Source organism: Methylomonas koyamae (assembly GCF_006483455.1).
GTDB classification, from domain to species: domain Bacteria; phylum Pseudomonadota; class Gammaproteobacteria; order Methylococcales; family Methylomonadaceae; genus Methylomonas; species Methylomonas koyamae_B.
This window is the reverse complement of record NZ_PPPU01000029.1, coordinates 1-57,671: the sequence shown is the minus strand read 5'-3', so window position 1 is coordinate 57,671 and position 57,671 is coordinate 1. Positions and strand designations below refer to the sequence as shown.

At 52.2% G+C, this 57,671-nt stretch carries 52 protein-coding genes and 1 riboswitch; of the genes, 29 read left to right on the top strand and 23 right to left on the bottom strand.

The window, feature by feature from the left end; all coding sequences use genetic code 11:
• Positions 1-265: 265 nt before the first annotated feature.
• The 4 genes from hisC to C2U68_RS15895 all read left to right on the top strand — a co-directional run bounded on the left by hisC (position 266) and on the right by C2U68_RS15895 (position 4,196).
• Positions 266-1,345: a histidinol-phosphate transaminase gene (gene hisC / locus C2U68_RS15910; RefSeq protein WP_140913461.1), complete on the top strand. Its 1,080-nt coding sequence runs from the start codon at positions 266-268 to the stop codon at positions 1,343-1,345.
• A gap of 131 nt (positions 1,346-1,476) precedes the next feature.
• The gene (gene petA / locus C2U68_RS15905; RefSeq protein ID WP_140913460.1) at positions 1,477-2,076 is read left to right on the top strand and encodes a ubiquinol-cytochrome c reductase iron-sulfur subunit; all 600 of its coding nucleotides are present in this window, start codon (positions 1,477-1,479) and stop codon (positions 2,074-2,076) included.
• The gene (locus C2U68_RS15900) at positions 2,073-3,470 is read left to right on the top strand and encodes a cytochrome b (protein WP_140913459.1); all 1,398 of its coding nucleotides are present in this window, start codon (positions 2,073-2,075) and stop codon (positions 3,468-3,470) included. Before petA ends, C2U68_RS15900 begins: the two co-directional genes overlap by 4 nt.
• Positions 3,471-3,473: 3 nt before the next feature.
• On the top strand, positions 3,474-4,196 hold the full coding sequence (locus tag C2U68_RS15895; RefSeq protein WP_140913458.1) for a cytochrome c1: 723 nt from the start codon (positions 3,474-3,476) through the stop codon (positions 4,194-4,196).
• 75 nt (positions 4,197-4,271) lie between these two features.
• On the opposite strand, the gene ftsH is transcribed toward C2U68_RS15895, so the two are convergent.
• Positions 4,272-6,179 carry an ATP-dependent zinc metalloprotease FtsH gene (gene ftsH, locus C2U68_RS15890; RefSeq protein WP_140913457.1) on the bottom strand — a complete coding sequence of 636 codons (1,908 nt, stop codon included), beginning with the start codon at positions 6,177-6,179 and terminating at the stop codon, positions 4,272-4,274.
• Positions 6,180-6,476: 297 nt separating this feature from the next.
• On the opposite strand from ftsH, the gene C2U68_RS15885 reads away from it, so the two are divergent.
• Genes C2U68_RS15885 through C2U68_RS15875 form a run of 4 tightly spaced genes read left to right on the top strand, consistent with a single transcriptional unit; the run spans position 6,477 to position 7,921 of the window.
• Positions 6,477-6,704 carry a hypothetical protein gene (locus C2U68_RS15885; RefSeq protein ID WP_140913456.1) on the top strand — a complete coding sequence of 76 codons (228 nt, stop codon included), beginning with the start codon at positions 6,477-6,479 and terminating at the stop codon, positions 6,702-6,704.
• Positions 6,705-6,760: 56 nt separating this feature from the next.
• Positions 6,761-7,390, top strand: a complete 630-nt coding sequence (gene lexA / locus C2U68_RS15880; protein ID WP_140913455.1) for a transcriptional repressor LexA — start codon at positions 6,761-6,763, stop codon at positions 7,388-7,390.
• A gap of 12 nt (positions 7,391-7,402) precedes the next feature.
• On the top strand, positions 7,403-7,552 hold the full coding sequence (locus tag C2U68_RS21265; protein WP_186289641.1) for a hypothetical protein: 150 nt from the start codon (positions 7,403-7,405) through the stop codon (positions 7,550-7,552).
• 45 nt (positions 7,553-7,597) lie between these two features.
• Complete coding sequence (locus C2U68_RS15875) at positions 7,598-7,921, top strand: NGG1p interacting factor NIF3 (protein ID WP_140913454.1); 324 nt, start codon at positions 7,598-7,600, stop codon at positions 7,919-7,921.
• An 18-nt stretch (positions 7,922-7,939) separates the two neighbouring features.
• On the opposite strand, the gene C2U68_RS15870 is transcribed toward C2U68_RS15875, so the two are convergent.
• The gene (locus C2U68_RS15870; RefSeq protein ID WP_140913453.1) at positions 7,940-9,094 is read right to left on the bottom strand and encodes a PilT/PilU family type 4a pilus ATPase; all 1,155 of its coding nucleotides are present in this window, start codon (positions 9,092-9,094) and stop codon (positions 7,940-7,942) included.
• A 158-nt stretch (positions 9,095-9,252) separates the two neighbouring features.
• On the opposite strand from C2U68_RS15870, the gene C2U68_RS15865 reads away from it, so the two are divergent.
• The 7 genes from C2U68_RS15865 (at position 9,253) to C2U68_RS15820 (ending at position 18,476) form a co-directional block, all read left to right on the top strand.
• On the top strand, positions 9,253-11,874 hold the full coding sequence (locus C2U68_RS15865; protein ID WP_140913452.1) for a PAS domain-containing protein: 2,622 nt from the start codon (positions 9,253-9,255) through the stop codon (positions 11,872-11,874).
• On the top strand, positions 11,871-12,503 hold the full coding sequence (locus C2U68_RS15860) for a response regulator transcription factor (RefSeq protein WP_140913451.1): 633 nt from the start codon (positions 11,871-11,873) through the stop codon (positions 12,501-12,503). The genes C2U68_RS15865 and C2U68_RS15860 overlap by 4 nt, the downstream gene beginning before the upstream one ends.
• A gap of 168 nt (positions 12,504-12,671) precedes the next feature.
• Positions 12,672-13,715, top strand: coding sequence for a tRNA (5-methylaminomethyl-2-thiouridylate)-methyltransferase (locus tag C2U68_RS15855; RefSeq protein WP_140913450.1), 1,044 nt, complete (start codon positions 12,672-12,674; stop codon positions 13,713-13,715).
• Positions 13,712-13,936 (top strand): sulfurtransferase TusA family protein, encoded by a 225-nt coding sequence (locus C2U68_RS15850; protein ID WP_140913449.1) that lies wholly within the window; start codon positions 13,712-13,714, stop codon positions 13,934-13,936. The genes C2U68_RS15855 and C2U68_RS15850 overlap by 4 nt, the downstream gene beginning before the upstream one ends.
• A gap of 444 nt (positions 13,937-14,380) precedes the next feature.
• Complete coding sequence (locus C2U68_RS15840) at positions 14,381-15,352, top strand: DUF3644 domain-containing protein (RefSeq protein ID WP_222101922.1); 972 nt, start codon at positions 14,381-14,383, stop codon at positions 15,350-15,352.
• A 962-nt stretch (positions 15,353-16,314) separates the two neighbouring features.
• On the top strand, positions 16,315-17,529 hold the full coding sequence (gene argJ / locus C2U68_RS15825; RefSeq protein ID WP_140913447.1) for a bifunctional glutamate N-acetyltransferase/amino-acid acetyltransferase ArgJ: 1,215 nt from the start codon (positions 16,315-16,317) through the stop codon (positions 17,527-17,529).
• 8 nt (positions 17,530-17,537) lie between these two features.
• Positions 17,538-18,476, top strand: coding sequence for a Nudix family hydrolase (locus tag C2U68_RS15820; RefSeq protein ID WP_140913446.1), 939 nt, complete (start codon positions 17,538-17,540; stop codon positions 18,474-18,476).
• A 99-nt stretch (positions 18,477-18,575) separates the two neighbouring features.
• On the opposite strand, the gene C2U68_RS15815 is transcribed toward C2U68_RS15820, so the two are convergent.
• The 7 genes from C2U68_RS15815 to thiC form a co-directional block, all read right to left on the bottom strand.
• Complete coding sequence (locus tag C2U68_RS15815) at positions 18,576-18,791, bottom strand: DNA gyrase inhibitor YacG (RefSeq protein WP_140913445.1); 216 nt, start codon at positions 18,789-18,791, stop codon at positions 18,576-18,578.
• A complete protein-coding gene (gene zapD / locus C2U68_RS15810; protein WP_140913444.1) occupies positions 18,791-19,564 on the bottom strand; it encodes a cell division protein ZapD in 774 nt (257 codons plus the stop codon). The genes C2U68_RS15815 and zapD overlap by 1 nt, the downstream gene beginning before the upstream one ends.
• Positions 19,561-20,172 carry a dephospho-CoA kinase gene (coaE, locus tag C2U68_RS15805; protein ID WP_140913443.1) on the bottom strand — a complete coding sequence of 204 codons (612 nt, stop codon included), beginning with the start codon at positions 20,170-20,172 and terminating at the stop codon, positions 19,561-19,563. The genes zapD and coaE overlap by 4 nt, the downstream gene beginning before the upstream one ends.
• 3 nt (positions 20,173-20,175) lie before the next feature.
• Entirely contained in the window at positions 20,176-21,042 is an 867-nt protein-coding gene (locus C2U68_RS15800) for a prepilin peptidase (RefSeq protein WP_140913442.1), read from the bottom strand.
• A 59-nt stretch (positions 21,043-21,101) separates the two neighbouring features.
• Positions 21,102-22,319, bottom strand: a complete 1,218-nt coding sequence (locus C2U68_RS15795) for a type II secretion system F family protein (protein ID WP_140913441.1) — start codon at positions 22,317-22,319, stop codon at positions 21,102-21,104.
• A gap of 2 nt (positions 22,320-22,321) precedes the next feature.
• On the bottom strand, positions 22,322-24,037 hold the full coding sequence (pilB, locus tag C2U68_RS15790; protein WP_140913440.1) for a type IV-A pilus assembly ATPase PilB: 1,716 nt from the start codon (positions 24,035-24,037) through the stop codon (positions 22,322-22,324).
• Positions 24,038-24,205: 168 nt separating this feature from the next.
• A complete protein-coding gene (gene thiC / locus C2U68_RS15785) occupies positions 24,206-26,074 on the bottom strand; it encodes a phosphomethylpyrimidine synthase ThiC (protein WP_140913439.1) in 1,869 nt (622 codons plus the stop codon).
• A gap of 32 nt (positions 26,075-26,106) precedes the next feature.
• Positions 26,107-26,212, bottom strand: a riboswitch (TPP riboswitch).
• 154 nt (positions 26,213-26,366) lie between these two features.
• Here thiC and recD point away from each other — a divergent pair.
• Together recD and C2U68_RS15775 are read left to right on the top strand one after the other, a co-directional pair.
• Positions 26,367-28,004 carry an exodeoxyribonuclease V subunit alpha gene (gene recD, locus C2U68_RS15780; RefSeq protein WP_140913438.1) on the top strand — a complete coding sequence of 546 codons (1,638 nt, stop codon included), beginning with the start codon at positions 26,367-26,369 and terminating at the stop codon, positions 28,002-28,004.
• On the top strand, positions 28,004-28,417 hold the full coding sequence (locus tag C2U68_RS15775; protein WP_140913437.1) for a hypothetical protein: 414 nt from the start codon (positions 28,004-28,006) through the stop codon (positions 28,415-28,417). Before recD ends, C2U68_RS15775 begins: the two co-directional genes overlap by 1 nt.
• On the opposite strand, the gene ispB is transcribed toward C2U68_RS15775, so the two are convergent.
• Positions 28,414-29,418, bottom strand: coding sequence for an octaprenyl diphosphate synthase (ispB, locus tag C2U68_RS15770; protein ID WP_140913436.1), 1,005 nt, complete (start codon positions 29,416-29,418; stop codon positions 28,414-28,416). The two genes, C2U68_RS15775 and ispB, sit on opposite strands and share 4 nt — an antisense overlap.
• Positions 29,419-29,621: 203 nt before the next feature.
• Here ispB and rplU point away from each other — a divergent pair, with 203 nt between their 5' ends.
• From rplU to proB, 4 genes are all read left to right on the top strand, one after another.
• The gene (gene rplU, locus C2U68_RS15765; RefSeq protein WP_140913501.1) at positions 29,622-29,933 is read left to right on the top strand and encodes a 50S ribosomal protein L21; all 312 of its coding nucleotides are present in this window, start codon (positions 29,622-29,624) and stop codon (positions 29,931-29,933) included.
• A gap of 18 nt (positions 29,934-29,951) precedes the next feature.
• Positions 29,952-30,209 (top strand): 50S ribosomal protein L27, encoded by a 258-nt coding sequence (rpmA, locus tag C2U68_RS15760; RefSeq protein WP_140913435.1) that lies wholly within the window; start codon positions 29,952-29,954, stop codon positions 30,207-30,209.
• Between the two features lie 78 nt (positions 30,210-30,287).
• Entirely contained in the window at positions 30,288-31,346 is a 1,059-nt protein-coding gene (cgtA, locus tag C2U68_RS15755) for an Obg family GTPase CgtA (protein ID WP_140913434.1), read from the top strand.
• Positions 31,333-32,454, top strand: a complete 1,122-nt coding sequence (gene proB, locus C2U68_RS15750; RefSeq protein ID WP_140913433.1) for a glutamate 5-kinase — start codon at positions 31,333-31,335, stop codon at positions 32,452-32,454. The genes cgtA and proB overlap by 14 nt, the downstream gene beginning before the upstream one ends.
• Positions 32,455-32,498: 44 nt before the next feature.
• On the opposite strand, the gene apbC is transcribed toward proB, so the two are convergent.
• On the bottom strand, positions 32,499-33,590 hold the full coding sequence (gene apbC / locus C2U68_RS15745; RefSeq protein ID WP_140913432.1) for an iron-sulfur cluster carrier protein ApbC: 1,092 nt from the start codon (positions 33,588-33,590) through the stop codon (positions 32,499-32,501).
• 350 nt (positions 33,591-33,940) lie between these two features.
• Here apbC and C2U68_RS15740 point away from each other — a divergent pair, with 350 nt between their 5' ends.
• Positions 33,941-35,284, top strand: coding sequence for a L,D-transpeptidase family protein (locus tag C2U68_RS15740; RefSeq protein ID WP_140913431.1), 1,344 nt, complete (start codon positions 33,941-33,943; stop codon positions 35,282-35,284).
• 50 nt (positions 35,285-35,334) lie between these two features.
• Here C2U68_RS15740 and C2U68_RS15735 read toward each other — a convergent pair whose 3' ends face one another.
• Positions 35,335-35,967: a PilZ domain-containing protein gene (locus C2U68_RS15735; protein ID WP_140913430.1), complete on the bottom strand. Its 633-nt coding sequence runs from the start codon at positions 35,965-35,967 to the stop codon at positions 35,335-35,337.
• 95 nt (positions 35,968-36,062) lie between these two features.
• Between C2U68_RS15735 and C2U68_RS15730 the strand changes: the two genes are divergently transcribed.
• Together C2U68_RS15730 and C2U68_RS15725 are read left to right on the top strand one after the other, a co-directional pair.
• Positions 36,063-36,653: a transglycosylase SLT domain-containing protein gene (locus C2U68_RS15730; protein WP_140913429.1), complete on the top strand. Its 591-nt coding sequence runs from the start codon at positions 36,063-36,065 to the stop codon at positions 36,651-36,653.
• A gap of 102 nt (positions 36,654-36,755) precedes the next feature.
• Complete coding sequence (locus tag C2U68_RS15725) at positions 36,756-37,235, top strand: FKBP-type peptidyl-prolyl cis-trans isomerase (RefSeq protein WP_140913428.1); 480 nt, start codon at positions 36,756-36,758, stop codon at positions 37,233-37,235.
• Positions 37,236-37,686: 451 nt separating this feature from the next.
• Here C2U68_RS15725 and C2U68_RS15720 read toward each other — a convergent pair whose 3' ends face one another.
• Positions 37,687-38,310, bottom strand: coding sequence for a WecB/TagA/CpsF family glycosyltransferase (locus tag C2U68_RS15720; protein ID WP_186289638.1), 624 nt, complete (start codon positions 38,308-38,310; stop codon positions 37,687-37,689).
• A 549-nt stretch (positions 38,311-38,859) separates the two neighbouring features.
• Between C2U68_RS15720 and C2U68_RS15715 the strand changes: the two genes are divergently transcribed.
• Together C2U68_RS15715 and C2U68_RS15710 are read left to right on the top strand one after the other, a co-directional pair.
• Entirely contained in the window at positions 38,860-41,175 is a 2,316-nt protein-coding gene (locus C2U68_RS15715; RefSeq protein WP_140913426.1) for a right-handed parallel beta-helix repeat-containing protein, read from the top strand.
• An 86-nt stretch (positions 41,176-41,261) separates the two neighbouring features.
• A complete protein-coding gene (locus C2U68_RS15710; RefSeq protein ID WP_140913425.1) occupies positions 41,262-43,337 on the top strand; it encodes a right-handed parallel beta-helix repeat-containing protein in 2,076 nt (691 codons plus the stop codon).
• A 77-nt stretch (positions 43,338-43,414) separates the two neighbouring features.
• Here the strand turns inward: C2U68_RS15710 and C2U68_RS15705 are convergent, their stop codons facing one another.
• The 7 genes from C2U68_RS15705 to C2U68_RS15675 all read right to left on the bottom strand — a co-directional run bounded on the left by C2U68_RS15705 (position 43,415) and on the right by C2U68_RS15675 (position 50,351).
• Positions 43,415-44,575, bottom strand: a complete 1,161-nt coding sequence (locus C2U68_RS15705) for a glycosyltransferase family 4 protein (RefSeq protein WP_140913424.1) — start codon at positions 44,573-44,575, stop codon at positions 43,415-43,417.
• A 74-nt stretch (positions 44,576-44,649) separates the two neighbouring features.
• Positions 44,650-45,552 carry a DUF6625 family protein gene (locus tag C2U68_RS15700; protein ID WP_140913423.1) on the bottom strand — a complete coding sequence of 301 codons (903 nt, stop codon included), beginning with the start codon at positions 45,550-45,552 and terminating at the stop codon, positions 44,650-44,652.
• 11 nt (positions 45,553-45,563) lie between these two features.
• Positions 45,564-46,685, bottom strand: a complete 1,122-nt coding sequence (locus tag C2U68_RS15695; RefSeq protein WP_186289637.1) for a glycosyltransferase family 4 protein — start codon at positions 46,683-46,685, stop codon at positions 45,564-45,566.
• Positions 46,686-46,752: 67 nt separating this feature from the next.
• Positions 46,753-47,646 (bottom strand): hypothetical protein, encoded by an 894-nt coding sequence (locus C2U68_RS15690; RefSeq protein WP_140913421.1) that lies wholly within the window; start codon positions 47,644-47,646, stop codon positions 46,753-46,755.
• Between the two features lie 150 nt (positions 47,647-47,796).
• Entirely contained in the window at positions 47,797-48,090 is a 294-nt protein-coding gene (locus tag C2U68_RS15685) for a hypothetical protein (protein WP_140913420.1), read from the bottom strand.
• Between the two features lie 39 nt (positions 48,091-48,129).
• Positions 48,130-49,245, bottom strand: coding sequence for a glycosyltransferase (locus C2U68_RS15680; RefSeq protein WP_140913419.1), 1,116 nt, complete (start codon positions 49,243-49,245; stop codon positions 48,130-48,132).
• A gap of 104 nt (positions 49,246-49,349) precedes the next feature.
• Entirely contained in the window at positions 49,350-50,351 is a 1,002-nt protein-coding gene (locus tag C2U68_RS15675; protein ID WP_140913418.1) for a glycosyltransferase family 2 protein, read from the bottom strand.
• Positions 50,352-50,650: 299 nt separating this feature from the next.
• On the opposite strand from C2U68_RS15675, the gene C2U68_RS21260 reads away from it, so the two are divergent.
• Positions 50,651-50,845: a hypothetical protein gene (locus C2U68_RS21260; protein WP_186289636.1), complete on the top strand. Its 195-nt coding sequence runs from the start codon at positions 50,651-50,653 to the stop codon at positions 50,843-50,845.
• On the opposite strand, the gene C2U68_RS15670 is transcribed toward C2U68_RS21260, so the two are convergent.
• Both C2U68_RS15670 and C2U68_RS15665 read right to left on the bottom strand, forming a co-directional pair.
• Positions 50,842-52,308: a sugar transporter gene (locus tag C2U68_RS15670; protein WP_140913417.1), complete on the bottom strand. Its 1,467-nt coding sequence runs from the start codon at positions 52,306-52,308 to the stop codon at positions 50,842-50,844. The genes C2U68_RS21260 and C2U68_RS15670 overlap by 4 nt on opposite strands.
• A 102-nt stretch (positions 52,309-52,410) precedes the next feature.
• The gene (locus C2U68_RS15665) at positions 52,411-53,685 is read right to left on the bottom strand and encodes an O-antigen ligase family protein (RefSeq protein WP_140913416.1); all 1,275 of its coding nucleotides are present in this window, start codon (positions 53,683-53,685) and stop codon (positions 52,411-52,413) included.
• Positions 53,686-53,898: 213 nt separating this feature from the next.
• On the opposite strand from C2U68_RS15665, the gene C2U68_RS15660 reads away from it, so the two are divergent.
• Positions 53,899-55,005, top strand: coding sequence for a VanZ family protein (locus C2U68_RS15660; RefSeq protein WP_140913415.1), 1,107 nt, complete (start codon positions 53,899-53,901; stop codon positions 55,003-55,005).
• Positions 55,006-55,014: 9 nt separating this feature from the next.
• Here C2U68_RS15660 and C2U68_RS15655 read toward each other — a convergent pair whose 3' ends face one another.
• On the bottom strand, positions 55,015-56,436 hold the full coding sequence (locus tag C2U68_RS15655) for an undecaprenyl-phosphate glucose phosphotransferase (protein ID WP_140913414.1): 1,422 nt from the start codon (positions 56,434-56,436) through the stop codon (positions 55,015-55,017).
• 431 nt (positions 56,437-56,867) lie between these two features.
• Here C2U68_RS15655 and pyrF point away from each other — a divergent pair, with 431 nt between their 5' ends.
• Complete coding sequence (gene pyrF / locus C2U68_RS15650) at positions 56,868-57,593, top strand: orotidine-5'-phosphate decarboxylase (RefSeq protein WP_140913413.1); 726 nt, start codon at positions 56,868-56,870, stop codon at positions 57,591-57,593.
• Positions 57,594-57,671 lie beyond the last annotated feature (78 nt).

The following is a 57,671-nucleotide window of genomic DNA, read 5'->3' as shown; positions in this document are numbered from 1 at the left end:
AAATAGACGTTTGCAGCCGCAAACACCTCATGAACTCTTGAGCAAGCCGGCTTTGCGAGCGCAGCAATGCGGTGTTAAAATTCGCGCGCCGATTTGCCTGCAGTGAAGCAGGCGATTCGCGTCAACGGGGACGCTGGATGGCTGGTTTGCAAGGTTACGCTTTCGTCCCTCGCTTTGTTAAAATCCGCCGACTTTTTGCCCCGCGGCCGCCTGCTTGCAACCAGGACCAACCGCCGCCCGTTCCAATGCCGCCGGATTTAACACTATGCCGCTCCCACCGCTCGAAACCCTATTCCGCCGCGAAGTCCTCGCGCTGTCGGCGTATCATGTCGCCGACGCCAGCAATTACATCAAACTCGACGCGATGGAAAACCCCTATTTATGGCCGGATGAAATCCAACAAACCTGGCTGGAGCATCTGAAATCCTGTCCGCTGAACCGCTATCCGGATCCGGAAGCGAAGGACTTGGCCGCAGCGCTACGCCGCAGCAACGCCATCCCGGAAGACTCCGCCATTTTGCTCGGCAACGGGTCCGACGAAATCATTCAAATCCTGCTTATGGCCCTGCCCAATACGGCTGCCGTATTGGCGCCCGAGCCCGGCTTTGTTATGTATAAACAAATCGCCCTCAGCCTGGGTTTGCGCTACCGCGGCGTGCCGTTATTGGCAGAAAGCTTCGATCTGGATTTGCCAGCGATGCTGGCCACCATCGAAACCGAACAACCGGCCGTGATTTTCCTGGCCTATCCCAATAATCCGACCGGCAATCTGTTCGATCCGGCGGCTATCGAAGCGATCCTGGCCGCTGCGCCGGGCCTGGTGGTGGTGGATGAGGCATATGCGCCGTTCGCCGACGCCAGCTTCATCGAACAGTTGCCGCAACACGACAATCTATTGGTAATGCGCACCGTTTCCAAACTGGGCCTGGCCGGTTTGCGGCTGGGATTTCTGGCCGGCCCGCCAGCCTTGCTGGCACAACTGAACAAAGTCCGGCTGCCTTACAACATCAACTGCCTGACCCAGGCCACTGCATGTTTTGCGTTGGACCATCCGCAGTTTCTATTGGACCAAACCCAACTGATCCGCGAACAGCGCGGCATTGTAATGCAGGCCTTACAAACCATGGATTCGGTCAAAGCTTACCCCAGCGCGGCCAATTTCATTTTATTCCGCACACTGTCTAAACCGGCGGATGCGGTCTTTGCCGGTTTGAAGCAGCAAGGCGTTCTGATCAAGAACCTGTCCCCGCAGGGCGGAATGCTGGAAAACTGCTTGCGGGCGACGATAGGCAAACCTCAGGAAAACCAGGCCTTTTTGCAGGCCCTAAATGCCGCGCTGGCCTAGGCCGATAAGCGCCGCAGCCCCCGCGCAATAACAGTTTCAATAAACACGGCCAGTAAGGTATATTTGCCGGACAATTATAAAAATTGATGTAGCTCTAAAAAATACATCGTCACGCAACAGGAGTATGTTTTATGAATCAAGAAGGCGTCGATACGTCAAAGCGCCAATTTCTGACCTCGGCGCTGTCGGTGGTTGGAGCCGTGGGTGCCGGTTATCTGGCGGTGCCCTTCCTCTCGCAAATGCAGCCCAGCGCCAAAGCCATGGCAGCAGGCGCACCGGTCGAGGTCGACATCAGTAAAATGGAGCCCGGCCAATTGATCCGGGTGGCTTGGCGCGGCAAACCGGTATGGGTCCTGAACCGTACTCCGGAAGTGTTGACGACGCTGGCCACGCTGGACAGCAAACTGGCCGATCCGGTGTCCAACGAATCCCTCCAACCCGAGAACAGCAAAAACTCGGTGCGCTCGATCAAGCCGGAAGTTTTTGTCGCGATCGGACTGTGCACTCATTTGGGCTGCTCGCCCACCTTCCGCCCGGAAATCGCCCCCGCCGATTTGGGTAACGACTGGAAAGGCGGTTTCTTCTGCCCCTGCCACGGCTCCTGGTTCGATTTGGCCGGTCGCGTATTCCGCGGCGTACCCGCGCCGACCAATCTGGAAATTCCGCCCTACCGGTATGAAACCGACAATCTGATCGTCATCGGCGAAGACAGCGAGGCTAAAGCAGCATGAAGCAAAAAATGAATCAATACAGCGACTGGCTGTTGGAGCGGTTTCCACTCTCCGATTTGTGGAACGAACACATGGCGCATTACTACGCGCCGAAAAATTTTAATATCTGGTACTTTTTCGGCTCGCTGGCGCTGCTGGTACTGGTCAACCAGTTCGTCACCGGCATTCTGCTGACGATGAACTACAAACCGGACGCCAAACTGGCGTTCGACTCGGTCGAATACATTATGCGCGATGTCAACTGGGGTTGGCTGGTGCGCTACATGCACTCCACCGGCGCCTCGGCGTTCTTCATCGTGGTCTATCTGCACATGTTCCGCGGTCTGGTTTACGGCTCGTTCAAGCAACCGCGCGAACTGATCTGGATCTTCGGCATGCTGATTTTCGTCTGCCTGATGGCCGAAGCCTTCATGGGCTATCTGCTACCGTGGGGTCAGATGTCCTACTGGGGCGCACAGGTAATCATCTCGCTGTTCAGCGCAATTCCGGTGATCGGCGACGAATTGTCGCTGTGGATACGCGGCGACTACGTGGTCTCCGATGCGACGTTGAACCGCTTCTTCGCCTTTCACGTCATTGCCGTGCCGCTGGTGTTGCTGATCCTGGTATTCCTGCACATCGTCGCACTGCACGAAGTGGGCTCTAACAACCCGGACGGCGTCGAGATCAAGAAAAACCTGAACTGGAAAGGCAACCCGGTCGACGGCGTACCCTTCCATCCGTATTACACCGTTAAAGACATCATGGCCGCCGGCGTGTTCATGTTCTTCTTTGCCACGGTAATTTTCTACATGCCGGAAATGGGCGGTTTCTTCCTGGAGCACGCCAACTTCATTCCGGCCGACCCTTTAAAAACGCCGGAACATATCGCCCCGGTCTGGTATTTCACCCCGTTCTACGCAATTTTGCGTGCGGTACCGGATAAGTTCGCCGGCGTCATCGCCATGGGCGGCGCCATCGTCGTGCTGTTCATGCTGCCTTGGCTGGACCGTAGCCCGGTCAAATCCATCCGCTACCGTGGCGGCCTGTTCAAAAAAGCGGTGCTGTTGTTCGTCATCGCCTTCGTGGGCCTGGGCTATCTGGGTACGCAACCAGCCACCCCCGGCGCCACAATGGTAGCCCGGGTACTAACTGCGGTTTATTTCGGCTTCTTCCTGTTGATGCCGTTATATACCCGCTGGGAAAAAACCAAGCCGGTACCGGAGCATCTGACTCCGCAACCGACGCTGGAAGACCGGATTCCGGCCGTCAAGGCATTGATCGAAGAAGTGGTGGAGGTCCGTCAGGTTCCCGATAATTTGGGCGGTACGATTCCGAAAAAAGGCCCGAACTGGTCCGGTATTCAAGCCGTGCTGATTCGTTTTGCAAAGAACCTGAAAAAGAGCCTGGACTAAGCCATGAAAAAGACACTCTACACTCTTTTGTTTTTGCTGCCTTTCAACGTGCTGGCCAGCGGCGGCGGCATCAAACTGGACAGCGCCGACATCGATCTGAGCGACATCCAATCACTGGAACGCGGTGCGAAACATTACGTGACCTACTGCTTGGGCTGCCATTCGGCCAAGCATATCCGTTACAAACGTATCGCGCTGGATTTGAAACTGGACGAAGCGGAAATCTTGAAAAACGTCGCGCCGTTGGGCGCCGGCATCTACGATCAGATGCATTCGGCAATGAATGCGCACGATGCAGAGAAATGGTTCGGCACCACGCCGCCGGATTTGTCGCTGATCGCCCGCTCTCGCGGCGCCGACTGGCTATACAGCTATCTGCGCAGCTTCTACAACGATCCATCGAAACCGTTGGGGGTGAATAACGCAGTGTTCAAGGATGTGGGCATGCCCAATGTGTTCTGGCAATTGCAGGGCAGCCAAGCGGCCGAAATCCACAAAGTTGAGGGCCAGGAGATGGTAACCGGCCTGCACTTGGAACAACCGGGTCAATTGTCGCCGAAAGAGTTCGACAAATTGGTCAACGACCTGGTCAATTTCCTGGTCTACGTCGGCGAGCCGGTACAACTGGAACGGCAACAAATGGGTAAATACGTGTTGTTTTTTATCTTGATGTTCATCGTCTTGGCCTACCTGTTGAAAAAGGAATACTGGAAAGACGTGCACTAAACGCTCCGCCAGACCGCAAAAAACCGGTATCGGTGCACCGATACCGGTTTTTTTATGTCCGGACTTCCCTCTAAATCAATGCCGGAACGGGGTCCTGCCTAGCGCCGGGACGCCGTTCGGTAGCGGTCCGACCGGCTCGCCCCATCCGATATTGGTTTTGTTGGTTTTTGCCTTATCCGGCGCCACCTTGGGCGGTGAGAGTTTTCTGCCGCTCATCAATTGATCGATCTGGCCCTTATCCAGGGTTTCCCAATCCAGCAAGGCCTGAGCCATGTTGTGCAAAATATCGATATGCGTCTTCAGGATGGTTTCGGCGCGGTGGTAATTGCTGGACAGCATCCGCCGGATTTCTTTGTCGACGAATAAAGCCATCTGTTCCGACATCGGCTTGGCCTGCGGCCCGAAATAGCCGCTATCGCTGTCGCCGCAATCCATCGGCCCCAAGCGGTCGGATAAACCCCATTTGGTCACCATGTTTCGCGCCAATTGGGTGGCGCGCTGGATATCGTTGGAGGCGCCGGTAGTGACTTTGTCTTTGCCGTAAATCAGCGCCTCGGCGATCCGACCGCCGAACAGACTGGAAATCTGGCCTTCCAGCTTTTCCTTGCTGGCGCTGTATTGATCGCGTTCCGGCAGGAACATGGTGATGCCCAAGGCGCCGCCGCGCGGCATGATGCTGACTTTATAGACCGGGTCATGCTCCGGCACCAGCCGACCGACGATGGCGTGACCGGCTTCATGGTAGGCTGTCATCAACAGTTCTTCGCGGCCCATAATCATCGTGCGTTTTTCCGCGCCCATGATGGTTTTGTCGCGCGCCTTGTCCAAGTCGTTCATGGTCACTTCCCGCTGGTTGTTGCGGGCGGCAAACAAAGCGCCTTCGTTGATCAGGTTGGCCAACTCGGCCCCGGAGAATCCGGGGGTACCGCGAGCTAACGCATTGATATCGACATCGGCAGCCAGCGGCACCCGGGCGGCATGTACTTTCAGGATTTGCTCGCGACCTTTGATATCCGGCAAGCCGACCTGCACTTGGCGATCGAAGCGCCCCGGCCGCAGTAAGGCTTTGTCCAATACGTCGACGCGGTTGGTGGCGGCGATGACGATAATACCTTCATTGCCGTTGAAACCGTCCATTTCCACCAACAATTGGTTCAAGGTTTGTTCGCGTTCTTCTGCTCCGCCCATATTCCCGGAACTACGTTGGCGGCCGACCGCGTCGATTTCGTCGATAAAAATGATGCACGGCGCCCGCTTCTTGGCGTTTTCGAACAAGTCGCGGACACGCGAAGCGCCGACGCCAACGAACATTTCGACGAAATCGGAACCGGAGATCGAGAAGAACGGGACACCCGCCTCGCCGGCAATGGCTCTGGCAATCAAGGTCTTACCGGTACCCGGAGGGCCGACCATCAATACGCCGCGCGGAATCTTGCCGCCCAGCGCTTCGTATTTACCGGGGTCTTTCAAGAAGTCCACCAATTCCACCACGTCCTGTTTGGCTTCCTCGGCGCCGGCAACGTCATCAAAACGTACCTTGACCTGATCTTCCGTCATTAATTTGGCGCGGCTTTTGCCGAAAGCGTTTTGGCCGCCGGCTCCCATTTGCTGCTTACGCATGAAATAAATCAATACCGCAATCAACAACAGGGTCGGAATCCAAGAGTAGAAAATTTGCAGAAAACTCATTTCGTTTTCCGGCCTTTCAACCTTGATTTTGACGCCATATTCCAGCAAGTCGTCGATCATACGCATATCGCCGGGGTTGTAGGTGCTGAATTCGCTACCGTTATGGCGTCGGCCGCGGATAGAACGGCCGTCGATCACAACCTCGGCGACCGATTTACTACGGACGTCGAGAATGAAGTCGGAGTAAGACTCGTCGTTTTGCTTGTGATAGGCGGAAGAGGTCGGATCGAAAGCGGCAAACAGTGCAATTGCGATACCGGCCAGGACGAACAGCGGGATGAGAAATTTTTTCATGATAGGCCCCCCGATGAGGATGCAAGCCGCGACTGCGGCGGAAAAACAGCCGACTAGCTTAGGCGTCGATTGTTTATCCTATTCATGCAAATTTCAGTCCAATTGCCTAATTGGTGCACATTATCGTAACAATTTCACGCCGTCGGCTTTCCCGACAGCGCCAAACACCCGTTTTACCTGGCCTGAGCACCGCTCGCGGGCGGTGCTTTGTCGTTAAAAACATTTCCGCGCAGTGTGACCGGAACCTGATCGCAACACGCGAATTCGGCTGCGAACCATACCTGCGACCCGCCGAGCATGCAGCGCTATACGCTTTTCCGGCCGGCGATCGATCCGATTCCGAACCGAAAAACGGCGATAGTGCCAAAAACGGGCAAGCGCGATCCAAGCTGGTGCAATTCCGGCGTGTTCGCGGGTATAGCGACACCTTTTTGTAGTCTTTGCGACAATTTGGCCGACACCGGTCGCGGCATTTTAGGTTGGATTTGCTACAAAGTTAACATTTCGCGTGAACTGAAAAAATAGTTTGTTTTGCATTTGTTTTGCATATATCATTTTTACAAAACAAATACAGAACAAAAATGAACCTTACCCGTAAACAACAAGAAATTTTCGACTTCCTGCTGCAAAACCAGGAACAGTTCAACCATCCGCCAACGCTGGAGGAACTCTGCGCGGCAATGGGCTTGAAATCGCGCGGTTCGCTGCACAGCCAAATCAAGGCGTTGATCGACGCCAATTTGGTCGAAGCACCGGAGCGCAAACAGCGCGGCATCCGTTTGACCGAATACGCCAAGGCCATGACCAAGCCGAGCGAGCCATCCGAGCTATTGCCCTTCGTCGGATACATCGCCGCCGGCAAACCGATCGAAGCCATCGAAAACATCGCCTACATGGCAGTGCCGGAACAGTTGAAAACCGGAAAATCCTGTTATGTGTTGCAGGTCAAAGGCGATTCGATGCTGGAGGAAGGTATTTTCGACGGCGACTGGGTCGTCATCGAACAACGCAGCCACGCCCGTAACGGCGAGATTGTGGTGGCCTTGGTCGACAAGACCGAAGCCACATTGAAATTCATCGAGCAATATCCGCACGAAACCTTGCTGATACCCGCCAATTCCACGATGCAGGCCCTGCGCTACAAACCCGAGCAAGTGGAAATCCAAGGCGTATTGGTCGGACAAATGCGGAGTTACACCCACCACCACTAACGAGGAAACCTTATGCCGCGCCAATCAGTCCATATGCGAGACCAAAAAGCCAACCAATTAGCCATGCACATTCGCGCCGACCGTCAGGCGGCACTCAATATGATCGAGGAAATCACGCTGGTCGTCGTGTTGTGGGGCGTATTTTTGCTGGCGGCCGGCTAATGCGCTTCGCCGATAGCGGGTTTCACCGGGAGAGGTCGGCGCGCCATGTATAAACTTTGTTTTTACGCGCCGGCCAGCCACGTTGAAGCCATCAAGCAAGCGCTATTCGAACAGGGCGCCGGCCGTTTCGGCGATTACGATCGCTGCTGCTGGCAAACGCTGGGCCAGGGCCAGTTTCGCCCCTTAGCCGGCAGCGAGCCGTATCTAGGCGCGATCGATCGGCTGGAAACCGTCGCCGAGTACAAGGTGGAAATGGTGTGCGCCGACCACGTTATCAAAACCGCCGTGCAAACCCTGCTAGACAGCCATCCCTACCAACAACCAGCCTACGAAATTTATAAAATCCTGAATCCGGAAGATTTGGCATAACCCGGCCGCTACGGGGCATCAATGGCCTTCGTCGCCGTCGTCGCCTTCCTTCTTGCTGATCTCTTCCAAAGCCAGACTGCCCAGCGCTCCGGTTTGTTTGGTAGCCGAACCCAAACCCTCGCTCAAATTGATTTTCAGTTTCAGATTGTTCGGCGAATCGGAATTGCGCATCGCTTCTTCCAGCGAAATCACGCCGCTTTTGTACAGCTTCAACAGATGGCTGTCGAAGGTCTGCATACCGATATTTTCCGACTTTTCCATCGCTTCCTTGATGGCATGAATGTCGCCCTTGTGGATCAAATCACTGACCAGTTTGGTACCTAACAGAATTTCGATCGCCGCCACCCGCTTGCCTTCTATGGTCGGCACCAGGCGTTGCGAGACAAAGGCCTGCAAATTCAAAGACAAATCCATCAACAATTGCGGCCGGCGCTCTTCCGGAAAGAAGTTGATGATCCGGTCCAGCGCCTGGTTGGCGTTATTGGCATGCAAGGTCGACAGGCATAAATGGCCGGTTTCGGCAAAGGCCAACGCATGCTCCATGGTTTCCTGGCTGCGGATTTCGCCGATCAGAATCACGTCGGGCGCCTGACGCAGCGTATTCTTCAAGGCGTCTTCGTAGCTTAGGGTATCGACCCCGACTTCGCGCTGATTGACCAACGAGCGTTTATGCGGATGCACGAATTCGATCGGATCTTCGATGGTGATGATGTGGCCCGACGAATTGCTGTTGCGGTAATCGATCAAGGCCGCCAGCGAAGTCGATTTACCGGAGCCGGTGCCGCCGACGAACAAAATCAGGCCGCGCTTTTCCATGATTTTGTCTTTCAAAATCTGCGGCAGACCCAAAACATCGGCATTCGGGATATCCACCTTGATGTTGCGGATCACCAAGGCATAACAATTGCGCTGCTTGAAAATATTGACCCGGAACCGGCCGATGCCCTCTTCAGTGATGGCCAGATTCATCTCCGGCACGTGCTCGAAACTGGCGCGTTGCTCGTGGTCCATCACGCTGTCGGCGATTTGCTTGATCCGCTCCGGGGTAAGCTTGACGTTTTCCAACGGCTTCAAGGTACCTTGGAATTTGGCGGCCGGCGGCGCGCCGGCCGTCAAATACAAATCGGAACCGTCGTGCTGCACCAGGATTTTCAAATAGTCTCTAAATTCCATACCGGCCAATCTCGCGTTAAAAAATGTTCAAAGTTTAGGTCAACAGCCGGACATGTGAAGGCCGAGACGATTGGCCGCCACGAATTAGTCCGGAAAATCTTTGCCATCGCCACCGCTTACTCGTCTATCCTTGCGTCTTTTACAATGCGGCGGACGCCATGCCCCACACTCGTTTCAAGCTGAATGACCCGTATGCCGAAATCGACTGGCTATACGGCATTGTCGCGAGTATCGATGACGCGGTCCTGGTGCTGGACGCCAAGCACCAGATCCTATACGCCAATCCCGCCGCCGAATCGCTGTTCGGACTCGCCGGCCGCAAGCTCGCCAAGGTCGGCGAATGGCAACCGGCGCTATATCATGCAGACTGGACCCGGCGCTACCTGATCGCAGACGAGTTGTGGCCGGCTAGCTCGCATGCCGCCGAAGCTTCGGCCGTGATCGACCTTTACCTGAGCAGCACTGACAATACCTGGATCCCGCTGTCGCTGAAAATTCGCCGGATCGACAGCCGGCAAGGCCAAGCCCACTTATTACTATTCTCGTCCCGGCCGCCGAGCCCGCCCCCTGCGCCGGCAGAATCCGCGGCCGAAGTGCTGGAGCACAGCCCGAATTTGAGTGCGGTTCTAAACCACATGCCGGCCATGATCGGTTACTGGGACCGGAATCTGCACAACCGATTCGGCAACACGGCCTACGAGGAGTGGTTCGGTTTTACGCCGAGCAGCATGCTCGGCAAGCACATCCGCGACGTGATCGGCGATAAATTGTATGGCTTGAACCAACCCTATCTGGAAGCAGTTTTAGCCGGAGAACCCCAGTTTTTCGAACGCACCATCGTCGATGTTTCCGGCAGGGAGCGCTACACCCAGACGGCCTATCTGCCCGATCACGGCGACGGCCGGGTCAACGGTTTTTTCGTACTGGTGACCGATGTCACCGAATTGAAGTCTGCCCAAAAAAGGATCGGCGAATCGGCCGCCAGCCTGCGGGCGATATACGACAACCTGCCGTTCCTGGCCTGGATGAAAGACCGCGACGGCCGTTACCTGCAAGCCAACAAGCATTGGTTGCAGGCGGTCGGCATCAAAGAGCTACAGGCGCTAGACGGTATTACCGATTACGACATCTGGCCGCGCGAACTGGCCGAACATTATCTGGCAGTGGACCGGGAGGTCATGCAGAACCGTCGTCAAATCCAGCTCACCGAACGCGCGTTCGACGCCGGCCGCGAAACCTGGACTGAAACGATCAAATCGCCGGTGATCGGCGAAAGCGGCGAAGTGCTCGGCACCACCGGATTGGCCAGAGACATTACCGAACAACGCGTCGCGGAAGATACCTTGCGTAACTACAGCGAGCGCTTGCGGCTGGCAACCCAGGCCTCGGCCATCGGCATCTGTGAATGGGACATTGGCAGCGGTCAAGCCGACTGGGACCCGCGCATGTATCAGATGTTCGGTATCGCCCAAGGCACGCCGATCGATTACGAGGCTTGGGCGCAACTGGTAGTCCAGGAAGATTTGCCGCGCTGCAAGGCCAAACTGCGCAAGTTGATTCACGACAGGCGGGAACAACATTGGGAATTCCGCATCCGCCGCCAAAACGACGGCAGTTTGCGCTACATCCAGGCCGCCGCCATCGTCGGCAGCGGCCCGAACGGCGAGCAGCAAAAAATCGTCGGCGTTAACATCGATGTAACCCGCTACAAAACCATCGAGAACGCCTTACGCGACAGCGAAGCCCATCTGGCCCACGCCCAAGCACAGGCTCATCTGGGCAGTTGGCGGTTGGACGCCGACCGCACCACCTTGCATTGGTCGGACGAAAATTACCGGATATTCGGCACTCCGCTCGGGGCCGCCGTCACCTACCAACATTTCCTGGACTGCGTGCATCCGGACGACCGGGCTTTTATCGACCAAGCCTGGCAGGCGGCGATGAACGGCGCGCCGTACGATATCCAGCACCGCATTCTGGTCAACGGTCAGCTCAAATGGCTGCGGGAACGGGCCGAACTCGACTTCGACAGCCAGGGCCGGTTTCTGCGCGCGGTGGGTACGTCGCAAGACATTACCGAGCTGAAAGAAATCGAACGCGACCTGGAATACTCCCGCTCCCGATTGCGGCAACTCTACGCCCGCCGCGAAAAAGCCCGCGAAGAGGAGCGCAGGCGTATCGCCCGCGAGATCCACGACGAACTCGGCCAGATGCTGACCGCGCTGCGCATGCAGATCTCGCTGATGCGTCTGCGGTTCGCCGAGGGCAACGCCGAACTGGCCGAGAAAATTCGCGATACGATGCTGTTATTGGACAAAACCATAGAAGTCACCCGCGACGTGGCGACCTCCTTACGGCCGTCGGCGCTTGAAATGGGCATCGTGCCGGCGCTGCAATGGCACATCAAAAAATTCTCCGACCAATCCGGCATTGCCTGCGATTTCAGTCATCCCGACAACGGCCCGGAAATGGACGAAGAATGCGCAACGGCGTTATTCCGCATTGTCCAGGAGTCGCTGACCAACGTCCTGAAGCATTCCGGCGCAGACAAGGTTAAAATTCGCATCGCCATGGAGCCCGGCTTTTACTACCTGGAAATTTGCGATAACGGTCGGGGATTCGCTGCATCGGACGCCAGGAAAGCCCAATCGTTCGGTTTGATCGGCATCCAGGAACGCGCCATTATGCTGGGCGGCACAAGCGAATTCCTCAGCAACCCGGACACGGGCACGACCATTCGGGTCCGGGTTCCGGCCACCCCCAACAGATACCTTTTATGATTCGACTGCTCATAGCCGACGACCACGCCATCGTGCGTAGCGGGCTCAAACAATTGTTCGCACTGAACGCGGACATCGAAATTGGCGGCGAAGCCGAAAACAGCGAACAACTGCTGGACTGCCTGCAGCGCTGCACAGTAGACCTGGTTCTGCTGGATTTGAACATGCCCGGCCCGGGCGGCTGCGAAACGATAAGCCGGATCCGGCGGGAGTTCCCGACGCTGCCGGTGCTGGTGTTGAGCATGCACAACGAACTGCAAATCGTTAGCCTGGCGTTGAGGGCCGGCGCCAAAGGTTACCTGACCAAAGACAGCGATCCGGAAACGCTGATGGCCGCCATCCGCGCAGTCGCAACCGGCCAACGCTTTATCGACCCGAAGCTGGCCGAAAAATTGGCCTTTGCCGACATAGTAGCCCCGGAATCGAAACCTCACCCAAAACTGTCTGCCCGCGAGTTTCAAATTCTGCAAATGCTGGCCAACGGCAAAGGCATTACCGAAATCGGCCAGGAACTGGCAATCAGCAACAAAACCGTCAGCACTTACAAATCGCGGCTGTGCGGCAAATTGCAAATCAATAATACGGCGGAATTGATCCGTTATTACGACGCCCAAGTTTGGCAGCCATAGCCCAGGCCATCTGTTCGCCGCTCGCACTCACCCCGGCGTACGGCAACCGACACATTCGCAAGCCCTTGTTATCTGTGGGCTTTTACAGCCCGTCGCCGCATTCGGCTTAACCCTGAACGCCTAATCCGCAGTATAATGCTGCGTTTTTTCCGTTAATTCCCCCCCGTTATGAGTCAACAACGAAAAGCCGTGGCGCTGATTTCCGGCGGCCTGGATTCCATGCTAGCCTGCCAGACCATCATGAACCAGGGCATCCATGTCGAAGGCATCAACTTCTTTACCGGATTTTGCGTCGAAGGCCACACCCACGCCATCCGCAAGCAGGATGCCGACAAGGTCAAGCGTAACAACGCACTGTGGGTAGCCGAACAACTCGGCATCAAGCTGCACATCATCGATATCATCGAAGAATACAAACAAGTGCTGCTGAACCCCAAACACGGCTACGGCGCCAATCTGAACCCGTGCCTGGACTGCAAGATCTTCATGGTCAACAAGGCCAAGCAGTGGATGCAGGAAAACGGCTTCGATTTCATCATCACCGGCGAAGTGGTCGGGCAACGGCCGATGTCGCAACGCAAGCAGACCATGCCGATCGTCGCCGCCGAATCCGGCGCCGACGACCTGCTGGTGCGGCCGCTGTCGGCGCAAAATCTGCCGGCCACCTTGCCGGAACGCGAGGGCTGGATCAGCCGCGACAAGATGTTCGGCTTCAGCGGCCGCTCCCGCAAACCGCAAATGAGCTTGGCCAAAGAATTCGGTTTTGCCGACTACGCCCAACCGGCCGGCGGCTGCTGCTTCCTAACCGACGAAAGTTATTCCTTAAAATTGACCGACCTGTGGCAGGCCCGCGGCAAGCGCGACTACGATCTGGACGACATCATGCTGTTGAAGGTCGGCCGCCATATTCGCCCCCGCCCGCATTTCAAAATCATCGTCGCCCGCGAGGATGGCGAAGCCCGCTTCATGAGCGGCTATAAAAAAGAGTTCGTCAGCATGCATTGCACCAGCCACCGCGGACCGTTGGTGCTGATCGACGGCGAAGTCGGCGAAGACGATTTGGCCTTGGCCGGGCAAATCCTGGCCCGCTACGGCCAGGGCCGCGACGCCGAGCAAGTCGAAGTGACGATACGCGACCGCGCCGGGGCCGAACGTAATATTTTCGTAACGCCGTTGGCAGCCGAGCAAATTCCCGAGGAGTGGTTCGTATGAGCGAATTCACGTTAAACGCACGCCGGCTGTTGTGCCCGTTGCCGGTGATCCGCACCCAGGACAAGGTCAAGACTTTACAGCACGGCGACGTATTGACCGTGGAATGCACCGATCCAGGGGTGATGCAGGATATTCCGGCCTGGTGTCGGATTAATGGGCATCAGGTGTTGGAGACTCGTGCGGGTGATGGGGAGTATGTGATTGTTTTGGAAGTGGGTTGAGTTTTTGGTTGTGTCGCTATCGCGACGGCTTGATTTGATGTCGGGTCTCGGCCCGACAGCCGAGTAACTTTTCTTTGTTTGGCCAAAGAAAAGTCACCAAAAGAAACGCCACCCGGACGCCGCTTAGCTCACTCGGCACATCCATGTGCCTCGCCCTACGGGTGCAATGCATGCAAATCGGCTATCCTGCCGATTTGTCCTGCGCTCCTCGCTTTCGACGGGGATCGACAGAAGGGGCTTCCTGCCCCTCTGTCGATGTGCGGCATCCCTGCCGCACCCCTACGGGCTATTCCCGCCGAAAGCTCCGGTGCTCGGCGCGGCATACGGGAGGAAAACTGTCGTGATAGTAAAAACCTATTTAACTGATCAGGAATAATATACAAAAATCGTTTAGTCACCTGTTAAATTCTATAAACTGATTCCATGAAATCACGATCTCGGTTAATGTTAGAAAAATCAATCGCGGCAATATTGTCAGCAATTGAAATATACAATAAGCCAGACTTTAAATACCGAGAGGAGACTTTTTCTGTTCTTTGTATTAACGCTTGGGAGCTACTTCTAAAAGCGAAAGTTCTTAACTTAGCTAGCAACAAATTGGCTTCGCTTTATGCAATGGAACATAAAATCCTTAAAACCGGAAAGAAGTCATCTAAAAAACGCCCCAAAACAAATCGCTCAGGAAACCCCTTATCTATTAATCTGTTTGAAGCGTACCGAATTGTCACCGAAGAATACGGGGTAAAGATAGATAAAGCGGTAAACGATAATCTAACTGCACTTACAGAAATCAGGGATAACTCCATACACTTTGTCAACGAAGACATGTTGTTGTCTTTGAAAATCCAAGAATTAGGTAGCGCATCTCTTCAAAACTACCTCCATTTGGTTTCTTCTTGGTTTGGAGATGTTTTATCTGGATATAATTTTTACTTGATGCCGCTCTCTTTTTTTAGAAATTTCAACGAAGTTCCTGGTGTTTTACTTAATGCCAGCGAAAAAAAGGTTTTGGAATACATAAAGAAGACAGAGGAATCTTATGACGGCAAAAGTATTGGTGATTACAATTTGACACTAAGAATTGATGTTAAATTTCAAAAAGTAAAAAGCACATCAGGCTTGCCAGTTCAAATTACTAATGACCCAAGTGCCACAGCTGTGTTTTTATCGGAAGAAGACTTCACCGATAAGTATCCTTGGGATTACGATATCCTAAGCACTCGATTATCGAAGCGATATACTGACTTCAAAATGAATGCTAGTTATCACAAGATAAGAAAAAAGTTAGAACAAGATAGTAAGTTTGCCTATGAAAGGCTTCTAAACCCCAAAAACCCAAATGGCGGGAAAAAGACTTTTTATAACCCTAACATTCAGAAAGAATTCGACAAACATTACACAAAAATAAGCAAGTAACCGCGATAAAACGTAGTGGGATCTTGAAAAAGCGAAACACTATATCGCTCGATTCCGTTTCACGACATCGAGGCTACGGTGTAAATAGGCAAATAATAAAATTTTCTAAAGCGGCAAGGTGCAATCCGTAGGGCGTCAATAGGCGGAGCCGTATTGCGCCGCATGTTGTCCTTCGATTGTTCGGTGCATTACGGCTATCGCCAATGCACCCTACGAGGGTTGAACAAAAGGCTGTGGTGTGTAAATTACTTGCCAAATTACGGGATGGTTTTGTCCCGTATGCCGCGCCGAGCACCGGAGCTTTCGGCGGGAACAGCCCGCAGGGGTGCGGCAGGGATGCCGCACATCGACAGAGGGGCAGGAGCCCCTTCTGTCGATCCCCGTCGAAAGCGAGGAGCGCAGGGAATAAGCGGCGTCCGGGTCGCCTTTCTTTTGGATACTTTTCTTTGGCGATGCAAAGAAAAGTATCGCGGTTGTCGGTCCGCGAACCGACATTAAAATATTCGTCGCGGTAGCGACACAAATTTAAAGCCCGGTGGGCACGGCTGTTTGTGCCCACGCGGGTTTATAGTTGTCGACATAACATGGTGGGCAAAAAAGCATTGCCCACCCTACGTTTGATTGTCGAGTTAAGGTTGATTCCAGCAAGCGCATCTAAATTCCGGGATGGTTTTGTTCCCGTATGCCGCGCCGAGCATCGCAGCTTTTGGCGAGATAAGCCCGATAGGGGAGCGGCATGGATGCCGCTCGTTTTCGGAGGGCTAAGGATAGCCCTTCCGAAAACCCTCGCCAAAAGCGAGAAGCACAGGGAATAAGCGGCGTCCGGGTCGCCTTTTCTTTGGATACTTTCTTTTGGCGACGCAAAAGAAAGTATCGCGGTTGTCGGTCCGCGAACCGACATTAAAATATTCGTCGCGATAGCGACACAACAAAATTAGTTAATCAGTCTAACAAGGTAAAAAATGGCAGTCGGAGACACCTCATTTCCTGAAATGTATGCCGTAAAAGGCATCAAACTCGGCTCCAGTAACGCCGGCATCAAACAAACCGTGCGCGACGACATCTTGGTCATCGCAATGGCCGAGGGCGGCAGTTGCGCGGCGGTATTCACCCAAAACGCCTTTTGCGCGGCGCCGGTACAGGTCGCCAAGGCGCATTTGCCGATGAATCCGCGCTGGCTGCTGGTCAATTCCGGCAACGCCAATGCCGGCACCGGCAAACAAGGCTTGCAGGATGCCTTTGCCTGCTGCGCCGGACTGGCTGGAGAAGTGGATGCGCTGGCGCAGCAAGTGCTGCCGTTTTCGACCGGCGTGATCGGCGAACCGCTGCCGGTGGAAAAACTGGCGGCGGCGCTGCCGGCCGCGGTCGCCAATTTGGCCGAATCGCATTGGGACCGGGCGGCGCGGGCAATCATGACCACCGACACCTTTCCGAAAGGCGCCTCGTTGAAGCTCGACATCGGCGGCCATCCGGTCGCGATTACCGGCATTTCCAAAGGCGCCGGCATGATCCAGCCCAATATGGCGACGATGCTGGGCTTTATCGCCACCGACGCCAAAATCGAGCAGGGTCTGTTGCAAGAGTGCCTGAATGCGGCGGTCGAGCAATCGTTTAACCGGATCACCGTCGACGGCGATACTTCGACCAACGACGCCTGCGTGGTATTGGCCAGCGGCTGCAGCGGCGCGCCGGAGATTTTGCCCGGCAGCGAGCATCTGGCGGCGTTCAGCGCAGCCTTGGCCTCGGTCTGCAAACGGCTGGCGGAATTGATCATTCGCGACGGCGAAGGCGCCACCAAGCTGATGCGCATCATCGTCGAGCAAGCCCGCGACAGCGGCGAAGCGCTGCAAGTGGCAAAAACGATTGCCCATTCGCCGCTGGTCAAAACCGCGTTCTTCGCCAGCGACCCGAACTGGGGCCGGATATTGGCTGCCGTGGGCCGGGCCGGGGTCGAAAATATGGAGCTGGAGAAAATCGAGATTTACCTGGGTACGGTCTGCATCGTCGAAAACGGCGGCCGCGCGCCGTCTTACACCGAACAGGACGGCCAGCGGGTCATGAGCCAGCAGGAGATCGACGTCACGGTGCGTTTGGGCCGCGGCTCGGCCAGCGAACAGGTGTTGACCTGCGATTTTTCCTACGATTACGTCAAAATCAACGCCGAATACCGCACTTAATTCCGCCCATGCTCCAGCCAAATAACGTGGTTCACGTCGCGGTCGGCGTCGTTCGCGACACGGCCGGTCGGATACTGATCGCCCGACGCGCACAACACGCGCACCAGGGCGGCTTGTGGGAGTTTCCCGGCGGCAAGCTGGAACCCGGCGAGCCTGTGTTGCAGGCGCTAGCGCGGGAGCTGGAGGAAGAGGTCGGGATTCGGGTCGCCGCTGCCGAGCCTTTGATCAAAATCCGCCACGATTACGGCGACCGCCGGGTGTTGCTGGACGTCTGGAACGTCAACTCGTTCAGCGGCGAAGCCCGGCCCTGCGAAGGCCAGGCCATGCAATGGGTTAGCGCCGGCCAGCTTTCCGACTTCACCTTTCCGGCCGCCAACCTGCCTATCATCGCCGCCGCCCGGCTGCCGGCGTATTACGCCATCCTGGAAGGTCCGGACGCGGAAACGGTCATCGCCAATTGCCGACGCATCATCGACAACGGCGTCAAATTAGTGCAATTCCGGGCCAAAACCCTAAGCGCGAACGACAAACAAACCGTGCTCGAACGGGTATTGCAGCAATGCCGGCACCATGCCGTCGAGGTGCTGGTCAATGCCGATCTGGATTTGGATATTAGTCAGGCGCAAGGCATCCATTTGAGCAGCCGGGCCTTAATAAGACTGGATCGACGTCCGCCCGGAATGCGCTGGGTCGCAGCATCTTGCCACAATTCAACGGAGCTGCGCCACGCGCTGGCGATTGGAGTCGATTTTGCGGTGTTGGCGCCGGTCATGCCGACCGCATCGCACCCCGATACGCCACCATTGGGCTGGCAACGCTTTAGCGAACTGCTGGAACACGCCAACTTGCCGGTGTTCGCCTTGGGCGGTTTGAGCCGGCAGGATTTGGTGCGGGCGCAAGCCGCCGGTGCCCAGGGTATAGCCGGCATCAGCGGCTTTTTGGCTTGAAGCGGCCTCTCGACAAAATCCCTTATTGCTGTTGACTATCACGTCCGAGCTTTGCAGCCACCTCATATCGGGCCGCAGTCAGACTCAGCAACGGGTGTGTTAACCCGCTTGACCGTCATCCAGGTTCGACAGGTCGGGGTTTTCGTCGTCCCAAACCGGCGGACCGGGAATCTTGTGCGCTTCGGTGGCCCAATCGCCGAGGTCGATCAGCTTGCAGCGCTCCGAGCAAAACGGTTTGAATTTTTCGGCGGCAACCCAGGCCACAGGTTTACGGCAGGTCGGGCAGGCGACTTGCGGCGGGGACTGCGCGGCCATCAGAACATGCAGCGGGTCAAATGGAATTCGACATCGTCCTGGGTTTGGCACGGCCGGTTTTCATCGGCCGACGGGATCATGAAGCGGATGCTGAAGCGGTGTTTGCCGCCGCTGATCTCGGCGAAACAGCGCTGCTCAGGTTGCAAAGCCACGCGCAGCAACTGCACCGGATGGTTTTTGTTGTCGAGCGCCAGTTGAAAAAAACCGGCTTTGGCAAGCTCCGGGGTTGGAATACTGCTTTGACGGATGAAGCCTAAAATCAGGTCGATCGCAACCCGGATATCGACAAACGGTTGGGTCCAACGCTCCAGATCTTTCTGCTGCTCTGCTTCGTCCTGTTCCAACCAGTAATGAAACGCCGGCAGATCGAACGAGCAACTGCCGCCGGGTATCGAATTACGCTGCGAGATACTCTGAAACAAATCGCTTTCCATCACGCTGATGCCGATCTTGCCGTTGGCGCTGTATAAATTGCGGCTGGCCTGATTCAAGTCGGCCAGAATTTCCTGCAGTTTTTCGTCGTCGACGCCGTGATTATGGGCCAATTGGTTCAACACTTTGGTGTGGCGGTCCAATTCTTTGATCAATTCGGATTTAAGATCGCTGCGGCTGAAGATGGTCAGAATATCCAACAAGACGGAGATGGCGGCGCGTTTGTCGAAAACCGAAGCGCCCAACATGAAATGGCTGAGCTGTTGAAAGAGCTGCTCCAAGCGCATAAACACACGAATTCGTTCGTTGAGCGGGAATTCGTAGACTATTTGTGTATTCAAGCCGGTGGTGTCCTGGCGGTGGCTAAAAAAATGTAGGAATTGTGCAGGCTTTTAACCTGTTCTGCAAGCAGCTCCGGCCCGGCGCTATTGTCGATCACGTCGTCGGCGCGGGCCAGCCGTTCCGGCCGCGATATCTGACTGGCCACGATGGCCTGCGCCTGTTCGGCGCTGAGTTTGTCCCGGGTTACGACCCGTTCGATCTGCAGCGGTTGCGGACAATCTACCACCAGGATCCGGTCCACAACATAAGGATTTTCAGATTCGAGCAACAACGGCACCGCAATCAGGCAGTAATCGGCCTGCAATGCCGCCACATCGGCGGCGATGCGGGCGTATACCTGCGGATGCATGATGGCGTCCAGCCGTCGCTTTTGCTCCGGATCGGTAAAGATCGCCTCGCGCAGTTTGGGCCGATCCAGGCTGCCGTCGGTTTTCAACATGTCGGCACCGAATGTCTGAACGATGGCCAGCAAGGCCGGCTCGCCCGGTTCAACCAAACGGCGGGCGATCAAATCGGCATCGACCACCGGCACGCCCAAGTCGGCAAACAGACGGCATACCGTGGTTTTGCCGCAGCCGATGCCACCGGTCAAACCGATTTTCAACATCGGTCACAGACCTGCAAGCCGCAGATACCAAGCATTCATTTGCTCACCCCACAATAGCGCCAGCCAGCCGGCCATAGCCAGATAAGGCCCGAACGGAATCGGCTTGGCCGCATCGCGCCGGCAGAACACGATCATCGCGACGCCAATCACCGCACCGACCAGGGAAGACAACAAGATTATCAACGGCAAATATTGCCAGCCCAGCCAGGCGCCGAATACGGCCAGTAATTTGAAATCGCCGTAACCCATGCCGTCCTTGCCGGTCAGCAATTTAAAGCCGTGGTAGACGCTCCACAAGCTTAAATAACCGGCTACCGCGCCGACGATACTGTCGCGGCTGTCGGCAAAAATGCCGAACACGCTGAGCAGCAAGCCCAGCCAGACCAAAGGCAGCGTGATCGAGTCCGGCAGCAATTGCTGATCCATATCGATAAAACTCAGTGCAATCAGACACCAGGTCAACGGCAACGCCAACGCCAGCGCCCAGCCGTAACCCAGTTGCCAAGCGACCAGCGCCGAACACAGGCCGGTAAATGCCTCGATCAAGGGATAGCGCCAGCCGATTTTGCTACCGCAGTTGGCGCATTTGCCGCCGAGCAGCACATAGCTCAGGACCGGGATGTTTTGATAGGCTTTGATTTCGGCTTTGCAAGCCGGGCAGTGCGAAGCCGGCAATAACAGATCGAAACGCTCGCCCGGGGCTTCGGCCGGCAATTCCAGGTATTCGCGGCACTCGCGCCGCCACGCAGCCTGCATCATCAGCGGCAGTCGGTAAATCACCACATTCAGAAAACTGCCGACCAGCAAGCCGAGTAGTAAAGCGCTTGCGGCCAGAAAACCGGGAGATTGAGCTAAGACATTAAACAACATAGGTAAACAGCAAAGACTCGCCGGTCCGCCGCCCGTAACAGGCCGGAACCGGCAACAGGTTAGATAGCGGCGCCCAATTTGAAGATCGGCAAATACATCGCCACGATCAAACCGCCGACCAAAATCCCCAAGATCACCATGATGATAGGTTCCATCAAACTGCTCAGGTTGTCGACCAAGTTATCGACCTCTTCCTCGTAAAAGTCGGCGACCTTGTCCAGCATGGCGTCGATCGAACCGGATTCTTCGCCGATCGCCACCATCTGTACCACCATATTCGGAAATATGCCGGTGGTTTCCAAGGCGAACTTCAATTGCTGGCCGGTAGCGACGTCGTCGCGCACCTTCATCACCGCCTCGTAAAACAAGATGTTACCGCACGCGCCGGCCACCGAAACCAAGGCTTCGACCAACGGCACGCCGGCGGCCGACATGGTCGAGAGGGTTCTGGCGAAGCGGGCGATGGCCGATTTTTGCAGAATCATACCGACCACCGGTATTTTCAACAGAGTCCGATCCAGAAAATGGTTGAATGCCTTCGAGCGCTTTTTAAAGTAGGTAAAGGTGTAGCCGGCGACAAACAGCACGCCGACCACGGCCCACCACCATTCCTGTACCCAGGCCGACAAATCGATGACGAATTTGGTGAACGCCGGCAAATCGGCGCCGAAGCCTTTGAACAAGTCCTCGAATACCGGTACCACGAACACCAACAAAATCGCGGTAACGATAAACGCCACCACCAATACTGCCACCGGATAGGTCAACGCTTTCTTGACTTTTTTCTTGATAGACTCGGTCTTTTCCTTGTAAGTCGCGATTTTGTCCAACAAGGTTTCCAACACCCCGGCATGTTCGCCGGCTTCGACCAGATTGCAAAACAAGGCGTCGAAATAGAGCGGCTTGCGGCCCAATGCTTGCGCCAGCGTATCGCCACCCTCGACGTCGGCTTTGATCGACAACAGCATTTCCGACATGCTGGCGTTGTCGTGGCCCTTGCCGATGATATCGAACGACTGCACCAGCGGTACGCCGGCCGCCAGCATGGTCGCCAATTGGCGGGCAAAAACGGCAATATCTCCCGGCGTGATTTTTTGCACCCGCGGACTGAACAAGGGTTTCGCCTTGGGTTTGATGCCGATCACCCGGATGCCCATCCGCCGCAGCTCGGCGCGAGCGATCACTTCGCTTTTGGCACTGATAGTGCCTTTGGTTTTCCGGTTTTGTTTGTCGAAACCGTCCCAATTGAATTCGATCTGCTCTTCTTGTTTTGCCATGATTATTCCGTGGTGACGCGGTCAATTTCTTCCAGCGAGGTGATGCCCTGACGGATTTTCAACAAGCCGGAGGTGCGCAAATCGTTGATGCCTTCGCTGCGGGACAATTCGGCCATCTCCATCGCATTGCCGCCGCGCAGGATCAAGGCCCGCATTTTTTCGGTGATCGGCATCACCTGGTAAATACCGACCCGCCCTTTGTAGCCGTTATTGCAATGCTCGCAGCCCACCGGACCGTATATTTTGAAAGTGCCAAGTTCTTCCTTTTTGAAGCCGGCCGAGATCAGCGCACTTTCCGGGTAATCCATTTCCTTCTTGCAATGCTCGCACAAACGCCGTGCCAGACGTTGCGCCATAATCAGCAAAACTGCCGAGACGATATTGAACGGCTCGATCCCCATCTGTACCAGCCGGTTGATGGTCTGCGGCGCGTCGTTGGTGTGCAGCGTCGACAACACCAAGTGCCCGGTTTGGGCTGCTTTGACGGCGATACTGGCGGTTTCATAGTCGCGGATCTCGCCGACCATGATGATGTCCGGGTCCTGCCGCAAGAATGCTTTGAGCGCTTCGGCAAAAGTCAACCCGGCTTTAGGGTTGACGTTGACCTGGTTGATGCCTTCTACGGTGATCTCTACCGGGTCTTCGGCCGTGGAAATATTGGTTTCGACGCTGTTCAGAATATTCAAGCCGGTATACAGCGACACCGTCTTACCGCTACCGGTCGGCCCGGTGACCAACACCATGCCGTAGGGTTTATGAATCGCATCCAGGAAATTTTTCTGCTGTTCCGGTTCGAACCCGAGTTTTTCGATACCGATCTGGGCGCTGGTCGGATCCAGAATCCGCAACACCACTTTTTCGCCGAACAAGGTCGGACAGGTGTTGACCCTGAAGTCGATGGCGCGGTTTTTCGAGATCTGCATCTTGATCCGGCCGTCCTGCGGCACCCGCCGTTCGGCGATGTCCATCTTGGACATGACTTTCAGCCGGGAAATGATCCGATTAGCGATACCGACCGGCGGACTCGCCACTTCCGACAGTATGCCGTCGGCGCGGAAGCGGATGCGGAACCGCTTCTCGAACGGTTCCATGTGAATATCCGATACGCCGCGCTTGATCGAATCCAGCAAAATCTTATTCACGAAGCGGACGATAGGCGCGTCGTCGATATCCGAACCCATAGCGTCTTCGGCCGGCTTGGCTTCGTCGCCGGCGGAAATATCGATGTTGTCCAGATCGTCGTCGAGCAGATCCTTCATCGACGTATCCGCGGCTTCCAGCGCCGTGTCTATCATTCTGATCAGTTTGTCTTCTTCGACCAGAATATTTTCGGTATTGTGCCGGGTGTGGAACTTGATCTCGTCCAGGGCCTGGAAATTGGTCGGGTCGGCCGTCGCGACGAACAAACGGTTACCGCGTTTAAATAGGGGTAAGGCGTGGTGCTGGCGAATCAATTTTTCGCTGACCATTTTGATCGGCAGAAACGCGGGATCGATCGCGTCCAGATCGAAAAACGGCACGCCGAACTCGGCCGACGCCAGCGTGGCGATGGTTTTGCTATCCGCGTATTTGTGTTCGACCAAATAGCTAATGAACGCCTGTTTGCGCTTTTGCGCCTCCTGTAAACAGGTCGCTGCCGACTCTTCAGTCAGCAGCCCCTTCTGAATCAGGCACTTAACCAGACCGCTGAAATGAATGTTGGAAGGTGCTGTCGCCATGAAAAAAGGTCAAGATTGGTTTTACTGCAGCTTTGTGCTGCAAATATAGATGAAGTAAGGATTTTATCCAAACTCGACGCAGGGTGTCGGCAAACGGCCGACTAGACAGCAGCAGGCGATCAATGCAGGGAGGCAGCCGCCGGAGACCGGCGACTGCAGAGACAACGCTTAAACCTCGTGATAAATCGCGGCGCCTTCTTCGAGAAATTGCTTGGACTTCTCTTCCATGCCTATTTTCAAAGCTTCCGCTTCTTCCAAACCTTTTTGCTCGGCATAGTTGCGCACATCCTGGGTGATTTTCATCGAGCAGAAATGCGGGCCGCACATCGAACAAAAATGCGCGACCTTCGCCGATTCCTTAGGTAAGGTTTCGTCGTGAAACGAGCGAGCCTTCTCCGGGTCCAACGCCAAGTTGAATTGGTCTTCCCAGCGGAATTCGAAACGGGCCTTGGACATCGCGTTGTCGCGGATCTGCGCGCCCGGATGGCCTTTGGCCAAGTCGGCGGCGTGGGCGGCGATCTTGTAGGTGACGATGCCTTCGCGGACGTCCTGCTTGTTGGGCAGGCCCAAGTGTTCTTTCTGCGTGACGTAGCACAGCATCGCGCAACCGTACCAGCCGATGTTGGCGGCGCCGATGGCGGAGGTGATATGGTCATAGCCGGGGGCGATATCGGTGGTCAAAGGCCCCAAGGTATAGAACGGCGCTTCGAAGCAATCTTCCAGCTGCTTGTCCATGTTGACCTTGATCATTTGCAACGGCACGTGGCCGGGGCCTTCGATCATGGTTTGCACGTCGTGTTTCCAGGCGATTTGAGTCAGCTCGCCCAGGGTTTCCAGCTCGCCGAACTGGGCGGCGTCGTTGGCATCGTAAATCGAACCCGGACGCAAACCATCCCCCAACGAAAACGACACGTCGTAGGCTTTCATGATTTCGCAGATTTCTTCAAAGTGCGTGTAGAGGAAGCTCTCGGTATGGTGCGCCAGACACCATTTGGCCATGATCGAACCACCGCGGGAGACGATGCCGGTCAGGCGCTTTGCGGTCAGCGGCACGTGATGCAGGCGCACGCCGGCATGGATGGTAAAGTAATCGACGCCTTGCTCGGCTTGTTCGATCAGCGTGTCGCGGAAGATTTCCCAGGTCAGTTCTTCGGCCTTGCCGTCGACTTTTTCCAGGGCTTGATAAATCGGCACGGTGCCGATCGGTACCGGCGAGTTGCGCAGGATCCATTCGCGGGTTTCGTGGATGTTTTTGCCGGTCGACAAATCCATGATGGTATCGGCACCCCAACGGATGCCCCACAGCATTTTTTCGACTTCTTCTTCAATCGAGGAAGTGATCGCCGAATTGCCCAAGTTGCCGTTGATCTTGACCAGGAAGTTGCGGCCGATGATCATCGGTTCCAATTCCGGGTGGTTGATGTTGGCTGGGATGATCGCGCGGCCGCGCGCCACTTCGGAACGCACGAACTCGGGCGTGATGAAGGACTGAATGTTGGCGCCGTAGGAAAAGCCGGGATGCTGGCCTTGGTAACGGTCACGCATCGCTTCCAGGTTCTGGTTCTCGCGGATGGCGATATATTCCATTTCCGGCGTGATGATGCCTTTACGGGCGTAATGCATCTGACTGACGTTATGGCCGGCTTTGGCGCGGCGTGGGTTGCGGGTGAGTTCGAAACGCAGGTGTGCGGTCTTGGGATCGTGCAGCCGCTCGTGGCCGTATTTTGAGGTCGGGCCGCTCAATAACTCGGTGTCGCCACGCTCTTCTATCCATTTACCGCGCACCGAACCCAGGCCTTGGTGCAGGTTGATGTCGACATTCGGGTCGGTATAAGGGCCGGAAGTGTCGTAGACGAAAATCGGCGGATTTTTTTCAGCGCCGAAATGGGCCGGGGTATCGGACAGATTAATCTGCCGCATCGGCACCCGCATGTCGGGACGACTGCCCTGGATATAGATTTTTTCCGAGGCGGGGTAGGAATCGATTCTTACGCTACTGCCGGTGTCGGTAGTAATTTCATTGCGGACAGCGCTCATGCTTATCTCCAAAAACAGAATAAATCGCGAGCGCAGGGAAGGATTGGCTTTCCTACGCCGGCATTAACCGGATCAGGTTCGAAGGGTTTTTCTCAGCTTCCGCTCTGGAATTGGGCGGAAACACCCCTAGCCTTTTAGGTGGGTCGGTAAGTTAAATGATAATTAGGGCAATTGCAAGCTCGGTTAACGCCCCGGTAGCGGCAAAAATCTTATAAAACAATAGGTTTTATTTCCTGTCGCCAGCTGCAATGCAATTGCTATGATAACCGGCACCCGATCCAAGTATTGCCCCATGACCGACCAACCAACTTTTACCGACCTCGATCGCGGATTCGCCCGCTTCCTCGCCGAACGCAGCCGCTTGAGCGGGGCAAAAAAAAACCGCTTCGAAGCCTTGCTGCTGCAGTTATCGGCCCAACAAGGCGCCGGCCATAGCTGCATCGCGATCGACGCGGAGGACATGGCTGTAGTGATGGCCTCAGGCCTGGCCTCCACCGGCAAAGCCACACCGTTGATTGCCGAAACCGAGCGCCTGTATTTGCACCGCTATTGGCATTACGAGGAGCGCCTGGCAAGGCAACTTGCGGCACTGGCCCGACAAAAATTCGATACCGGACATCTCGCAGCCAGCCTCGACCGCTATTTCGAAAGCCAAGGCGACGAAATCGATTGGCAAAAAACCGCAGCGCAAGCGGCGGTTAGTCAGGCCCTGAGCATCATTACCGGCGGCCCCGGAACCGGCAAAACCACGACGGTGCTGAAAATTTTGACCCTATTGCTGGAAACCAGTCGCCAAGCGTTACATATCGCCCTGGCCGCACCCACCGGCAAAGCCGCGATGCGCCTGCAAGAGTCGATTGTCGCCAACAAACCCGGCCTGGCTTGCGTCGACGAATTGAAAGACGGAATTCCGGAACAAGCCCACACGCTGCACCGACTGCTCGGCGCCAAGCCGCCGACGCCGTATTTCCGCCACGACGCCGAAAATCCGCTGCCTTACGATGTGGTGGTGGTGGACGAAACCTCGATGGTCGATCTGGCGTTAATGAGCAAATTGGTCGATGCGCTTAAACCAGGATCGCGTCTGATTTTACTGGGCGACAAAGACCAGCTGGCCTCGGTCGAATCCGGCTCGGTCTTGGCCGACCTAGCCGCCGGCCTGGCCGAGCGCACGGTGGAACTACAAAAATCGCATCGGTTTCAAGGCCGCATCAAACAACTCGCCGTCGCCGTGAACTGCCAGGATGCGGATCAAGCCTGGCAACTACTGCAAGAGCCAAGCCCGCCGATTAGACGCCTAACCGGCGATCCGATCGATTGGATCATCGAAAATTATGCCGAATACCTGCAGGCGATTCCGAACGGCTACGACCCGACGGAAATTTTCGCCGCCTTCAACCGCTTTCGGGTGCTTTGCAGCAATCAGCGCGGCCATAACTCGGTCGGCGAGATTAATCGGCGGGTAGAACTGGAGCTGGCAAACCGGGGCAAAATCCGGCCCGGCTCGACATGGTACGCCGGCAAACCCATCATGATTACCGCCAACCACGCCGGCATGCAGTTGTACAACGGCGACATCGGTTTATGCTTGAGCGACCCTGAACAAGGCAGCCAGCTCCGGGTATTTTTCCAGCGCGGCGAGCAATTCCGTAAAGTGTTACCGGCCCGGCTGCCGCCCTGGGAGACAGTATTTGCGATGACGATCCACAAAAGCCAAGGCTCGGAGTTTGAAAACATCTTGATTGCGTTACCCGACGCCGTGAATCCGGTGCTGAGCAAGGAACTGTTGTACACGGCGATCACCCGCGCCAAGCAATCGGTGGCGGTCAGCGCCGACCAAGCCATCTTCAATGCCTGCGTCGGCCACCGGGTTACCAGACACAGCGGTCTGGCCGCAAAATTGCAGGCTTACGCTTCCGGACCAAACTGATGAAATCGATAAAAAAACGCAGCAAACGCTTATTGGCCGAAATCCAAACCACGGCAGACCGATTGGTGGTTCTGTGCGCAGACTTGGATTTGCTACAAGGCTTGTTCGAAACCGCCAGCCAAATGGGCGATTGCGCCGCTAAAATCGCCGAACAGATTTCCGCCGCCCATAAAACCGAAGCGGCGGCAACGCTGGCTCAGTCCGCGGAATTGGCCCGGTTAGCGGATTTTGTGGATATGGACTCGATCAGCCTGCTGGAAGAGCGCATATTTGCCGCGCAGACCAATCTGGAGGAAGGTGAAATCGGCGTTTTTTTTCAACAGCTCCTGGAAAAGTCGGAGACGTTGTACGCAACGCTGACGGAAAACATCCAGCAACTGCTGACGCTGGCGGAAGAAGCCGAAGAGGGTTAATGACTACGTTGCACCGAAAAGTGCGCCAGCGCTTCGAGGGCTTGTTTGTACTCCGAATCCGGCAGACAATCCAGAGCGGCAATAGCCAGCCCAGCCGCGCGTTCGGCACACTGCTCGGTATACTCGATCGCATTGGTCGCTTTTACGACTTCGTACACGTCATTGAACGCCTCGCGCGAACCCTGCCGGATCGCATTGACCACGATTTGCGACTGACGCTGGTCGCCGTGTTGGATGGCGTAAATCAGCGGCAGGGTCGGTTTGCCCTCGGCCAGATCGTCGCCAAGATTCTTACCCAGCTCCTCACTATTGGCCTTGTAATCCAGGGCGTCGTCGATCAACTGAAACGCCACACCCAGTTGCTGGCCGTAAATCGCCAAGGCTTCTTCGGTCGCTGCATCCGCGCCTGAAACCACGGCGGCCAACCGGGTGGCCGTGCTGAATAGAATCGCCGTTTTGCGGGCAATCACTTCCAGGTACTTGGCTTCGCTGGTCTCCGGGTTGTTGCAGTTCAACAACTGCAATACCTCGCCTTCAGCGATTGCGGTAGTGGTCTTGGACATGATGGCCATCACCCGCATGTTGTCGGTCCGCACCATCATTTCGAACGCACTGGAATATAAATAGTCGCCGACCAAGACGCTGGCTGCATTACCCCACACCGCATTGGCGGATTCTTTACCGCGCCGCAACTCGGACTCGTCGACCACATCGTCGTGCAGCAAGGTCGCGGTGTGAATGAATTCGATCACGGCCGCCAGTATCAAGTGGCGCTCGTCGACCTGTCCCAAAGCCTTTGCTGCCAGCAACAGCAACATCGGCCGTAACCGCTTGCCGCCGTTACCGATGATGTAATGGCCGATTTGATTGATCAGCACAACATCGGAGCTCAGTTCGTTTAAAATCAACCGGTCAACCGCCTGAGTCTCGGCGGTGGTTAAATTTTTAATCGAATCGAAATCTATCGGGGCTGAAGCTGGCGTAGAAACTTTAGCTATCATGAAATATTGGGCTAATCGCCTGTCGACGCGTGACGTAAATAGCCGGTCATGCTATGAATATTCGTAGGTAGTGTCAATAGTACCCGACCAACGCGAAAGAGCCGCAACCTTCCTATCAGGAATTTAGGTTTGACGTAAGCCTTGTGAAAAAATATAATCTGCTGTTCACTTTTAACAGATTATGCTTGATGGAGCTTACGCCGATGTATGCGGTAATTCAAACAGGTGGTAAACAGTATCGTGTCGCAGAGGGTACTACCTTAAAAATAGAAAAACTCGAATTAGGCGCGGGCGACAGCGTAGAGTTCGACAAGGTGCTGATGGTGCAATCAGGCGACTCTGTAAAAGTAGGTCAGCCTTTTGTTCAAGGCAGCAAAGTGACCGCGACCGTTGTCTCTCAAGGCCGCCACAAAAAAGTCAGAATCATCAAATTCAGAAGACGTAAGCACCACATGAAACAAATGGGGCACCGTCAATATTACACAGAAGTGCAAATCACCGGCATTTCGGCATAACTTATCCGAGGATAAAACATGGCTCACAAGAAGGCAGGCGGTAGTACCCGCAACGGTCGCGACTCTAACGCACAACGACTGGGCGTCAAACGTTTCGGCGGCCAAGTCGTAAAAGCTGGCAACATCCTGGTTCGCCAACGCGGCACCAAGTTCCACGCTGGCGACAACGTCGGCATCGGCAAAGACCACACCCTGTTCGCATTGGCCGACGGCAAAGTGGTTTTCGTTGAAAAAGGCCCGCAAAACCGCAAATACGTCAGTATTGCAGCAGCGTAAATCCCGATTGTGCCCTGGCACATTCGACCCGAAAAGCCTCGTTTCATAGCGGGGCTTTTTTGTTTATACCGGTAGATTATGAGATTTGTTGACGAAGCGGAAATCCGCGTAGAAGCAGGCGACGGCGGCAACGGCAAAGCCTCGTTCCGCCGTGAAAAATACATTCCCTTAGGCGGCCCGGACGGCGGCGACGGTGGCGACGGCGGCAGCGTTTACCTGGTCGCCACCGAAAACGTCAACACTCTGGTCGATTTCCGCTACCACTCGGTACACCGCGCCCAACGCGGCGAAAACGGCGGCAGCCGCGACTGCACCGGCAAAAAAGGCGAAGACTGCTTCGTCGCGGTACCGCCGGGAACCATAGTCTACGAAGCCAACACCGGCGAGAAAATCGGCGACCTGACCAAACCCGGCCAACAATTGCTGGTGGCCAAGGGCGGCTTTCATGGCCTGGGCAACACCCGCTTCAAAAGCAGCATCAATCGAGCCCCGCAACAGACCAGCAAAGGCTCCCCCGGCGAACATCGCATGCTACGCCTGGAATTGATGGTGATCGCCGACGTTGGCTTACTCGGCATGCCGAATGCCGGCAAATCCAGTCTGATCCGCACCGTATCTTCGGCACGACCTAAAGTCGCCGATTATCCGTTCACGACGCTGCATCCCAATTTGGGCGTGGTGCGGGTCGACGACTTGCGTAGCTTCGTCATCGCCGACATTCCCGGCGTCATTGAAGGTGCCGCCGAAGGCGCCGGACTGGGTTTACAGTTTTTGAAACACCTGTCACGCACCGGCTTGCTGTTGCACATGGCGGACATCGCGCCCTACGAAAGCGACGAAACGCCGGTCAGCGCCGCCCGCAAAATCATTCGCGAAGTCGAAAAATGGAGCGACGAACTGGCGCACAAGCCACGCTGGCTGGTGCTGAATAAAATCGATAACGTGCCGGACGACGAAGTCGAAGCCCTCAGCCAAAGCATCGTCGCCGAACTGGGCTGGACCGGGCCGGTGTTTCTAATTTCCGCCCTGAAAAACCAGGGCACCCAAGCCTTGATGTACGCCATCATGGATTTCCTGGAACAACAAAGAGCCCGCACAGAAGATACGCAACAGGAGTTGCCAAGTGAGCCGTTCTGATTTTTGCCAAACCAAACGCGTTGTCGTCAAAATCGGCAGCTCCCTGCTTACCGACGGCGGCCGGGGCCTGAACAAACCCGCCATCGCCAACTGGGTCGCACAAATGGCCGCACTCAGACAACGCGGCGTCGACGTGGTGTTAGTCTCATCCGGCTCTGTCGCCGAAGGCATGGTGCGATTAAAACTGAAAGCGCGCCCGAAAACCCTGCACGAACTGCAAGCCGCCGCATCCGTCGGCCAAATGGGTCTGGTGCGCCGTTTCGAAGACGAATTCCAGCTTCACGAACTGCTCGCCGCCCAAGTACTGCTGACCCACGACGACCTGTCAGACCGCCAGCGTTATCTAAACGCCCGCAGCACCTTGCTGACCCTGCTGCAATTCGGCGTAGTGCCGGTGATTAACGAGAACGACGCGGTCGCCACCGAAGAAATCCGCTTCGGCGACAACGACACACTGGGCGCGCTGGTTGCCAACCTGGTCGAAGCCGACCTGTTGATTATCCTGACCGACCAGACCGGCTTGTTCGATGCCAATCCCAGCCTGAATCCGGATGCCAAACTAATTTCGGAAATCAGCGTTAACGAAAGCCTGCTCGACGACGTGGCCGGCGGCAGCATCAGCGGCCTGGGCCGCGGCGGCATGTACACCAAGGTGCGCGCCGCCCGCCTGGCGGCGCGTTCCGGCGCCGCCACCGTCATCGTCTCGGGCAAGATCGACAACGTGATTCCGGCAGTATTCGACGGCGCCCAACTCGGCACCTATCTGATCCCCAACATCGCGCCGCTGGCGGCCCGCAAACAATGGCTGGCCGGCCAATTGCAACTCAAAGGCAGCGTCACCCTGGACGACGGCGCTGTCAAAATCCTGAAAGAAGCCGGCAAAAGCCTGCTGGCGGTCGGCGTCAAAGCCGTGCATGGCAGCTTTCAGCGCGGCGATTTGGTATCTTGCCACGACCTGCAAGGCAATGAAATCGCCCGCGGCCTAATCAATTACGGCGCCGAAGACGCCGCCAAAATTGCCGGCAAAGCCAGTAGCGAATTTGAAGCACTCCTCGGCTACGCCGACGACGCCGAACTGATCCACCGCGACAATCTGGTCTTGATCTAAAACAGGCCGGATTGGCAAAGTCGCCAAGCCGGCCTGACACCAGCTTAAGTATTCTGAATCACAATATTCGGAAAACGGCCGCTGTAATCCTTGGTCCGCATTGCCAATTTGGCGGCCATTTTGCGGGCGATTGCCTTATAAATTTGCGCCGGCCGCCCGTCCGGATCGGCCACCACCGACGGTCGGCCGCTATCGGCATATTCCCGGATATGGATATCCAAGGGCAACGCGCCAAGCATATCCACTTTGTTTTTCGCCGCCATCGCCACGCCGCCGCCCTGGCCGAAGATCGCCTCTTCGTGGCCGCAATTGCTGCAGATGTGCATGCTCATATTCTCAACCAGGCCCAAAATCGGCACATTCACCTTTTCGAACATGCCCAAACCGCGCTGAGCGTCGATCAGCGCGATGTCCTGCGGCGTGGTGACGACCACGGCTCCGCTGACCGGGATCTGTTGCGCCAGCGTCAGTTGAATATCGCCGGTACCCGGCGGCAGGTCGATAATCAGATAATCCACGCTGTCCCATTGAGTTTGGGTCAGCAACTGCTGTAGCGCGCCGGTCACCATCGGCCCGCGCCAAATCATCGGCTGGTCCGGATCGACCAGATACCCGATGGACATGGTCTGGATGCCGAAGGAGACCTTCGGCTTCAGCATTTTGCCGTCCTCGCTGTCCGGTTTACCGGACAAACCCAGCATGGTCGGAATGCTCGGCCCGTAAATATCGGCATCGAGAATACCGACATTGGCGCCCTCGGCGGCCAACGCCAAGGCCAAATTCACTGAGGTGGTGGACTTGCCGACGCCGCCTTTGCCAGATGCCACGGCGATAACGTTTTTTACGTTGGGCAACGGTTTCAGCGTCTTTTGCACCGAATGGGACACAATATTGACGTTGACCACAACATCGACTTTGCCCACATCGGGCAGCGCCTGCAGGCGCCGCGTCAATGCTTCGCGCAATTCTTCCTGATAGCTTTTGGCCGGATAACCCAGTTCGATCGCCACGCTGACATCTTGGCCTTCCACGCCGATCTTCTTGACCGATTTAGCCGAAACCAAGTCGGTTTCGACATTCGGATCGATGAAACTTTTCAGTAAATTTTCGACAACCGCCTTGTCAATGCTCGCCATGCAGAACTCCGGATCAAATAGGTAATAACCGAGTAGTTTACTGCGAATTCGCTACCGCTCAAGCCCTTTATCCTGCGCCGGCCCGACAAACGTTGCCCGCAAACCAAGCGGCCACACAGCCGGCCGCCTCAAGCCGCTACACCGCCAAGCCAGCATCACCACGTCATCGCATCAAACAAATCACCGCAACATGAAAAATAAATTTTACTTTTATAATAAAAAGTTATAGAAATATTCTAACGTTTAGAGTTAGATCCATTCATCTTAATTCGCTCTTAATCGCCACCTCATCTGACTTTAATTTGCATCGTTTAGTGTCAAACACCTGATTTTGAACATTTAACAGACACATGACTCGACCCGCCGCCACGCCAAACAGCATCGCATCGCCCAAAGCGTTAGCCGTCTCGGCGCTGCTATTGAGCCAATTGCTGTCCGGCTGCCAAAGCTTGCAGATATTCCAGCAGCCCGAGCCGGAAACCATCGTCTGGAACAGCAAAGCCGAAGACCTGCCGATACACGAATTCAGCCTGAGTCCCGGCCAAAACATGGTCGGCGAGTTGGCCAGCATCACCAGCGCCGAAAACGACACGCTGTCCGACATCGGCCGCCACTACGGCCTGGGCTTCAACGACATCGCCAACGCTAATGCCGGCGTCGATCCCTGGACGTTGTCCTCGGGCCAGAACGTGTTGCTGCCGCTCAGCTTCATTCTGCCGGACGCCCCGCGCAAGGGCATCGTGCTGAACCTGGCCAACATGCGCATGTTTTATTTCCCGAAAAACGCGACCAACAGCGTGCTGACCTATCCGGTGGGCATCGGTCGTCAAGGCTGGCACACGCCGCTAGGGCAAACCCAGATCGTCGCCAAGAAAGCCAATCCGGATTGGACCGTACCGGCATCGATCCAACGGGAACATCAAGCGCAAGGCACGCCGTTGCCCAAAGTAGTCCGCTCCGGGCCGGACAACCCGCTAGGCGATTACGCCATGCCGCTTGGCTTCAGCGGTTACCTGATCCACGGCACCAACAAGCCCTACGGCATCGGCATGCAAGTCAGCCACGGCTGCGTGCAACTCTACCCGGAAGATATCGAAACCCTGTTCAGCAAGGTCGAGATCGGCACGCCGGTCAATATCGTCCATCAGCCTTATCTGGCAGCGTGGCGCGACGACATGCTGTATCTGGAAGCGCATCCGCCACTGGACAAATGGGAGAAACAAACAAAGCAGCTGCAAAAAGACATTCGCAAGAAGCTTCAACAACTTGCCGCAGCTAAAGGTGCCGAGATCGACTGGAGCAAAGCCGACCTTATTCTGCGGCGCGCCGACGGCATTGCCACGCCAGTCTTGGCCGGCAGCCCGGACCTAGCGGAGTTGCGCGCCAACGCCATTCCGTTAGCCCGCCCGGACAAGCTATTCGGCCAACCGATCCCGTCGGAGTTAAGCGATAGCGACTGGGCCATTCAAGCGGCGGTATTCGACAACGCAACCGATGCGCAAAAGCTGGCCGCGATGTTAAATCACCAAGGCCCGCCGATCCCAGCGCACAAGGTCGCCAAAGACGGCAATTATCAAGTCGTGGTCGGACCGCTGAAAAACAAAAAAGAGGTCAAAATTGTTGCCCAACGCATCAAGCAGAATTTTGATATGGACGTGACACCGCTCGCCCCCAGACGAGCGGCGAAAAACTGAGCGAAAAGCGCTACGGCTCGAGCCGCTTCACCCCGGAGTACCTGCCGAGCTTACGCCGACTTCCGAATCGGCTGGCTAAATTTGGGCACGCCAACGATTTCGCCCCGACGCAAGTGCAAATACTGCAAACCCATCAGCGTGGAAATATCGTCATATTCCACCCACACCACCTTGGCCTCGCCTTCTTCTCCGAGCTCCTGAAAATCGAAGCTGGTAACCGTGCCTTCCTCGACCTCTATCCTGCCCAACATGCGAATCATGATGCCGTCTATCGACACATTCTCGGTATTGAACGCATAATCGGTGTCGTTGAACACGATATGGCCGGCGGCAGAAATGCTCTTCCGATACGCTCGGCGCCTATAGAGCAAGCTATCGACATCGTAAGTTAGATTGCGGAATTCGATCGCAATCTGAAATCCGGCATCGACCGACTCAGCCCTGACCACTTCGGCTTCGCCAGCCAAGTTGATTTCAGGCAGATAAAAGTCGACGATAGGCGAAACTTGCAAGGCCCTGAAAATGTCCTTGATGCCGGCAAACGAGGGCTTGACCTTTAACAGCGTCAGCACACCGGTGATCGAAAGATTAAGCACCAAAATTTCATGCTCTTCTTGACCTAGGTACAAAAGTCCGTGGCTAGCAAGGCTTTTTCGATAGGCGCGGTTTTCGGTGGCGAACATGTGTTAATCCTTGTCTCAGGCCATGTTTTACTGGGCTGCCAAGCCCTGAACACGATCGAAAGACCTTATGTATTTTTAATGAATTCTGATTGGGTATGTTAAACAAATTTTTTTGTCTGGCAAGCTTAGCCGTTTTGTCGGCCTGCGCAAGCCTACCGCCGAAAAACCCGGAAAACATCTGCCAAATCTTCCGCGAGAAAGAAGACTGGTACCAAGCCAGCCTCAGCTCCGCCCGGCGTTGGGGCGTGCCGATCGCGGTGCAAATGGCCATCATCAATCAGGAATCCAGCTTTGTCGCCGACGCCCAACCGCCGCGGCCGCTGATTTTAGGATTTATTCCCTGGTTCCGCTCGAGCAGCGCTTACGGGTATCCGCAGGCCAAAGACGAAACCTGGGCCGACTACCAAAAGCAAGCCGGCCACTGGTGGGCAAACCGCGAAGACTTTGCCGACAGTTGCGACTTCGTGGCCTGGTACTGCGCAACCAGCAACCGCAAACTCGGCATCCCGACCTCGGACGCGCAAAAGCTTTACTTGACCTACCACGAAGGGCTGGGCGGCTTCCAACGCAATTCCTACCTGTCGAAACAATGGCTGATGAATACCGCGCAAAAGGTCCATCAACGCGCATTGCGCTATGACGCGCAACTGGCCGGCTGCCGACAAGAGCTGGAAACCAAAAACTGATAAACTAGCCGCCCCATTAATCCGATTCCGTCAAGCCAGGGAGTGCGCTAACCCGCACCGCACCCCCGAATTTAACGGCACCACCACCTTACCGGAGTATTCATGAAGTCTATGAAACAACGAGTTATCGCCACATTAATCGCATTTATCACAGGATTTATTATGTTCTCACTGGCCAACGCCAACACCCCTACCGAAAACAAAGCCGCCGGCGAAAAATACCTGGCCGACAACGCCAAAAACCCCGGCGTAACCACCACCGCCAGCGGCCTGCAATACCAAGTATTTACCGAAGGCACCGGCGCAGCGCCCAAAGCCAGCGACAACGTCACCGTTCACTACAAAGGCACCACCATTGACGGCAAGGAATTCGACAGCTCTTACAGCCGCGGCGCACCAGCCACGTTCCCGCTGAACAGAGTCATCGCCGGCTGGACCGAAGGCGTTCAGCTGATGAAAGAAGGTGCCAAATACCGCTTCTTCATCCCTTCCAACCTGGCCTACGGCGAACGCGGCGCCGGCCGCGACATCGGTCCGAACTCGGCGCTAATTTTTGATGTGGAATTGATCAAAGTAAATTAAGGCCCCCGTCCTCCAAAGCCTTAACCCAAGCCGTTCACCGCAAACTTCGAACCGTGAACGGCAGCCCCCTTCGTATGCTTGGGCAATCAATCAGTAACAGCAACTGGTGTGCGTTGCGGGCCTTGCGTGCTAAGCAATGTCGAAGCAAATACCCCAAGGCCCAATGTCGTTAAGTTAAGGATGCTAGGAGCGAGCCCTGCCCGCGACCATAAGCCTTTGGTCTCAGGCATGGCCTGCTCCTACAAGATGTGAACCAGCCTTCTATCCCTTAATTTAACGGCATTGCCCCCAGTGCCCCCAGGTACCCGCTGAATGAAAAAGCCGCCGATGTCGTTAAGTTTACTAAGGCAGGAGCGGGCCACGCCCGCGATGAACACCTTCGGTCGCAGGCGTGGCCTGCTCCTACAGCATTTGAACAAGCTGGTTTGTTCCTAACTTGACGACATTGCCCCTAAACTGCCTTCCCTAAAATCCGGACCAGCAAAAAATCCTTGGCAAAGTGCCACAAAAACACCGGGTTGGTCGCAAAATAGCGCTTAATCAACCGCCGATCTTTAGCCATACGATAAACCCACTCCAGACCGCTTTTCTGCATCCACAGCGGCGCCCGCTTGATATGGCCGGAGTGAAAATCGAAGGCGGCACCGACACCAAGCTGCACCGGAACATGTACCCGATCAAGATGCGAAGCAATCCACTTTTCCTGCTTCGGCGCGCCCAAGCCAACCCACAAAAAATCGGGTTTGGCATCGTTAATCAAATCGACCAATTGCCTGTCTTCTTCCTCCGATAACGGCCGGAACGGCGGCGAATGCCACCCCACAATATCGGCTTCCGGGAAACGGCTGCGCACATTCTTGACCAAGTCCGCCAACACCTCGTCCTTACCGCCCAGAAAAAAATGCCGCCAACCTCGGGCCTGACCGTGCTCCAAGCACTTAAGCATCAAATCCGGTCCGCACACGCGGCTGGCGATATTGGCTTGGCGAACCAAATTCGCGTACCAAACCAGCGGCAAACCATCCATTGTCGACAACGCCTCGTTGGAAATCCGGCGTAGTTCGTGGTCGCTCAAACTGGCTACCGTTGTGTGCACATTTGCAATACACACTTGATGCGCCTCTCCGCCGGCTATCCACGATTCAAATAATTGCAATGCGCTCTCATAAGAGAGCATGGGGAAATTAATCCCAAGCACCTCAACGGCTTTGGGAAGCATTAAACCTTGATCCATAAGGCATCCAGAATCGGCAATATATCCTCTACTTAAAGGCAACAGCGCGAAATGCCCCGCCCAAAAGGGGATTGGATTAAAAGAAAACCGCCGAATCGACCGGTATCAACCAAATCGAAAAACGGCGTAGACGTACAAAACATGGAAAGTAAAACACCAACTTCCGCGAAAACACACTCACCCTCGACACGGGCACGCTACTCAGCATCTCCATTTATCGCTCGCATGTCAACCACGTCTGGCCGCAACACAACCGCTCAAGTTGAGCGGACAAAAAATGTACGTTATGCGTTCGGAATCCACGTCACAATTCCGCCCTATACCCGATAGTACAATTTACATTCCGAAACAAATCAAAAAATAGGGTTTATCTATTGCAACTAAGGAGTTATGATTAGAACCGACAAATCATGCAAGTACGCGGCGATGCAGGCACGAACGGATTCCTCTGCTGACCCGATTTTGAAACAAATTCAACGTATCTTCATCATCATGGTCAAGGAACAGACTTTTATCTCACAAACATCGACCCAGTTAACGTGCAGAGCCAACATCCTGGCCAACCGAACGCACATGTTAATCAAGGAGAAACCAATGCATTTCAAAACGCCGATACTTCTGGCCTGCTTATTTTTGTGCGCTAACGCAACCGCTCGCGATTTCTACGTATCGCCCACCGGCAGCGACCGGTTGGATGGCTCCACACCGAACGTTAACTCCTGGAATCGGACCGGACCATTCAAAACCCTTGCGCGAGCCCAACAAGCTGTGCGAAACATCAAAGCCAGCAATCAGCTAAATGAGGCTATTACTATTCACGTTGGCAAAGGCACATACCAACTGCAAAGCCCACTAATGTTCGATGACAGAGACTCAGGCAAAGACGGCAAGGAAGTCCTATGGACCGGAGAAAAGGACGCCACCGTTATTTCCGGAGGCATTTCTCTAAGAAACTGCCAACCATTTGATGAAAGCAACCCCAAGAAAACCTTATCCTGCCCCATTAGCTCCCAGATTCTATCGAAGATAAAATCGGAAAAAACAGACAGAATATCAATCAAATCACCATCATTTGATCTATATATTGATGGCGAAAGAATGAATATTGCTCGCTGGCCAAATAATGACTGGGCACATGTAAGATCGGTCATCAATCCCAACAGTATCTTTAACGTTTTCGAACAACTACCTAACTACTCAGGAGAAACCTCGAACGGTCAAATCCACATTTATGCCGGAAGCGACTACTACGATGAATATATTGGAATATCGCGTATCGATTTCTCCAAAGGCAGAATTGATTTATCCTCCCCAACAAAACAGCGTATTGGCGAGGGCAGAAAGTTTTATCTGGAAAACATCAGCGCAGCACTAGACCAGCCTAAAGAATGGTACTACAGCCCCAAACTATCCACAGTTAGCTTTATCCCCCCCAAAAATCAAGCTCCGAATGAAGTAACAATATCCTCATTATCAAACTTGTTGATAATAAACGACGCAAAAAACATCCATTTTAGTAATTTGACATTTCAACATAGCAATGATGGGGCCATTATCTTAAACACCACCGACAATGTTCGCTTTGATAATATAGATATAAGCAATATAGGGGGTAGGGCGCTTCGAGCCTGGAATTCCACAAATATTGAAGTTTCAAATAGCCACGTTCATCATACGGGACGCGGAGGAATTTCAATTACAGGCGGAGACAGACCAACACTAACAGCTTCGGACAATTTAATTACAAATAATATAATTCATGACTACGATACAAAATTATTCAACCTCTCACCGGCAATTGAAGTGGGCGGCGTTGCATCTATAGTCCGGAACAATACAATCACAAATGGCAACGGGATGGCTATCGCTATTACCGGCAACGACCATTTAATAGAAAAAAATGAAATTTCAAAAATTTGTGAACAATCCGCAGACTGTTCCGCCATTTATTCAGGCAGAGACTGGACCTATCGCGGCAATCTAGTCCGCTACAACTACCTGCATGACTTTACCGGATATGAACTGGATATTCATTCCTTGAATATTGGTAAAAACATTGTTAATTATTTAAAACGAGGCGCACGGGGCATTTATCTCGATGATGCAGTAAGCGGCTTCACTTTATTTGGCAACCTTCTGGAAAATGCAGGCTCCATTTCTCTACAAGTCGGCGGCGGCCACGACCTTACAATAGCAAACAACATAATAAAAGCTCACGATTGGTCAATCTGGTACGACCAAAGATTTCCTGGCTTCAATTGGGAACTATTAAGAGAAACACTAAACTCCATGCCTATAGCCAGCGCCATATGGCGCGAGAAATACCCGGAACTAACAACTCCGTTATCGAACGATACGTGGCCAGAGCGTATTCAAATGCAAAACAACATCATCATCTCTACAAAAGATAATGGCCACGCTATGCGATACGCTCTACCTCTTACCGGTAACTCTATAGGAAACAATATTGTATGGACTCCCAAAAGCCCTACTAGATTAGACTTTAAAATACTGAATTACGGTGGCAGCGGCAAAGGCTTCATGCCCTGGAATACCTGGGTTAACGAAGGCATCGAAACCAATAGCATCAATGAGGATCCATGCGTTGATATATCCGGCGGCTTGGTACGGATAACATGTCCTAATTCACCTATAAACCGCATCGCCTTTGAAGCCATCCCATCAGACATCGGCGCAACTCAATAACTGCGCTTTAATGCTACGACCCTTGGCCTATATTTAATAAGGACATTAAATATAGGCTATCGACTTAACGTCTTAGAGTTTCGCTTATGACTATAAAAAAAGCCCTAACCCTAGTTCTAATCGCATTGCCAATAAAAGGAATTTCCAAAGACTTCTACATAGATCCATCTGGCGACGACCGCGCGAATGGACTAAGCTCAGCAAGATCAAGCAACAACGGCCCTTTTAAAACACTTGCTAGAGCGCAAAAAGCCGTCAGAGACCTAAAAGCCAGCGGCGATATCAATGAACCTGTGATAATTCATATTCAAAGCGGAATCTATCGACTTGAAAAGTCGCTAGACTTCGACGTGCGAGACGCAGGACGTGCCGGACAAAATATTACCTGGCAGGGGGAAAATGGCCCGGCCTTAATTAGCGGCGGGATTAGCTTACAAAAATGCAACTCTGACGGCAAAACTTGGAGTTGCTCAACCAAAAATCAAAAACTAGGCCAGATCAAATACCCGCAAAACTATCGTCAACGCGGCAACAACCCGGGATTTGAACTATTTATAGACAACAGCCCCATGCATCCGGCTCGCTGGCCAAACTCCGATTGGGCTCACATTCGACAACCGCTAGACGAGCGAACCCAGTTTACAAGCATAGAGACGCTACCGACTTTATCAAAAGACTCAAGTCAAGCCCAGATCCACATAATGGCCGGCAACGACTGGCATGATCAATACTTAGGAGTTAAGTCGATAGAACCAGACCTAAATAAAATCAGCCTTTCAAGCAATACGAATTACAAAATCGAAAGCGGCAGAAGATTTTATTTACTTAATATCAAATCACTACTTGATGCGCCGGGAGAATGGTTCTACGACAACAACAGTGAAATAATTTACTTTATCCCTCCAACCAGCGCACAGCCAAACGAAATAACCGTTTCAACGGTAAATAATATATTTAACATCAATGGTGCAAATAATATTTATTTCAAAAACCTCTCGCTAGGCTATTCTACAGATACAGCTATCAAACTAAACAATAGCAATAATATAAGTTTCGATAATTTGGAGATCAGCAATGTCGCTGGTAAAGCGGTCGAAGCCAAAGACAGCAGTTTTATCAGTGTTATAAATAGCCACATTCACCATACCGGCTGGGGCGGCATTACCTTTAGCGGTGGAAACAGAAACACCCTGGAAAGAGCAAACAATATAGCCCATAACAACCATATACATGATTTTGGCAGAGTCGTGATGACATATACGCCTGCTATTGAGACTTCCGGTGTCGGTAGCTCAATAACGCACAACCTTATCGAACAAAGCCCCGGAACGGGAATACTTCTGTTTGGCAACGAACATCTAGTAGAAAAAAACGAAATTCATCACGTATGCGAACAAGCCTCTGATTGCGGCGCCATTTATTCCGGGCGAGACTGGACCTTTCGAGGCAATATAATCCGAAACAATAGCATTCACGATTTATTCGGATACGGCTTAGTCAGTGTAGATATAGCGAATAACTTCGTTAAATACGCAAGACCGGACGGCGTTAGAGGCGTTTACTTGGACGACTCGGTGAGCGGGTTTAACGTTATCGGAAACATATTCCGAAATGCAGGCGTGATGGCAATCCAATTGGGCGGAGGAAGAGATAATATTATTGAAAATAATATTATTAGCACGAGCGACTACGCCATATGGGTCGACAGCCGCCCAGCCGGAGACGAGCTCAAAAAACGCTTGTTTCAAGTGCCCATTCAAAGTCCTGTATGGCTGGATAAATACCCAAAATTGGCACTGCCTATTATCAACAATAATTTACCGGAAGGAAACAGCATCCGAAGAAACGTAATGCTTTCCAATAAGCCTGGAAATATATTAATTCGTTACCAAATGCCAGAAAGCACCAATATTTTGGAAAGAAATTTATTGTGGAGCAGTTCAGGCTCGTTTGTCTTAAATTACGACATATCGGATAGAACGAAAAAACGTAATGGCGCAACTTGGCAGGAATGGGTCAACGAAGGAATCGAGCACGGCAGTATTTATGGCGACCCTTGCCTGAGCATCACAGGAAATCAGGCAAATTTTTGCGACAAAACATTACTAGATAAAATTGGCTTTGAAGTCTTGCCATCAGATATCGGATTGATAAGTAAATAGACCATCTCTAACTTCACAAACCCTAGAGGTGTCCATACCATACTAAACACTAAAGCAGCCGGCAAAACCAGATTGCATTAGCAAACAGAACGATAAATTTTCATTAGCTGCTCGTAATTAATCTCTGCCGTATATTTTTCTAAAAACCGGCGGCGGGCATTTTCACCAAACAGTCGAGATTGCTCAGGATTTTCAAACAACCATCTAGCTTTTTGCGCCATGTCGTCGGAATTGCCGGGTTCAAACAATAAACCGGTTACCCCATCCTCTATAACGTCGGCCATACTCCCAAGTCTCGAAGCCAAAACAGGCAGTCCGTGTGCGAAAGCCTCTACCAAAACCAAGGGAAAACCTTCATACCATTCCGACGGCAACACCAGAAAATGCGCGGCCCGCATTAACTGACTGACTTCTGTTGAATTTTGCCTGCCCAGCGGCTCAACACCGACGCGCTCCCTTAACAGCGCTTCCAATGGCCCGCTGCCAGCCATTTTCAACTGCCATTTACCTTCAAGGCGAGCCCAAGCATTAAGTAATGTAGTGACACCTTTTTCTTCGCTGATCCGACCAACAAATAACCCGAATTGATCTGTATGACTTTTCGCAACACCCCCGCTCGCTAGAGGATCGACGATAAAATTAGGTTTAACTGCAATCCTATCCGATGGAAAACCTGCCTCAACGAATTTGCTTTTTGCAAACTCGGTTAACGCGACAAAACGATCAATCTTATCGGCCCAGGTGCCGGCTTTACGGTGATACGCCACCATATGTGCAACCACGAAACTACCCAGCCTGGACCCCCGATAGCACGAATGCCAAGCCGCATTATAAGGAGACCCGGTGATACACTTTTCGCAGATACTACCGTTTCGCATCAGCATCGCGCCCGGACAAATCAACCGGTAATTATGCAAAGTCTGCACCACCGGCACACTCTCGTCACGACAGGCATCGAAGATAGAAGGACTAATCTGAGGGAAAAAGTTATGGACATGCACGACATCCGGCCGAAACTCACGGAATAAATCCCGAGCCCGCAATTTAGAACGCGGCGAATACGTCGTGTTTAGCGCCGTTTCCACCTTGCCTTTAAATCCACCTGGCAAATCTTTGTTGTCAACGGCCCATAGATAAACTTCATGACCATTATTCCTAAGCAGATTGGTCTCAGCCTCAACTACATTATCTTCACCGCCGGCTTGTTGATAACGATTATGCGCGATGAATATTTTCATAATATTTCCTAAACGAACCCAATGGATAGCCTATAGACCAAAACACCTCAGCGCGACCAACTATAAGCCTCAAATCACTCAACTTTAAATTTACCTTTAACTCTGCGCACGATTCTTGGCCAAAAGAAGCGCTTCAAATGCCCTAGATTAGGAAAATAACTCAGCACCCGAATTATGCCACCAAAATCAAATATCCCAAATTGATTAATCAAGAACTTGTTCGACTGCAAATTAGACAAACTGTAATACTCACCGAGCTTTCTCTTTTGAAAATGGATATAAATATATTCTTTTTTACCATTTTCTCCATCAACACAAAATAGCTTCCCATTATCCCAAACAAAATACTGCCCCCAACGATTGGCGTGAGCGGTCATAAACAAATAAGGGGAAGTCGTCCTAATATCAGCTATAATCTCCTGACGATAAACCGGCATATCCAAATCGGAAAATATTTTATCAATCCCGTTTGTTTCATCGAAGTTGAAAAAACCGCGCGTAGCGAAAATATTCCTATAATCTAAATTGCCAACACCCTGCCTATACATCGAATTTATATCTGAACGATTTAAATACAGAGTCAAATGCCCTCGACGAAACAGCTTGACGTACCGATTCAGCTCAATAGCCTCGACCACAGGCGTCAAATCTCCGAATGCCATATCGAAGTCGCAGTGCCCCCACCAATCGTAACCTGCCGTATACTCAGCCAACAATTCACCATAAGCAGGTTGAAAATCGGTCAGTTTGTACGGAGAGTCCAACGCCAGAGGAAAATCAAAAAAGGACTGAAACTTTTCAACCACATCCGCAAAAAATGTTCTGACGATTTTTACATTCGCCGGAAGTTCAAAATCCACTTCAAAATCGACCAAAAACAGAAAATCAATTGCAGGATTCACGCCGCAAGTGTGAACAAAAAAATCGAAATAGTCCGGCTTTTTTCCGAAATATAAATTCAGAACTAGAATTTTCATCTCACCCATCCCTAAACTGAATGACCACCGAGGGTATTAAAATAACCGCAAATTCCGTTAACAAAATTCAACGCCATATTTTCTATAGAAAAACGCGTCGAACTCGAATCAGCCCCCTCGCGGAGAGCATTTAAGCGCTTTGGATTGGCGAATATTTCGCTAACGGCGCCCGCATACTCATCCTCGCTGGCTCGCGTCATTATGCCGTTGACTTGATTTTCCAAATACTCAATTTCCGGACTATGGTTTGGAATATCGCAGGTAAGCAAAGGCAGTGATGCGACAAAAGCATCCAATATTGCCAATCCAACCAAGCCCGGACATAAAAACAGGTGCGACGATTTGAATGCCACCGCCTTTTCCCGTCCGAACAGCGGCCCCAAATACTTTATAAATGGATAATTCTCGGCAAACTTCTCAACCAAGGGCTTGTCCAGACCATCCCCTATTATCAACAGCACGAAATCCGGTACGCTTTCCCGAATCAAAACAGAAGAGCGCAGCAAAAACTCCAATTTTTTTTCGCCGTACAAACTGCCGCAAAACATACCGACTTTATCCAGTGCTTGTATACCCAGACTCGACTTGAATTTCGCAATTTCGTATTCATCAATCTCGGCTAAGAGTTGTTTGAAAGCGGAAGTATCGACACTGTTATTCAGTGCAGTAATCTTGCTTTTAGGATATCCCAAGCCAGCAACATAATTAGCGACACCATCGGTATACGCGAACCACCAATCGCATTGCACCGACAATCGCTTTTTCATCCGTTCCCGCCAACTATTTGGATTTCCCTGTCTATTCTGCCCATGGCCCCAATAAGCGAAGCGTTTAATGCCAAATAAACGCAATCCCATCAATAAATAATTATGTACATGCTTGTTTGCTTGCTCGGTTATTACAAAGTCAGCCCATAAAATATGCTTAACCGCATTATTCAGAAAATGCAGTTTATCTCGAAACAACCATAAACTTCGCTCGACAATACAGCAACCTTTGGACTCCAAAATATTGTCGCCTTTACGTTGATCGTTTAACGGCGGAGAACCTGAAACCACTCTAAGCTCATGTCCTTGCTCAGCGAGCAATCGCTCCATTTTTTCGAACAATGGAACTCTATATTGCTTCAGCATAGGCTGGAATATCAACACCCTCATAAATTACCTTGTCGAATGTAACTACTGAAAAAATATAATAAGCTCACTTTGAAACAAACAGCCCATTCACAAAGCTTCTTACACGATAAGTATGCCGCTCCGTAAGCAAAGACAAACACCATGCAAAGGATAGCGATACCGTAACCAATGAAAGAGCCGCAACAAACTGGTTAACGCTTTTAGGTATATCGTGCCAGCCAAACCCAAAATGATTTTTCATTGCCGCACACAACAACATAAGCAATGGCACGTGAACGGCGTATAACGAATATGAAAATCCCCCCAACTTACTATGACCGTCCCAATGTAACAGACGCCAGTTAGCCGGATGATATTTCAACGACCACAATAAATTCGCAAACAGCAAGGCCACGATAATCTCGAAAATAAAACCGAAAGAGCCAAAAATAACGTTAGCTCTTACCCCAACCCGAATTCCAATTAATGCTGCTAAAAAAACAGCCAACGCCCAAAAAGAGGATTTAATTACCGGTTTTTTTGCCAGAACCGAAAATCCGGCACCAATACACCATAATATAAATCCGACAAAATGCCATTTTGATGCGAACGACATTGAAGCAAATAAAGCAACACCGACAATAAACAGACTCCAGGATTTGAAAGATCTGCGAAACAAAAGCGGTGACAATAGCAACGGAAAAGTCACGTAGTACCAAAACTCATTGGCTAACGTTTCCAGCGGGCCATTGGTTCCCAGGGTATCGACAAACAAATTCTGCAAATTAAACAAAGAACCTACAATCGACATTTTGAAGTCCAAATCGGTTTGGTGCCTTAATTTCGCCAGGTGTTCCGCATAAATTTCAGAATTCGGAAACATCGCCATGCCAATGTAATCGAAAGCATTACCAATTAATAGCACAGGGATCAGTACCAAATATATGCGCGTAACGCGCGCCACAAAGTACTTTGTCAAATTAAACGGCCTATTCGCCAGTACGTGCTTTAACAGGTTGGTGAAAAACCATATTTGAGACGCTAATTTTGCTCAATCGAACCAACATTTAGTAGGAAATCGGCTTCATCGTCACTAAATATAGAGTCATTCAAAGCCAAAAAGAGTTTTTCACCAACCTGTTAAAACCGGACCACCCACTAAATATCCGCTCAATACGAAAAAGATAACGACGCCCCAGTGAGCAAACCCAGTGACAAACCCCCAGAGGTAGGTAACTAATGTTCTATCATCCGCAGGAATTTTATCCAGGGTCAAAAACATTCTGTTATTCAAGTGCGTCAGCAATACCAAAAACGCCGAAACCCAGCGGGCAAAATCCAGAAAGGCTGACAAACTTGGGTTATATTCAGAATCCGGCTTGACTACTGCGGCCTGCTCGATCATTACATTTCCCGATGACATCAGAATTTCCTCCGTTATTAAATTATCCATAGCAGCGCGCTAGCTGCCTATTTCGTCGTAGATATTTTCCAACTTGGCAGATTGCACATTAATATCGAATCGACTAACCACAAATTCGCGTGCGTTATGTGCCAAAAAATCCAATCTGGCGCCATCGGACAACAAACTATCCAATTGGGCGGCCAACGCAGCATGGTCGTTTTCTTCGAAAAGCAATCCGGTATGGTTTTCCAACATCGCCTCAGGTATGCCCCCGGAACGAGTAGCGACAACCGGCACTCCGCAAGCCTGGGCTTCGATCAAAGCGATACCGAAGGCTTCGGTTTGCCCTTTTTCGTCTGTTCTGGCAGCGTGCACGTAAACCGACGCCTGCCGCAACTCCGCCAACACCTGCTCATGCGGCAACGCACCGCGCCAATGGACATGTTCGGACACGCCAAGCTCGACCGCCAATTGCTGGAGGCGGCGAGTATCCGGACCGGAACCGATCTGTACCAAAACTAAATCCGGATATTGCACAATCAACTGCGGCAAGGCGCGCAGTATGGTATCAATCCCTTTCCAGTCGACATGCCGCGAGACATTCACAAGTCGCTTCGGGATTCTGGCCGCTGAATCAACCTTAAATCTCGCGGTGTCAACGCCTATGTAATGAACGATCAATTTATCAGGGGGACATCCCCGCCGAATCAGGCACTCCCGCAAATAAGCCGAGACAGCAATAATCCGCGAGGCATATCGATAAATCATTTTTTCGCGCAACAAGAACAACCAGTTGGAAATTGTTTTGGACTTCAACATCGACCAGCGCGACTGCTGGGCGTCGAAACCATGAAACGTAACGACCAAGGGCAAGTTACTTCGCTTGACCAGCGGCAAAATCATCGCTGCGTCCGGACCGAAATGAGCATGAACCAACTGCACGTCATCCTTGAAGCCGGCTATACCAAAGAATGTGAACAATACCTTGCGCCAAACCGATGCCGGTTTGTCCGCAAAAACCGACTTAACTTTTATCTGCGGATTATCCGAACCGTGAAAATCGCGACACCACACCAAAGGCTGATAACGCTTTAAACCGAGCAATTGACTGGGAATGAACGCTTCAGATGGAAGCGGATAAGCGGTTCGGTAGACTGCGACGATTTTTGTCATTTTTTCCCTTCGATATATCCATACGCCCGCCAGGCGCAAATTTAAGTTAACCGCAGCCAAAAGCACCGGGAAACGCGCGGCGAACCGAGCGAGGCACTACAAAACTAGCCATCGCTTTTACCCCTGTCGGATAGGCGCTTTGACCACAAGCGGATTTTTTTGAGATAAAAATAGAGTACCGGGCACGCGAGCAAAAAACGCTCTTTGAACGAGTAACTGTGGTTGTGCCGAAAATTCCTTAACTCATCTCTGACCGGAGAAGGCAAAACCGCATAAGACTCGGCACAGGCATCAACCAAAAAAATTAACGAGGAATTGACGTACTTCGTTTTAATTGTCAGGCAATCCGGATCAGAGCGGAAACCTTCCCGACCCAACAGGGCGATAACGCCTTGCATGGCATTGATTCTTCCGCCGAAATCGAATTTATGCCTGGTCCGAGTTAACGACCCCGGTCTGACGCGCTGAGAATAATAGACTCGAGCCGTTCTAAAAACCTCTTTGCTCAACAAGTACGCCAACATTGTAATGTTGTGATCTTCGTGGACCCTGCCCAAAAAACATAATTGGTTGTCCACCAGAATGCGCCGACTGACAATATAAGTCCAAGCGGCAGAGGTGTAATTATTTCCAAGTAATAAATCCCTAACCGCGATTTTTCCTTCTTTTAGCCAACCGGTTTCGTGATGGGTAATTTTTGGAAAGGTTTTTTGGTTCGCAAAAAACAGCTCAGAACTAAAGCAGAACATTTCCATCCCTGGATTTTCAATTAACCGATCTCTAAATTCGGCAAAAAAACCGGCCTGTACCACGTCGTCCGAATCGCAGAAAAATATGAAATCGCCGCCAGCAACAGACAAACCGAAGTTTCTTGCCTCGCCTGCGCCTTTATTATCCTGCCTATATATTTTAACTAGCGGATTATCGCCATATTTCTGACGAAGGACCTCATTGGTGTTATCAGTAGAACCGTCATCGACCACAATAATCTCGTACGGACTTATATTTTGCGACAATAATGAATCGATACATTCCAATACATATCGGTCTATGTTATATGCCGGGATGATAACTGAGACCGGGACCGAACTTTCAGTAGTGTTCATATACAATTTACGAAAAATAACCTAGAGCAACCCCAATGCCGTTAAATTAAGGCATACAAGGCTGGTTCACATCCTGTAGAAACAGGCCATGCCTGCGACCGAAGGCGTTTGATCGCGGGCCGGGCCCGCTCCTGCCATCCTTAACTTAACGACATTGAGAACAATCCTTGGGACTCTCTAACAATGCAATTCGATAACCTCATTTCGCACGTCAAGTCATATAAACAAACGTATTATCCGTTGGTATTGAACTTGTCGCAGCATGAAGGCTAACTCTTAGCGTCCTCCAGCGTAATCGAATGAATTCTTGCACCACCATCTCCATTGAAGCACAAACCAATCGACCACTGTTTAGCAAAATACCACCCGGCTTTTTGCTTTTAGCGACACACTTTTTATCCGGGCCATCAACCTTCCGCTGGGCTAGCGATATTCCATTTTCGTTCAGAACCAAATCAGCCGCCGCCAAAAAAATTATCGATGGCTATGCTTAACGACGTTTGAAACGCTTCAGGAAAGAGCGCATTTCCGCTGCCAATGCAAAATAGATGAGCCCTGACATTAAGAATACTTCAAGCGTCCGCTGTGCAGCCATATTAATAAATACGTAATACGGATTGTCTATCGGAAGAACATGAAGCGGAATTTGCTCTACAAAAACAATAGACGAAAACGATATAAACAAATACTTAAATATCCTTAGAAAGTATTGCCCAAGCGACTGCGGCATAAACTCGCTGTATAGAAACACCGGCTTCCATATCCCTATAATTAATAACAGACTGAGCAAAGTGCCCAACGGAATGCCGACTATGCCCAAATAACTGCCGGCCGCGACCGACACGCCAATATTGATTACCGCCTCGGTAATGGGCGCCCACACATCCTTGAATAAGCCAACGGCACTAATAAATTCGTCGTTGGTTTTGCGGGTGAGCATAATGAACAAGTTAAGCATCAAAACAATTTTAATGTCTTCGGGCAAAACAAAACTCTTATCCAACCAAACCGCTATAAATAAATCCACCGTAGTATAAGTTACATAGACCATGCAAGTAGCGATCCAATACCTCGACACCTGCAGCTCCCAAAACACGCGCAGGATCTTCTTTGAGTCTTTTTCCGCCACCAAATTTCCCACCGCAGCATTGGTACTATCAAAAATACTACTAAGCAGAGTGTACAAGGACGCCGTGATCAGGGTGTAGTTGGTATATTTTGTGACCGTTGCCAAATTGGAAAACACATAAATCAATATCCCGGTAACTTGCTGCAAAACAGTAGCGCTGAATTTGTGAAAAAAAGCCTGTTTGGCCTTGGTATAAATAAAGCCGTAACGCCGGGAAAGTTCTCTGCCGGACTTAACGCTAGAAACCAAATCGGGGTAGAGCTTTTTGATTTTTAGATTGATGACCAGAGAGTATACAGACAGGAATGAAAATTCAAGCAGCAGCCAAATATAAAGGCCTCCATCCAAATACAAAAGACAGAGCACTTGCACAACGACTTTTGATATTTTAACGATATTAAATAGCCTGACCTTTATGAAATTGTTCTGGTCGGCGGCAAGCAATGTTTCTTTATAATTAACAAAAAAACCCAATAGCGTCGTTATAAGGTAAGTAAAGAAAGTCGCCCAAATAACCCGATTTTCAAAACCGCTATCTTTAAAAAACTCCGGCAAGAAATAAACCAGCGCCAAACCGCATAACAAAATTATCCAGCCAATACGGTTATAGATGTATGCAAACACCGACACGATTTCGTTAATACCGGATTGGTCTTTCTCATAAATCGGCTTGTATAACGCAAAAGCGACAACTGACGAAAATCCCATTTCCGCCAAGTTTAAAAAGCCCATGATATTCATCATTGCGCTTGTCAAGCCAACAAAATCTTCTCCCAAACACTTTATAAAGACGCTTCTGGATAAAAATGTGGTAATCAGCAGCAGCACATAAAAAACCAAGCTAGTCTTCGCGTTTTTTAAGGTTTTTTGTACTCTAGATCCACCCATCGCAAAATATTTTTTAAAAATTAATAATACGAAACGAAATTTTTATGCCGTTTTATTCGAAGCAATACCGGCATCATTCCTGTAATAAGCCCATGTAATACTGTAAAAATATAGCAACATAAAAAACAGCCATAATACATTTGGGCTTTTGAAAATTGAAGCCTCTGTAACATTATGAACCAACCAGACACTAACAAATGACAAGATAATAATATAATTTTGTTCATTTGCCTTTAACATACGAAGTACGCTTTTTGCAATCTGAAACAACATCGTTAGAAATAGCAAAACCGAAATAACTCCGCCCCTGACCAAAAGATCGAAATAACCGTTATGCAGCTGGCTAAACGGTTGATGGTAAAACTTGAGAAACGTGAATAGGTTATCTTCCCCCCAGCCGAATACAGGCTTTTCACCGAAGCCTTTCATCGCTAATTCCCATAACTCTGTCCGCCCGGTAAATGTAGAATTACGCCCGATAGCCTTAAAAAAATAGTCAATTGAAAAAATATTCGGCTTAACTACAATCAGCACGCTAATACTTATCAACAAAAAAAACAAAGCCGACATTATTTTTAGCGCTTTTACGCTGCTGTTTCCGGATTGAATAAACTTTAACCAGAACACTATAAAGCCGAGCGCCAAGGAAACCAATATAGAAGTCATGCTATCCGCTTTGACGAGACAATAAATAATACTCGTCAACATTATATAAACCATCAATTTTTCGGCTTTAGTTTTGGCGCCTGTCAAATACAGGTAGCACATGGCAACCCAGACGCCATCAACACAAATAGCACCCAATGTATTGGGATGCAAGGTAAACCCCCTTAGGCCAGCCCTATATTCTCCATAAAGTGTGGCCGGCATTTCAGCCATATCCGGCTTGACGAAAGAGAACAAGATTGTGGCAATGAAATATAAAAGAAATATCTTTAATAGAATTCTGAAAAATGCTTCTTTATCATTTATCAATAAACAGACAGCACAGATTGTTACAAAAACCGCCCCGAGCTTATGGACAAAACCGGTTAGCAACTGCCGAGGAAAGTCCGTCCACATTATAGAGGCCAGCGCCAAAAACAGCATTATCAACAACGGCGTCGCTCGCTTTAGTGCAAAACTAAAGAATCCCCATTGATTTCTTAAAAGAATAAACAATGCCGAGATATAAGAAAGAGAAGCGACAATTTGATTTGTCACACTACTTTCCTGCCCAGGAGTGGTATGCAGGATGCTTAGCCCCACTAAAAGAAAAATAAGAACTAATGGAAACAAATACATGCCGCCAACTGACTTGCCCTTTAATACATTCATATCTTTATCGACAGCTCATTCACCAAACACATTTGACTTAATTCAAAACCCATGAACAGCCCCATCTTAATAAGGCTATAATATCGAACGGAATTTATAATCGTACACTCCTAATCCCGCAAAATGGACTTAAGAATTCAACTGATTATTAATCACTAAAAAACCGGCAACCTTAACCTAGAATTACCACCAGCAATATTAAACGGCCAGAGCATGATATTAAGAAGCATCGTCGTCCTCATCGTTTGCGCCGCCACCATCTGTTTTTTCAATTACTTCCCGCAGTTCGACTACTTCGATAACGAATTGTTATCCGATCCAAACTTCAGCAATGGCCTTTCGAATTGGATGCCATCAGAAATTGGCGTAGAAATACAGCCGACAGAAACCCGAACTCACTCAGGCGACAGTGCCAATTTAAGATTATCAACGCAACCAAGTGTAACGCTCTCAGCCCCAGACTTCGATCACGCCATCCACCTAAGCCAGGCGATTCCACTTGTGCCGACAGGATCATTACTACATGTAAGCAGTTACATAAAAACTTTGGACGTTATCGAAGGCGCTCGCCCTTGGGAAACTGCCCGAATAGTCTTATTGGCGTACGACCATTTTGGTAAAGCAATATATAACCAACCCCACCTATTGATTTCTAAAAATGGCACATCGGATTGGACATACCACGAGCGAGTTTTTCGCGTTAACGAAAATACCACTAAACTTCAATTAATAATTCAATTAATACACGCCAAAGGCCAGCTCGAAGTCAAATCCCCTAGCATTCGCCAAGTAAAACCAAATATCGCATTCGAACGCTACCGGTGCTGGTTTATTGCGATTTGGACATGCCTAGGACTCTGGATCGCATTCCCGTTAGTCTGCAGAGCGGCACAAAGCCGCAATCAGGCCGCAATTTTAGTGATCGGAATTGGAATTCTGGCTGGCGTTTTAATGCCTCAAGCCATCAAAGAATACATCGGCGATATGCTTTGGTCCTCTGCGGATATGGCAGCCGTACATGACCACGGTGAACCAATGAGAGTTTTTAAGCTCACGACGTCGTTACCGGAGCTGGACAAATACAAATACGGCCACTTCGTGATGTTTGCGTTGTTATGCGTCGCAGCCAGTAAACGCAGTCCGTTTAATCCGCCTATTTTCCAAACGGTCCAATTAACCATTTTATTCGCCGTTGCCACCGAGGTACTGCAGTTGTTCGCTCCTGGTCGAGGCCCCCAGCTCGGAGACATCATTATCGACACCGCCGGGATTTTCACTGGCTCCGTGTTATCAATGCTTAGCCGTTTAAGAAAGCATTGATCTGACAATTCAATACGCCTGCTGCCCAATAAACCCCTTAAAAATCGTCAATATCACGATCTTGATATCTAAAATCACCGACCAATTGCGGATGTATTCCAGGTCGTGGTGGATGCGGGCTTCCATTTTGTCGATGGTTTCGGTTTCGCCGCGGCAGCCGCTGATTTGGGCCAGGCCGGTGATGCCGGGTTTCATTTTATGGCGCAGCATGTAGCCTTGAATTTGCTTGCGGTAGTATTCGTTATGGGCGATGGCGTGCGGGCGCGGGCCGACTACGGACATGGTGCCGCTCAGTACGTTCAGAAATTGCGGTAGTTCGTCCAGCGAGGTGCGGCGCAGGAAGCCGCCGAGCGGCGTGACCCGGCTGTCGTTGGCCGTGGCTTGTTTGACGTTGTCGCCGTTTTCGCACACCGTCATCGACCTGAACTTCCAGACTTCGATCGGCTCGCCTTTAACACCGTAACGCAGTTGTTTGAAAATCACCGGTCCCGGCGAGGTGAGTTTGATGGCGATGGCGATCAGCAGCATCGGGATGGCGATCAGCGGCAGAATCACCGCGCACAGCAATAAGTCTTCCAGCCGCTTGGCGGTGCCGTCCAGCGACGAATTCAGGGGCGTGTCGAATACGCTGACCACCGGAATCCCCTTTACGCTGCTGAGTTTGGATTGCATCAGGTTGAAGGTGAAAAAGTCCGGGACGATATTGACCGACACGGTGCTGTCGGCCAGTTCCTGCACTAATTGGTTGATACGTTTTTCCGCGCGTAGCGGCAGCGTGATGTAGATGTGGTCGATTTCGCCGTGTCTGGCCCGGTCCAGCAGTTCCTTGAAATCGCCGATGATGTTGTCGACCATGTCTTCCTGTTCCCGGCGCTGCTTGTTTTCGATCCGGTCGTCGAAAAAACCGATGAATTGGTAGCCCAGCCAGGGCATTTCGGTCAAGGCAACGTTCAGCCGCCGGCCCAAGCCATTGCCGCCCAGGATGGCGTAGGTACGGGTGTTGATGCCGTGCAGGCGCAGATAGGACAAGGCGGAGCGGCGCAAGGTATGCAAAACAATGATACTGAGCGGCGCCAATGGCAGCCAAAGCTCCATCACCTCGCGGGAATATTCGAATCCGAAATCGAACACGAAAAAGCCGCCGGCAACCAAGGCAAAGGCAAAAATCCAGGACAGTAAGATACGGATCGCATCGTCGAACATCGGATCCCCGCGCCAGCCGTGGTATATCTCTTGGTGTTCGGCGAAGATACCGAACAGCACGGTACAAACGATGAACAAGCCCAGGTATTCCTTGGTGAAAGGCTCCCGGTAGACGTGCAATGACAAGTAAAGCGTGATGAAGATCAGCGCGGTATCGGTCGCACGTTTGATGCTTTGCAATTCGGGCCGTAGCGGCCGGATAAATCCTTTTGGGCGATACTGAGTCATATCAATACTTTTAGCCAAGTTAACTTCACGTGTCTGCCTGAATTATAGAAGCATACACCCGGCATATTTCGGCTTAATGAAAGCTTAATAAACTGGGGACGCTCTTTTCTCGCTGCGCAGGCCGCTGACTTGCCGGGCCATTTGCGGTTTCGCACCCCGTTCTGGGAGGCGTTGGGACCGCAATCTCCTTGTAGTTGTTTGCTCCCTTCTCAATAAGGGGTGCGTTTTTTATGAGGACCAACGGAAGCGGACAACGCCATTTCGCGGCAGTCCGTGATAGAGGTTATAACCGCTAACGGTGATGCCGTCCAGTCCAAACTTGGCCGACAATCCCGTCCGTCGGGAACCGATGCCGGTGAAAATGTAGGATTGGCAGCGTTCTTCTGTTATTTTTTACGCTTTTAAGAACTAACCCAGCCAATCGTCCCCCCATGAACAACTCTTTCGTTTCGCAAAAACCCATTCCGGTTCGTGACCGCTTGATTATGGCACTGGATGTCGCCAGTATCGCCGAAGCCCAAGCCCTGGTCGAAGAGCTGGGCGATGCGGTGATTTTTTATAAAGTCGGCATGGAATTATTCATGTCCGGCGATTATTTCGGTTTCATCGAATGGTTGAAGGCGCGCGAAAAGAAAGTCTTCGTCGATCTGAAATTCTTTGACATTCCGGCCACGGTCGGCCGGGCGATCAAGGCTCTGAGCAATAAAGGCGTGGATTTGGCGACGATACACGGCAACGATTCGATCATGGAAGCCGCCGCCGCCGCCAAAGGCGAGCTGAAGGTGCTGGCCGTAACGGCACTGACCAGCCTGGACCGCGGCGACCTGGACGACTTGGGTTTCCAATGCGACGTCAAAGAATTGGTGTTGTCGCGGGCCAAGCGGGCGCTGCAAATCGGTTGCGACGGCATCGTCTCGTCCGGCCTGGAAGTGGCGATGATCCGGGAACAGCTCGGCGACAAACTGCTGGTCATCACCCCCGGCATCCGTCCGGTCGACAACCGCGAAGACGACGACCAAAAGCGCGCGGTCAGCGTCGAACAGGCCATCCAAAACGGTGCGGATTACATCGTCGTCGGCCGGCCGATCCGCGACGCCGCCGACCGCAAGGCGATGGCGGAAACAATCCAGAGCCAAATCGCGGCGCAGTTCGCATAAGCTTTGGCGCGGGCTTGCCCCTGCCGCGGAACGATAGTCAATGTCGTTCAATTAAAAGCGGATAGGGGTCGGAAAGGG

Bases quoted from the DNA above. Each gene is read 5' to 3' on its own strand.
- lexA (WP_140913455.1), top strand. From the start codon at position 6,761: ATGAACCTTACCCGTAAACAACAAGAAATTTTCGACTTCCTGCTGCAA.
- C2U68_RS15855 (WP_140913450.1), top strand. From the start codon at position 12,672: ATGAGTCAACAACGAAAAGCCGTGGCGCTGATTTCCGGCGGCCTGGAT.
- rplU (WP_140913501.1), top strand. From the start codon at position 29,622: ATGTATGCGGTAATTCAAACAGGTGGTAAACAGTATCGTGTCGCAGAG.
- thiC (WP_140913439.1), bottom strand. From the start codon at position 26,074: ATGAGCGCTGTCCGCAATGAAATTACTACCGACACCGGCAGTAGCGTA.
- C2U68_RS15820 (WP_140913446.1), top strand. From the start codon at position 17,538: ATGCTCCAGCCAAATAACGTGGTTCACGTCGCGGTCGGCGTCGTTCGC.
- C2U68_RS15680 (WP_140913419.1), bottom strand. From the start codon at position 49,245: ATGACAAAAATCGTCGCAGTCTACCGAACCGCTTATCCGCTTCCATCT.
- coaE (WP_140913443.1), bottom strand. From the start codon at position 20,172: ATGTTGAAAATCGGTTTGACCGGTGGCATCGGCTGCGGCAAAACCACG.
- C2U68_RS15655 (WP_140913414.1), bottom strand. From the start codon at position 56,436: ATGACTCAGTATCGCCCAAAAGGATTTATCCGGCCGCTACGGCCCGAA.
- ispB (WP_140913436.1), bottom strand. From the start codon at position 29,418: ATGATAGCTAAAGTTTCTACGCCAGCTTCAGCCCCGATAGATTTCGAT.
- C2U68_RS15705 (WP_140913424.1), bottom strand. From the start codon at position 44,575: ATGAAAATATTCATCGCGCATAATCGTTATCAACAAGCCGGCGGTGAA.
- recD (WP_140913438.1), top strand. From the start codon at position 26,367: ATGACCGACCAACCAACTTTTACCGACCTCGATCGCGGATTCGCCCGC.
- pyrF (WP_140913413.1), top strand. From the start codon at position 56,868: ATGAACAACTCTTTCGTTTCGCAAAAACCCATTCCGGTTCGTGACCGC.
- C2U68_RS15665 (WP_140913416.1), bottom strand. From the start codon at position 53,685: ATGAATGTATTAAAGGGCAAGTCAGTTGGCGGCATGTATTTGTTTCCA.
- C2U68_RS15900 (WP_140913459.1), top strand. From the start codon at position 2,073: ATGAAGCAAAAAATGAATCAATACAGCGACTGGCTGTTGGAGCGGTTT.
- C2U68_RS15730 (WP_140913429.1), top strand. From the start codon at position 36,063: ATGTTAAACAAATTTTTTTGTCTGGCAAGCTTAGCCGTTTTGTCGGCC.
- C2U68_RS15865 (WP_140913452.1), top strand. From the start codon at position 9,253: ATGCCCCACACTCGTTTCAAGCTGAATGACCCGTATGCCGAAATCGAC.
- C2U68_RS15715 (WP_140913426.1), top strand. From the start codon at position 38,860: ATGATTAGAACCGACAAATCATGCAAGTACGCGGCGATGCAGGCACGA.
- C2U68_RS15725 (WP_140913428.1), top strand. From the start codon at position 36,756: ATGAAGTCTATGAAACAACGAGTTATCGCCACATTAATCGCATTTATC.
- ftsH (WP_140913457.1), bottom strand. From the start codon at position 6,179: ATGAAAAAATTTCTCATCCCGCTGTTCGTCCTGGCCGGTATCGCAATT.
- pilB (WP_140913440.1), bottom strand. From the start codon at position 24,037: ATGGCGACAGCACCTTCCAACATTCATTTCAGCGGTCTGGTTAAGTGC.
- argJ (WP_140913447.1), top strand. From the start codon at position 16,315: ATGGCAGTCGGAGACACCTCATTTCCTGAAATGTATGCCGTAAAAGGC.
- C2U68_RS15860 (WP_140913451.1), top strand. From the start codon at position 11,871: ATGATTCGACTGCTCATAGCCGACGACCACGCCATCGTGCGTAGCGGG.
- C2U68_RS15695 (WP_186289637.1), bottom strand. From the start codon at position 46,685: ATGCTGAAGCAATATAGAGTTCCATTGTTCGAAAAAATGGAGCGATTG.
- C2U68_RS21260 (WP_186289636.1), top strand. From the start codon at position 50,651: ATGAATTCTTGCACCACCATCTCCATTGAAGCACAAACCAATCGACCA.
- hisC (WP_140913461.1), top strand. From the start codon at position 266: ATGCCGCTCCCACCGCTCGAAACCCTATTCCGCCGCGAAGTCCTCGCG.
- C2U68_RS15800 (WP_140913442.1), bottom strand. From the start codon at position 21,042: ATGTTGTTTAATGTCTTAGCTCAATCTCCCGGTTTTCTGGCCGCAAGC.
- apbC (WP_140913432.1), bottom strand. From the start codon at position 33,590: ATGGCGAGCATTGACAAGGCGGTTGTCGAAAATTTACTGAAAAGTTTC.
- C2U68_RS15870 (WP_140913453.1), bottom strand. From the start codon at position 9,094: ATGGAATTTAGAGACTATTTGAAAATCCTGGTGCAGCACGACGGTTCC.
- cgtA (WP_140913434.1), top strand. From the start codon at position 30,288: ATGAGATTTGTTGACGAAGCGGAAATCCGCGTAGAAGCAGGCGACGGC.
- C2U68_RS15885 (WP_140913456.1), top strand. From the start codon at position 6,477: ATGCAGCGCTATACGCTTTTCCGGCCGGCGATCGATCCGATTCCGAAC.
- C2U68_RS15710 (WP_140913425.1), top strand. From the start codon at position 41,262: ATGACTATAAAAAAAGCCCTAACCCTAGTTCTAATCGCATTGCCAATA.
- petA (WP_140913460.1), top strand. From the start codon at position 1,477: ATGAATCAAGAAGGCGTCGATACGTCAAAGCGCCAATTTCTGACCTCG.
- C2U68_RS15660 (WP_140913415.1), top strand. From the start codon at position 53,899: ATGATATTAAGAAGCATCGTCGTCCTCATCGTTTGCGCCGCCACCATC.
- C2U68_RS15775 (WP_140913437.1), top strand. From the start codon at position 28,004: ATGAAATCGATAAAAAAACGCAGCAAACGCTTATTGGCCGAAATCCAA.
- C2U68_RS15875 (WP_140913454.1), top strand. From the start codon at position 7,598: ATGTATAAACTTTGTTTTTACGCGCCGGCCAGCCACGTTGAAGCCATC.
- C2U68_RS15740 (WP_140913431.1), top strand. From the start codon at position 33,941: ATGACTCGACCCGCCGCCACGCCAAACAGCATCGCATCGCCCAAAGCG.
- C2U68_RS15735 (WP_140913430.1), bottom strand. From the start codon at position 35,967: ATGTTCGCCACCGAAAACCGCGCCTATCGAAAAAGCCTTGCTAGCCAC.
- rpmA (WP_140913435.1), top strand. From the start codon at position 29,952: ATGGCTCACAAGAAGGCAGGCGGTAGTACCCGCAACGGTCGCGACTCT.
- C2U68_RS15850 (WP_140913449.1), top strand. From the start codon at position 13,712: ATGAGCGAATTCACGTTAAACGCACGCCGGCTGTTGTGCCCGTTGCCG.
- C2U68_RS15815 (WP_140913445.1), bottom strand. From the start codon at position 18,791: ATGGCCGCGCAGTCCCCGCCGCAAGTCGCCTGCCCGACCTGCCGTAAA.
- C2U68_RS21265 (WP_186289641.1), top strand. From the start codon at position 7,403: ATGCCGCGCCAATCAGTCCATATGCGAGACCAAAAAGCCAACCAATTA.
- C2U68_RS15675 (WP_140913418.1), bottom strand. From the start codon at position 50,351: ATGAACACTACTGAAAGTTCGGTCCCGGTCTCAGTTATCATCCCGGCA.
- C2U68_RS15685 (WP_140913420.1), bottom strand. From the start codon at position 48,090: ATGTCATCGGGAAATGTAATGATCGAGCAGGCCGCAGTAGTCAAGCCG.
- C2U68_RS15700 (WP_140913423.1), bottom strand. From the start codon at position 45,552: ATGAAAATTCTAGTTCTGAATTTATATTTCGGAAAAAAGCCGGACTAT.
- C2U68_RS15795 (WP_140913441.1), bottom strand. From the start codon at position 22,319: ATGGCAAAACAAGAAGAGCAGATCGAATTCAATTGGGACGGTTTCGAC.
- C2U68_RS15840 (WP_222101922.1), top strand. From the start codon at position 14,381: ATGTTAGAAAAATCAATCGCGGCAATATTGTCAGCAATTGAAATATAC.
- C2U68_RS15895 (WP_140913458.1), top strand. From the start codon at position 3,474: ATGAAAAAGACACTCTACACTCTTTTGTTTTTGCTGCCTTTCAACGTG.